Below are 41,942 nucleotides of genomic sequence, written 5' to 3'. Positions count from 1 at the left end.
TCGCGTTCGCGCTCCGCGTCCCGGCGCGCCTCGTCGGCGGCGCCGCGGGCCTGCCGCTCGGTCTCCTCAGCGGCGCGGGCCGCCACCGTTTGCTGCTCGGCCCGGCGCCATTGCAGGCTGGCCACCGCCGCCACGGCCGCGAAGATCAAGACCAGCACGGAGGCCGCCAGCGCCACACGCTTGCGGCGCCAGCTCTCGGCGGCCTCCGACTGGGCCACGAAGGCGCCGAGCCCGTCCCGGCGCGAAATGTTCCAGCGCCGGACGAGATCGACCCCCTCGGCGAGGTTGAGGGAGGCTAGGAGGGTCTTCTTCTTCTCGGCCGGGCTCGCGGCCTCGTCCCAGCGCCGCTGCAGCACTTCGAGACGGGCGCGGGTCTGCAGGTCGCGCCGCTCGGTCTTGACCTGTTCGCGGGCGGCCGGCCAGTTCTCCAGCAGGGCCTCGTGGGCGAGCCGGATCTCGGCGATTCCGGCCCGTTCGGAGGCGACCAGGAGCCGGTTCTCCGGCAGCAGGAAACGCTCGATCAGCCGCGCCTCGGGGCCACCCGAAGCAAAGGCGTCGAGCCGGGCCGGGCGGGTCGTCGCCGTGCCGTCCTCGGCCGCCGTGACGAGGGCCCGCAAGACCCGCGGCAGCGAGGCCGCCGCCTCGGGATCCTTGTCCCGCAGTTCGGCCATGGCGGATTCCGCCCGCTCGGCGATCGCCCCCTTCAGCTCGCCGAGCGCCCGGTAGCCCGCAAAGGTGAGGGCCCGCCCGCCCGCCTCGACGATGTCGCGCGCATAGAGCGACTGCAGCACCACGGAGAGAAGCGGCAGAGCGCCCGGCTCCTGCGACGCCGCCTCCGAGATCACGGCGTCGAGCCCGACCCCGCTCTCGCCGTCCTTCTCGAACACGATGCCGGCGGCCGCAGCCGGGCGGCGGACGATCTCGATGATCTCGGCCCCGCCCGGGGCCGGCAGGTCGAGGCGCGCGCCGGTCTCCACCAGTTCGATGAGTTGCGGCAGCTCGGCCGCCCGGTGCCACAGATCGTTGCGCATCGTGGCCACGATCCAGACCAGGCCGGACCTTGCGAGCCCGTGCAGGATGCGGACAAACAGCGCCCGCCGGGCCGGGTCGAACTCACGCGTGAACAGCTCCTCGACCTGGTCCACCAGGATGACGAGCCGAGCCTGCTCGTGCGGCAGGAGCCCACGCTTGCTGCGCGCCTCCTCGGCCACACGCGACAAGGCCTGGCGGAAGGTGAAGCCCGGGTTGTCGGCGACGGTCTCGAGCTGCCCGGCGAGTTCGGCCGCGCTCATGCCGCCCTGGGCCAGCTCGGGCAGCCCGACCCCCGCGTCGGCGTCGCCGCCGATCAGCGCCTCGGCTAGCCCGCGGACCGGGTCCATGCCGTTCTCGCCCGGCCGAAGCACCACGCGCCGCCACACGCCGACGCCCGGCACGGCCTTGGCGGCGAACAGGGCGGGCAGCAGGCCCGCCCGGGCGAGCGACGACTTGCCGGAGCCGCTGGCGCCCAGGACGAGCAGAAAGGCGGTCCCGCCGCCGGCCGCCGCCTGGAGCCGGGTCGAGGCCTCGCGGATCTGGCCATCGCGCCCGAAGAAGATCGGGGCGTCTTCGAAATCATAGGCGGCGAGGCCCTGGAACGGGCTGCCGTGCAGCCACGTCACCTCGCCGAGCCCGGCATCGGCCCGGATGCCCTCGGCGATCTTGCCCTCGATCAGGGCCGTGAGATCGGCTTCGAGGACGCGGTCGAACTCCTCCAGCGACTTGAACTTCTTGGAGCCCGAGATGAATTGACCGCCGCCCTCGAAGTGCCGGGCCCAGAACGTCTCCAGAGCCGTCCATTGCCGCTCCTGCTCGGCCCGCTTGCCGGCATCGGCGAGCGAGGCCTGGGGGTCGCCGAGCTTGCGATAGGCGAGGAGGTCGGGCGCGCCGCGAAGCTGCTTGGCCTCCAGCGCCTCCTCGAACTCCCATTCGGTCCCGGTGACCGGCACGCGGCCGTCGATGCCGTGGTACTCGCGCGAGGCCGTGCGCTCGGGCAGCGACGTGCCAAGACGGCTGTAGACGACCAGGACCACGACGTCCGACCGGCTCGGCGGCTCGATCGCATCCTGGAAGTGGCCAGAGGCCAGCATCGGCTCGTATTCCCAGAGATACGGCTCGATTTTGAAGAACCGCTGGTAGTCGCGGGCGAGCTTCTGGACCACCAGATGCGCCCGCAGCCGCTCCTCCTGGACGTCCCCGGGGGACGAGATGAAGATCCGAAGGGTCTTGCGCATGATCTTACCGGATCTTGCCCCCGTCACGGCTCGGTCCAGTCGCGCCTCGCGGCATCTCTAGGCGGCGACGGAGATTGTGCAAGCACGGCGTCGGTCGGCAAGGTCGCTGTCCCATGACGCGCTCATCGGGCCCCTTTGTTTCGGGCGGATGTCGCGGCGGTCGCAGGCGAGCCCGACCGCGTGAAAACCTGCGGCGAGCCGGTGCGCCGGCGCCGCGGAGTCCGGGCAAGGAGCCTAGGCGGCGGACCAGGCCGCCTCGGCCGGGGAGCGGCTCTGCAGCAGGCGTCGGGCGTCGGCGGCCGGCAGGGGGCGGCTGAACAAGTATCCCTGCGCCTCGTGGCAGCCCGCCTCGCGGACATGGGCGAGTTGCTCCTCCGTCTCGACCCCCTCGGCCGTGACCGAGATGCCGAGCGCGGTGCCCAGGCCGACCACGGAGGCCAGAATGGCGCCCGTGGTCGGGTTGCCGTGGTTCTGGATGAAGGAGCGGTCGATCTTCACGCCGTCGAGCGGGAAATTCTGAAGATAGCTCAGCGACGAATAGCCGGTGCCGAAGTCGTCCAGCGCCACCCGGACGCCGCCCGCCCGCAAGGCCTGAAGCTGGGCCAGCACCGCCTCGCTCTCATGCATCAGAACGGTTTCGGTGATCTCGAGCTGGAGACGGGCGGCCGGCAGGCCGGATTCGGCAAGGGCGCCCAGCACGGCCGCGGCCAGCCCCGCATCCTCGAGCTGAATGGCCGAGATGTTGACCAGGACCCGGATTCCGGGCGGCCAGGTCGCGGCCTCGCGGCAGGCCTCTGCCAGGACCCAGGCGCCGATCGGCACAATGAGCCGGGTGTCTTCCGCGAGCCCCACGAAGTCCGCCGGAGCAATCAGCCCGCGCTCCGGATGGTGCCAGCGCAACAGCGCCTCGAATCCGGCGATGGTCCGGTCGGAGGCCCTCACGACGGGCTGGTAGTAGAGCTCCAGTTCGTCCTGCGCCAGCGCGTGCCGGAGATCGAGCTCCAGCGCCTGCCGGGCCTGGATGGCCTCGTCCATGGCGGCCTCATAGAAGCGCGACGTGTTGCGGCCGCTGGTCTTGGCCCGGTAGAGCGCAAGGTCCGCGCTGCGCAAGATCCCGTCCGGATCCCGGCCATCCGCCGGGGCCACCGCTCCGCCCACGCTGAGGCCGATCGACACGAGTTGCGGCTGCAAATCGAAGGGGTGGCGGACCGCCTCGATGAGGCGCTCGGCCAGCGCTGCCGCGTCTTGCGGCTGCGCCCCTCCGATCTGGATCACGGCGAATTCGTCGCCGCCCAAGCGCGCCACCACGTCGCCGCGTCCGACCGTCGCCGCGATACGCCGGGCCGCCAGGGCCAGCAGCGCATCGCCGGCCTGGTGGCCGAGGGTGTCGTTGACGTTCTTGAACCGGTCGAGATCGAGGCACAGGACGGCGAACGAGCCGCCCTCGGCGGCGACGCGGGCGTATTCCTCGGCCAGCCGTTCGCGCATCAGCGTGCGGTTCGGCAGCCCTGTGAGCGGGTCCTGCCGGGCCATGCGGTGGGACAGGCGCTCGGCCGACTTTCGGGCGGTGATGTCGGTGAAGGTCCGAACGGCGCCGCCATTGGTGAGCGGAACGGTGCGGATCTCCAGGAAGGTGCCGTTGGGCCGCTCCCGCTCGTAGGTGTGCAGGGTGCGCTCCAACCCGCCGGCCTCGATCCAGCGCCGCAGCGTCTCGGATGACCTCTGGAATTCGCAGCGATCGAGCTGGTAGCGCAGCACCGCTTCGAAGGCGGGTCGCGCGTTCATGAAGGCGGCCGGGAGATCCAGCAACTGGCGGGCGCGCTGGTTGCAGATCGGCACGGTTCCATCCGCCTCGATCAGCATCAGGCCCTGATCCATGTTGTCGAGCGTTACCGCGATCAGGGCCGCCTGGGTCGACACCTCCCGGGTTCTGGCCTCCACGCGGAGTTCGAGGTTCCGGTTGGCGGCCAACAGCGCGGCGGCCTGGTCGCGCAGCCGCGCGGACGCTTCGCCGAGGGCCTGACCGATCAGGTTTGTCTCCCTCACGCTGGTCTGCGGCGCCTGCACCGCCTCGCCGTTGCCGAGAGCCTGGGCCGCTTCGGCGATGCAGCGATGGGCCAGGATGATGCGGCGCGTCACGAAGGAGGAGATCGCCAGGGCCGTGCCGCCGAGCGCCACCGCGAGCAGGCCCAAGCCCCAGAGCGAGCGGTAGAGCGGAGCATCGATCTCCGATTGCGGCACGCCGACCGAGAACAACCAGCCTGACAGGTCGGAGCGCCGGTAGGAGCCGTAGACCTGCACGCCTTCCGGGTTGCGGCCCGACCAGGTGCCGTGCCGGCCGGGCGAGTGGTCGAAGCCCGGATAGCGCGTGCCGGTGCGGGATTCGGGCTCGTTCGCGCCGGCCAGAATTAGCCCCTGCCGGTCCGTGATGGTGCCGAAATAGGGTTCGGAAATGCCGATTTCCCCCAGCATGGCCGAGAGGGCCGAGGGGCCGAGGCTGGCGGTCAGCGTGTAGCAGACCTCGCCGCCGCAGCTCACCGGCACGATGATGCGGATCAGCCAGGCCCCGGCCATGACGCCGCGATACAGGTCGGCGATCACGGGCCGGGCCGTCGTGATGACGAGCCGGTCGGCCTCGAAATTGCTGACCTTGGGCAGCGGCGCGCCCCAGGGGACGCGCGTGTTCAACACCTGCTGGCCGTCCGGCCGGCGCATCACGATGTTCAGCCCCTGCAGGTCCAGCAGCTCGCGGGCCTGGATGTCGAGCCGCCCGAAATCGCCGCTTTCCACCGCCGGAGAGGTGGCCAGCGCCTGCAGCATGGCGACCTTGCCGGCAAGAAAGCGGTCCACATGCGACAGCGCCCGGTCCGTCATCTCATGCGCGGCCGCCCGCAGGCGCGCCCGCTCCGCCGTCACCCAGTTCGTGGTCGTGACGGCAGCCAGGATGAGCGGCGGCACCGCCATCGCGGCTGCGAGGACGAGCACGTAAGTCGTGAGAGGCCGTGCTTTGACAGGTTTCGCCATGGTGACCCTCGCTCCAGGGGCGTTCCTGGAGCTGTGCCGAGGCACGGGCGGCGATCTGACACGAGGTCCCTTAAGAGAATGTCCTTCTCCGGCACGTCTTCCGCTACGGAACCATGACCACGATCTTGCCGAGGGCGCGCCGGGAGGCGAGCGCCTCGATGGCCTCCGATGCCCGTTCAAGCAGAAAGCGGGCCGACACTTCCGGGCGGATCCGACCTGCTTCGTACAGCCGAAACAGCTCGGCGAGCGCGGCGGCGTGCCGGTCGGGCTCGCGCTCCACGAAGGCGCCCCAGAAGACGCCGACGACGTCGCACCCCTTCAGCAGCAGGAGATTGAGAGGCAGCTTCGGGATCCCGGCCGGGAACCCGACCACGAGGTAGCGGCCGCGCCAGGCGATGGCCCGGAGGGCCGGCTCGGCGTAATCCCCGCCGACCGGATCGTAGACCACGTCCGCCCCGCCCGGGCCGCAGGCCCGCTTGAAGGCGTCGGCCAGGCTTTTCCGCCCCTCCGCGTCGAAAGGACCCGGCGGATAGATGAAGCCCTCGGCCGCGCCGCGGCTGCGGGCCAGGGCGAGCTTCTCCTCGGAGGACACCGCGGCCACCACGCGGGCCCCCAGCGCCGCCCCGATTTCCACGGCTGCGAGCCCGACGCCGCCGGCGGCGCCCAGCACCAGCAGCGTCTCGCCCGCCTTGAGCCGGCCGCGGTCGGCCAGCCCGTGGTGCGAGGTCCCGTAGGTCATCAGAAAGGCCGCCGCCTCGTCAAACGGCATGCTGTCCGGCAGCCGGGCGCAGCGCTGCTCCGGCACGAGCACCTTCTCGGCCAGGGCGCCGTGGCCGGGCATGGCCAGCACCCGATCGCCCGCCCGAAAGCTGACCACGCCCGGGCCGACCGCATCCACGATGCCGGCCGCCTCAGCGCCGGGTGAAAACGGGCGTTCCGGCCGGACCTGGTACTTGTCCTGGATGATGAGCACGTCCGGGTAGTTGATGCCGACGGCGCGGACGGCCAGCCGAACCTCTCCCGGCCCGGGCGTCGGCTCCTCCACCTCCTCGAGGGTGAGCGTCTCCGGTCCGCCCGGAATCCGGCTGAGAATCGCCCGCATGTCGCTCCTCGTCGGGGCTAGCCGCCGGCCTCGTCGGGCCGGTCGTGGAAAACGGGCGAACGCCGCTCCATGTTGGCCCGAACGGCCTCCATCTGGTTCGGCGTCCCGAGCAGCCCGTCCTGCTCGCGCGACTCGGCCAGCAGGATGCGGGCGGCGGTCGCGTCGTCGGCGAGGTTCAGGAGGCGCTTCGCGGCCCGGATCGCATCGGGATTGCGGGCCGCGATCTCGCGCGCGGCCTCCAGGGCGGCGGCATGGGGATCGGGACAGGTGCGGGTCACCAGGCCGAGGCGCGCCGCCTCGTCGCCCGACAGAATGCGGCCCGTGTAGGTGAGGTCACGGATCAGGTCGGCGCCGATGAGATCGCGCAGCAGCAGGGTGCCGCCCATGTCCGGCACGATGCCCCAGCGGATTTCCAGAAGGGCGAGCTGCGCGTCAGGAGTCGCGAAGCGGAGATCGGCGCCCAGCGCGATCTGCAGCCCGCCGCCGAAGACGCTGCCGTGCAGCGCGGCGATCACCGGCACCGGCAGCTCGCGCCACACCAGCGCGAGGTGCTGGAAGCGGTTCGCCGGGCCGTGGGTGCGGTCGGCGAGGCGCCCGGTCAGGAGCCCGGCCCCGCTGCCCGAGGCCACGGCGGCGAAATTCGCCATGTCGAGCCCCGCGCAAAAGGAGGCCCCCTCGCCGGACATGACCACGGCCCGGAGGCCAGCCTCACGGCGCAACCGCGCCGCGGCGGCCAGCAATGCTTCGACCAGCGGCTCGTCCAGGGCGTTCATCTTCGCGGGCCGGTTGAGCCGGAGGTCCGCGATCCCGTCCCGGATCCGCAGCGTGATCCGCCCGCCGTCACCCTCGTCCGTCATGCCGGCCCCGTATTTGCCCCTTGACCAAAGCACGCCGGTGCAGCCTCGTCACGGGGCGGGAGGATCGCGTGGCGAAGCGGCTCAGCCAGATTGTGCGAGGTGGGTCCCTCGTGGCCCAGCCCTGGCCGAACGGCCGCGGCCTGACGCGGGACGTGGTCCGGCGCACGGCCGGTGATGGTCGCCTCGACTGGCTCGTCAGCCTGGCCGATCTCGCCGAGGACGCGCCGTTCTCGCATTTCGCGGGAATCGACCGCATTTTCACGCTGGTCGCCGGCGACCAGGTCGATCTGGTGCTCGACGAAGGCGCCGCCCTGCCCTGCCGCACGCTGGTTCCGGCGCATTTTCCCGGAGACCGGCCAACTCGCGCCATCCTGCGGAACGGACCGGGCCGGGCGCTGAACGTCTTCGTGGACCGCCGGCGGCGGCGGGCGGCGGTCGCGATCCTGCTCCTCGCCGCCGAACACCCGGCCTGGCCGGGGCGGGAGACCGAACTTCTCCACTGCGTGGCCGGCCGGGTGGGCGCCTGCGGGTCGGCACTTGACCCGGGCGACAGCCTGCTCGGCTCCGGTCCGGAGCCCGTCCGGGCCCTCGGCGGTCCGGCCGTCGCCCTCGCCGTCCGGATCTGGGATGCGCCGTCCGCCGATGCCGAGACCCGATCCGAGGTCTGAAGGCCCGGAGCGCGGGGCGGTCACGGCCTCCCGAGGCGGCGCCCGGCCGTTGCAGCTCAGTAGCGCTCCAGCCCGCGCCCCTTCACGTTTCCGAGCCGGCCAGGGTCGAGCCCGCCCTCGGGGTCGTAATAGCCGGCGGCCTTCTTGGCCTCCATCTCGACCGAGGCGTCGGGCGGAACCAGCCCGGGCGGGATCGGCACGCGCTCACCGACCTCGATGCCCGCGCCCACGATGGCGTCGTATTTCATGTTGGACATGGACATGAGCCGGTCGATGCGCCGGATGCCGAGCCAGTGCAGCACGTCGGGCATGAGCTGCTGGAAGCGCGCGTCCTGCACGCCCGCGACGCATTCGGTCCGTTCAAAGTAGGTCGAGGCCTGGTCGCCGCCCTCCTGGCGCTTGCGGGCGTTGTAGACCAGGAACTTGGTGACCTCGCCCAGCGCCCGCCCCTCCTTGCGGTTATACACCACCACACCGGCGCCGCCGGTCTGGGCCTCCCGAACGCATTCCTCGATGCCGTGCACCAGATAGGGCCGGCAGGTGCAGATGTCGGAACCGAACACGTCGGAGCCGTTGCACTCGTCATGCACGCGGCAGGCCACGCGGCGGGACGGATCGGCCAGGGCCGCGACCTCGCCGACCACGTAGACGGTGGCCCCGCCGATCGGCGGCAGGAACACGGACAGGTCTGGCCGGGTGACAAGCTCCGGGAACATGCCCCCGGTCTGTTCGAACAGGATGCGGCGCAGCTCCGGCTCGGCCGTCTGGAAGCGGCGCGCGATGCCGGGCAGCCACCAGACCGGGTCGATGGCGATCTTGGTGACCGAGACGTCGCCGTTGGCGTGGAGAAAGCCGCCGTCCGGCGCCAACCGGTGCGCCGCCATGGCGGCCAGGATCTCCGGCAGGTTCAGCCGGGCCTTGGTGATCGCGATGGTCGGCCGCACGTCGGTGCCCGTCTCGATCTCTCGCCCGAACACCTCGGCCACGAGGTGGCCGAAGGGGTCCAGCGACACGATCGTGTCCGGGTCGGCCCATTGCGGATAGGGCCCGACCGGAACCACCGGGTGGGTGTTGCGGAGGTCGGGCCGGGCCAGCGGGTTCATGGCCCGGGCGGAGATGGCGAGCGCCCGGTACACCGAATAGGAGCCGCCATGCGAGCCGATGACGTTGCGGTCGCCCGGGCTGGTCACCGACCCGATCACGGGGCCGCGCTCCCGCGGGTCGGCCCGCCCCCACCGGATGGGGAAACGCCCGATGGCCGTGCCCGCCTCCGGATGCGAGGTCAGGCGGATATGAGGAGTTCGGTTCGGTGTCGTCATGGTGCTGGCCGAGGTGCGACGCCGCCCGGCACAGACTTGCGGATCACCTCTCTCACGTCAACGCAGCCAGCAGTTTACCGCCTCGCCGCTTTACGCTTGAGCCCGGCCCGGCTTAGCTTAGACCTGTCGAGGGGGACACTTGGTGCAAGGGAGGTCGATGTGCTGAGACGTATGATCCTGGTCCTGGCGCTTCTGGTGGGCGCGTTCGCGCTTGGCCAGACGGCGAGCCAGGCGGCCCCGCTCGGGGCGACGGCGCATGCCGCCATCGAGTCGCCGCTGAAGGCCGACAAGGCGTATTACTATTACCGGCGCGCCCATTATGCGCCGCGCTACCGCTACCGCCGGGCCTATCGGCCCCGCGTGGTGTATTTCTACCCGCGCCGGCGGCATTACGGCCATCGGCATTACCGCCCTGTCCGGTACTATCGGCCGGTTCGGTACCATCGCCCCTTCTACCGCTGGTAGGGCGACCGTCTCTGCAACTCCCGGGCCGCCGCAGCTCGCGGCGGCCCTCGTCCCGGACGGACGGAACGGACCGTCTTGCCTCAGGCGATGCGGCCGGCCGCGCGTTCCAGGCCCTCCATGATCAGCCGTTTCGCTTCTTCCGCATCTCCCCAGCGCAGGATCTTGACCCACTTGCCGGGTTCCAAATCCTTGTAGTGGGCAAAAAAGTGCTCGATCTGCTCCAGCGTGATGGACGGCAGGTCCGAGTGGCTCATCACCTTCTCGTAGCGCCGCGTCAGCTTGTTGGTCGGCACCGCGATGATCTTTTCGTCGACGCCACCGTCGTCCTCCATCAGGAGCACGCCGACGGGTCGAACGTTGATCACCGCGCCCGGCACGATGGCCCGGGTGTTCGCCACCAGAACGTCGCAGGGATCCCCGTCGCCTGACAGCGTGTGCGGGATGAACCCGTAATTCCCGGGGTAGCGCATGGACGTGTAGAGGAACCGGTCGACCACCAGGGTCCCGGCCTCCTTGTCCATTTCGTACTTGATCGGCTCGCCCCCGATGGGGACCTCCACGACGACATTCACGTCGTCGGGCGGGTGATGGCCGGTCTTGATGGCGTCGAGCCGCATGTCGACCGTTCTCCGAAAGGGTGCGGTGCTCTATCGGGACCGCGCGTTTCGGACAAGCGCAGATGCGGCTTAGCGAAACAGGTAACAGCTTTTGCTGAGGGCGATGCCGGCGAAGCGCTCGGTCGTTTCCGCGATGAGGCGGCCGCCCATGTGACGGTAGAAGCCGCAAGCCCGTTCGTTCTGAGCCAGGCACCAGACAGCGACGCGCTTGGCGCCCCGGTCGTCGAGATCGTTTCGCACGGCTTTGAACAGCCGGCCGCCAAAACCGAGCCCCTGATATTCGGGCGCGAGGTAGAGCTCGTCCATCTCCCCATCGGCCGGAAGCGAGCGGTCGCGGCAGCGGCCGTAGGAGACGTAGCCGACAGCCTTGTCGCCCACCTCCAGCACGACCAGGGGCCGGCCACGCCCGATGGTGGTGAGCCACCAGCGGGGCCCGCGCCGGACGATCATGCGTTCGAGCGGGATGGCCGGCAGGATGCCCTGATAGGCTTCGCGCCAGGCGGCGTCGAAGACGGCGGCCAGGTCGGCGGCATCCTCGGACCGGGCGCGCCGGATTTGAATGGTGATCGCGGTCATGGCTGTGCCGAAACCTCCTGCCTCAGACGACCCTGCTCCCTGACGTGCCCCCGCAACTTCAAGGCCACCGTGCGGGAGCTTCGTCGATCCCTGTCCCCGGCCTGGCGCTGGCGAAGCGGCCGGCATTGCCCGGTCGCCCCCCGGCTGGTAGAGCGCGCCAGGCTCGGTGCCCCGCTTCTCCGGCCCCTTCAGCGACCGTGATCGTCCGGCCATCGTGCTTACCAGGTTCTTAAAGCCGGAAACGCGCTATGCGCGTCGGATGGCCCGCATAGCCCGGTGGGACCGGGAACTCGCCGGGCCGATCGACCGCGCGCATGCCTGGGCGAACATGCTGTTCGTCGATCACGGCGTGTTTCGCGTCCTCTATCCGAATCTGGGCCGGGTCTCCGAGGAGCTCTGGCGCTCGTCGCAGCCGAGCCCCGGGCAGATCGCCCGCTTGGCACGCGCGGGTCTGCGCACCATCGTGAATGTCCGGGGCGGACGGGAGCACGGATCCTGGCCGCTGGAGCGCGAAGCCTGCGAGCGTCACGGGGTCGCGCTGGTGGACGTGGTGCTCCGCTCGCGCGAGCCGCCCTCCCCCGAGGCCATCGGGCGCGTCGCCGTGACAGTCCAGCAGATCGCCTATCCGGCGCTGGTCCACTGCAAATCGGGGGCGGACCGGGCGGGGCTGTTCGCAGCCCTCTACCTGATCCTCCGCAAGGGAGCGACCGTGGCCGAGGCGCGCTCGCAGCTCGCGCTTCGCTTCGGCCATTTCCGCCATGCCAAGACCGGCATCCTGGACGCCTTTTTGGACGCCTACGAGGCGGGCGGCGAAGCGAAGGGCCTGTCGCTCGAGGCCTGGATCAGCGACGGCTACGATCCCGAGGCGCTGGCACGCGGCTTCAAGCCGACGCTCTGGTCGACCCTGATCGCCGACAGGCTGCTCCGGCGGGAATAGGCTATTCGCCCGCTGCCTGGACGGGCGTCAGGTCGGGTTCGAGTTCGCCGATCAGCTGCAGCCGCTGCAGCCGCGCGTAAAGCCCGCCATTGCGGCCGAGCGCCGCATGAGTGCCGATCTCCACGACCCGGCCGGCATCCAACACGACGATCACGTCGGCATCCCGGACGGTCGAAAAGCGGTGCGCGATGACCAGCGTCGTGCGGCCGCGCATCAGCGTCCGGATGGCGGCCTGAACCTGAGTCTCGGCCTCGGCGTCGAGAGCGCTCGTGGCCTCGTCCAGCAGGAGGATCGGCGCGTTCTTGAGAAAGGCGCGGGCGAGCGAAACACGCTGGCGCTGGCCGCCCGACAGCGTGGCCCCGCCGGGCCCGAGCCGGGTGTCGTAGCCGTCCGGCAGCGCGCAGATGAACTCGTGCGCGGCCGCGGCCCGGGCCGCCGCCTCGATCTCGTCCCGCGTCGCGTCGGCGCGGCCGAAGCCGATGTTCCTGGCCACCGTGTCGTCGAAAATGACGACCTCCTGGGTCACCAGGGCGATGGAGGCCCGCAGGCTGGCCAGCGTCACGTCACGCACGTCCTGACCGTCGACCAGCACACGCCCGGACTGCACGTCGTACATCCGGGGCAGCAGCGACAGGAGGGTCGATTTGCCGGACCCCGAGCGGCCGACAATGGCGGTTGTTTTTCCGGCCGGCACGTCAAGGCTCACCCCGTCGACCGCCGGCACGCCGCCGGCCGCGTAGTGGAAGCGGACGTCTTCGAACCGGACCTCGCCCGGGCCGGCCACCAGCGGCACCGCGCCGGGCCGGTCGCGGATCTCGGGCCGCTCGTCGACCACGGCGAAATAGCGCTTCAGCGCCGCGGCAGCCTCCTGCAGGATCGCATTCAGATTGCCGAGGGCCCGGACCGGCTGGGCCGCGATGATCAGCGCGGTCACGAACCCGGCGAAATCGCCGACGGTCGAGCGGCCGTCGAGGATACGCCAGCCGATGATGGCCAAGACCGCCGCGACCGCCAGCCCGCCGCCGACCTCGAGGAGCGGGTCGAGCCGGGCGCGGGCATTGGCCGACTTCATCTTCAGGCGGCGCACGGCGTCGAAGGAGGCGCGCGCCTTCTCCTTCAGGTAGCCTTCCAGCCCATAGCTCTTGGCCACCCGCGCCCCGGCCAGACTCTCCGAGACGAGGCCGGCCATCTGGCCGATCTGTTCCTGGGTCGATGTGGAGTTGCGGCGCAGCTTCTTGCCGATGCGGGCGATAGGCCGGGCGACGAACGGCACCACACAGGCGGCGACCAGGGTCAGCGCCGGGTCGATCAGCAGCATCGCGACGACCAGCGCCGTGATGGTCGCGATCTCGCGCAGGAAGACGGTGGAGAGCCGGGTCAGGGCCTCCTTGATGTAGGTGAAGTCGGTGGTGAAGCGCTGGGTCAGCGCCGCCGCGCTCTCGCGGCCGAGCTGCGCCAGGTCGGCGTCGATGAGATGCGCGTAGAGCGCGCTCTGCATGTCGGCTTCGATGCGGGTGACGACGCGGTTCGTCAGCAGCGTCAGGGCGTAGAGCGAGAAGCCTTTGATGGAGGTGATCAGGACCACGAAGACCGGCCCGTACACGATCGCCTCCCGCCGATCGATGAACCACCGGGTGAAGCCGAGATTGATCTTGATCGGCGCCCCGGTCCCGAACCGGTTGGAGAAGGCCTCGAAGGCCGCCTTGATGAGGACCGGGTACAGCCCGGTCGAGGCGGCCACGAGGACGATGAAGCCGATCACCAGCGCCAGCGTGCGGCTGTGCGGGCGCAGCCAGTCGCGCCAAAGCCGGATCACGAGCGCGAGCGTGTCTCGGGACGGCAGGATTTCGGCTACAGGGGGGCCGCGGCGGTTCAGAAGGGGTGGCACCGGCCCGGTGTACCGCCCCGGAACCCGGCAAGCAATTTCCGCCCTGACGTTGCAAGTGCGGCTGGGCTCGCTATGAGGCCATGTCCATCCGCCGGAACGGTGCGCCCATGGCTTCCGCTGTCCCGAGACCACCATCGGCGTTGGAGGCGGTGCGCCCGTTCAGGTCGCGCATCACGCTGACCTACGGGCTGATCTTCATCGAAGACCTGCTCGAGCTGTCCTATCCGTGGGCGACCGGGCTCGCCATCGATGGCCTGATCGCGCACCAATACATCTGGATCGCGCCGATCATCGTGGCCTGGACGTGCCGTGGCGCCATCGGCTGCTTCCGGCAGATGTACGACACCCGGCTCTACACGACGATCTACAACACCATCGTCACCGCCACGATCCTGCGGCAGCGCTCGGCCGGGGTCCGCACCAGCGACGTTGCCGCGCGCTCCAGCATGTCGCGCGACTTCGTGACCTTCTTCGAAAGGGACATCCCGACGATTCTGACCTCGGTGGTCGGCATCCTGGGATCGGCCGTGATCCTGTTTTTCTACGATGTCATGATCGGGGCGATCACGGCCTCCCTGTTCCTGCCTGTCTACCTGATCAACCGCGGCTACAGCCGCCGCTCAGCCCTGTTCAACAAAGGACTGAACGACCAGCTCGAACACGAAGTCGACCTCATCGACAGCAACGACCCGACCCGGGTGCGGCAGCATTTCACGGCGCTTCGGGACTGGCGCATCAAGCTGTCGGATGCTGCTGCGATCAACTGGACGCTGATCGAGATCATGTCCATCTTCGTGTTCATGGCCGTGATCATGCGGGCAACGTTCCTGCCGACCACGGAAACGGGCGATATCTTCGCCATTCTGGTTTACGTGTGGCGACTCATGGAAAATCTGGATCACGTTCCCGAGATCGTGCAGCAGCTCACCCGGCTGCAGGACATTCGGCGGCGGATCGAGGCGGGCGCATCCATCGAGGCGGTCGGCGCCGAAATCGAGAAGGCCCACGAGCACACCGCCGCCGAAATGTGAGCCGGCGCCTGCGGCCGCATCCCGGGCTTGCGCCGGAGGCGGTGCCCGCGCACCCTCCTGCCTGATAGGCCGGCACAAAGCGGGCATTCGCGGGAGGACGGAGAATGAGCGGCGGCGCGAGCGCCCGACCCGAACCGGACGGCCCCCGCTCCTGGCTCCGCCTCGCCCTGTCGCTCGCGATCGTGACGATCGGCGGCGCCGGCATGTGGTGCGTGGTGGTGGCGCTGCCGGCCGTGCAGGCCGAATTCGCCGTGGACCGCAGCGCCGCCTCGCTCCCCTACACGCTGCTGATGCTCGGGATCGCGGGCGGCGGCATGGTGCTTGGCCGCCTGTCGGACCGGTTCGGCATCGTGCCGGTCTCGTTCGGGGGCGGCGCGCTGCTCTCCCTGGGCTTCATCCTGTCCGGGCTCGCGCCCAGCCTCGGCGTCTTTGCGGTTGTGCACGGCATTCTGATCGGGATCGGCTGCTCGGCGAGCTTCGGGCCGATCCTGGCCGACATCTCGTTCTGGTTCGACCGCCGGCGCGGCATCGCGGTCGCGATCGTGGCGGCCGGCAATTACGTGGCCGGTGCCATCTGGCCGCCGCTGGTGCAGGCCATGATCGACGGCATCGGCTGGCGCGGCGCCATGATGGTGGTCGGGGCGATCTGCGGGGCGACCCTGCTGCCCCTTGCCCTCCTGCTCGGGCGCCACGCCGAGCGGCCCCTCGCGGCCGTCCCGGTGCTGCCGTCCCGCAGCGCGGCCCTGGCCGAGCCGGTCACGCTGCCGGTCGCGGCCGGGCTCCGCCCCGGCACGTTGCAGGTGCTCTTGGCCCTGGCCGGGATCGGCTGCTGCGTGGCCATGTCCATGCCGCAGGTGCACATCGTCGCCTATTGCGGCGACCTGGGCTACGGCCCGGCCCGGGGCGCCGAGATGCTGTCCCTGATGCTGGCCTTCGGCATCATCTCCCGCGTGGCCTCCGGTTTCGTGGCCGACCGGATCGGCGGGCTGTCGACGCTGCTGGTCGGCTCGGTGCTGCAATGCGTGGCGCTGGTCCTCTACATGCTGTTCGACAGCCTGGCCTCGCTCTACGTCGTGTCCATTCTGTTCGGGCTGTTCCAGGGCGGCATCGTGCCGAGTTACGCCATCATCGTGCGGGAGGTCTTTCCGCCGGCGGAGGCCGGCCAGCGCGTCGGGATCTGCATCGCCGCGACGCTGGTCGGGATGGCCCTCGGCGGCTGGCTGTCCGGCTGGATCTTCGACCAGACCGGGTCCTACCAGGCCGCCTTTGCCAACGGCATCGGCTGGAACATCCTGAACCAGGCCATCGTCATCTTCCTGATCCTACGCCTCACGGCCCGGCCGGGCCCTGTCCGGGCCGCGCAGGCCGTGGCGGCTTGAAGGAACGCGAATGAACTCCGACGCCGTGCCCCTGCCCGACAGCATCAGTTTGGCCAAACCCGAGGATGTCGGCATGTCGCGCGAGCGGCTGGGCCGGATCGGGGCGGCCCTGGAGGCCGAGATCCAGCAGGGCCTTCTGCCCGGTGCGGTGGCGCTGGTGGCGCGCCGTGGCCGGGTCGTCCATTTCAAGGCCTATGGCCGCCGCGACCCGGCGGCCGCGGACCCGATGCAGCTCGACACGCTGTTTCGCATCTACTCGATGACCAAGCCGATCGTGTCGGTCGCCCTGATGATGCTGGTCGAGGAAGGCCGTCTGCGTCTCGGCGACCCGCTCTCGCGCTACATCCCCGATTTCGCCGAGATGCAGGTCGGGGCGGGGGCCGGCGCGGTCCAGGCCGCTCGCCCGATCACCATCCAGGACCTGCTGCGGCACACCTCGGGCCTGACCTATGAATGGCTGGTGCCCGGGCCCGTGACCGACGCCTATGTGGAGGCCGGGGCGGCGCGGCGCAGCCAGAGCAACGAGCAGCAGGCGGCGGTGCTGGCGGGCCTGCCGCTGCTCAGCCAGCCCGGCACGGCGTGGGATTACGGGCGCTCCACCGACGTCCTCGGGCGGGTGGTCGAGATCCTCTCGGGCCAGACGCTCGGCGCCGCCTTGCGGTCCCGGGTGTTCGAGCCGCTCGGCATGATGGAGACCGGCTTCCACGTGCCGGCCGCCTATCACGAGCGCCTGGCCGGGGCCTTTCCCGTCGACCCCGAGACCGGCGGGGCTGTCGAGCTCCTCGCCGTGACACGGCCGCCGCGGCTGGAAAACGGCGGCGGGGGCCTCGTCTCGACCGCCTCGGACTATGCCCGGTTCCTGCACATGATCGCCTGCGGCGGCACGCTCGACGGCCGCCGTCTGCTGTCACCCGCGACGCTGTCCTACATGATGTCGGACCATCTCGCTCCCGATCTGCCGGTCGGGTCGCGAGAGCTCCTGCCCGAGGGCTACGGATTCGGCCTGGGATTCGCGGTGAGGCGCGTGACCGGGATGGCGCCGTTCCCGGGATCGCCAGGCGACGCCTATTGGCTCGGCCAGGCCGGCACCAGCTTCTGGTACGATCCCGCTGAGCAGCTCTACGCGGTCCTGATGGTTCAGGCCCCGGGGCGGCGCGACCATTACCGGGACACGTTCCGGGCCCTGGTCTATGGCGCGCTGGCCGAGCGTTCGGCCTAGCTCGCGCGCCGCATCCGGCCGGTCGCAGCCGGCGCACGGCGGGCTGCGGTCTTGCCGGCCGGCTTGCTGGCCGCTTTCGCGGGTTTCTCCGCGGCCGCCTTCTCAGCCGCGGGCTTGGCCCCGGCGGGCTTCTCGGCGGCCGGCTTGGCCGATGCCTTGCGGGCAGGCTTGGCGGGAGTCTCCGCCGCTTTCGCGCCGGCCTCCTGGTCGTTGGCGATGCTGCGCCGCAGGGCGTCCATCAGACTGACCACGTTGCTGGGCTTGCTGACGGGGGCCGGGTTGTTGGCCGGGCGGTGCTCGCGCTTGGCCTCGATCAGCTCCAACAGCGCGTTCTGGTAGCGGTCCTCGAACCGCTTCGGATCGAAATCGGCCATCTTGCGGCCGATGATGTGGGTCGCGAGATCCAGCATCTCCTCGGGCACCTCGACGTCCTTGATGCCGTCGAAATAATCCTCGTCGTCCCGCACCTCGTAGGCGTACCGCAAGGTCGTGGCGACGAGCCCCTTGCCCACCGGCTCGAGCAGGATCGGGCGCTCGCGGCGGTAGAGCACGACGCGGCCGATCCCGACCACGTTCTTGTCCCGCATGGCGTCCCGGATCACCGCGAAGGCTTCCTCACCCATCTTGCCGTCGGGGGCGAGATAGTAGGGCGTGTCGAGATAGGTCTCGTCGATCTGGGCGCGCGGCACGAAGGCCTCGATATCGATCGTGTGGCTCGATTCGATCGCCACCTTGTCGATCTCCTCCTCCTCCACGAGGACGTATTCCGTCTTGCCGACCTGGTAGCCCTTGACCTGGGCGTCGGATTCCACCGCCTCGTCGGTTTCGGGGTCGACCAGCTTGCGGCGCAGGCGGTTGCCGGTTTCGCGGTTGAGAAGGTGAAAGGCGACGCGGTCCTTGCTCGACGTGGCCGGAAAGAGCTGGACGGGGCAGGACACGAGCGAGAGCTTCAGGTAGCCCTTCCAGTTCGAACGTGCCGCCATCGAACAACTCCGTACGCGCGACTAACCTTGGCCATTCCCAACGACTCCCTTTGCTGAGTCGTTCCGCCGCAGGGGTCGAGAATCTTCGCCCCGGCCGCGCTGGTGAGACCTGGCCGGCCGGCGCAGGTCACGGCTTGCGCGCCCCGTGCCAGGGGTCCAGATGACAGGCGATGTCCGCGACCCGCAGCACACTGCCGCAGGCGGCGATAGCTCCGGCGGCGACGCCCCCGGAGGCCGCGGCGTCGCCGACCCTCGAGGCGGCCGGCGGTGAGGTCTGCCGCGTTCCGCGCGACGTCCTGCCGGAAGCCGTGGCGGTGCGGGACTGGCTGCTTGAAGGAGCCATCGGCCACGATCATCAGGAGTTGCTGACCGGCTTCGCGGAGCGGCTGGACCGGCTCGGGGTCCCCGTGGAACGCCTGACCACGGCCATCGACGCGCTCCATTCCGAGTATTCCGGCATCGGTCGCATCTGGACCAAGGGCGAGGGCTCGAGCTTCCGACTCTTTCCGCACGGGGCGGCGACGGACGAGGTGTTCGCGCGCTCGCCCTTCGCCCTCGTCCAGCGCACCGGCGAGTGGCTCGACCTCGACCTCGACCAGACGGCGGAGGACGCGTTCGGCATCGTTCCGGAGCTCAAGGCGGCGGGCTACCGGCAGTATCTTGTGATCCCCCTCCGCTTCACCAACGGCACGCAGAACGGCATCACGCTCGCGACCTCACGGCCCGGCGGCTTCGACGCGCGGGCGATCGCCCTGCTGCGCTTCGTCGTCCCGACGCTGGCCGCCGCCATCGAGATGCGGTCGGTCCACCAGCGGCTCGACAACGTGTTGCGCATCTATGTCGGCGACGAGCCGCATCGGGCGATCCTGTCCGGCGCCATCCGGCGCGGGCAGGTGAGCCGCATCCGGTCCGCCATTCTGTTCGCCGACATGCGCAGCTACACGCGCCTGACCTCGCTGCTCTCGCCCGAAGCGGCCGTGGACCTCTTGAACGGCTATTTCGACTGCCTCGTGCCGGCCATCGAGCAGGAGGGGGGCGAGGTTCTGAAGTATATGGGCGACGGCGTCCTGGCCATCTTCCGGGATCGCGGCGACGACACGGGCGGCAGCGCCCAGGCCGCGCTCAATGCGGCGATCGCGGGTCTCGTCGCGCTCGACGACGCCAACAGGGACGGGCGCTTTCCCGTGCGGATCGAGGCCGGAATCGCCCTTCATCACGGGGAGGCGGCCTACGGCAATGTCGGCTCGGGCAACCGGCTCGACTTCACCGTGATCGGGCCGGACGTGAACCTCGCCTCGCGCATCGCGCGGCTGAACAAGGTTCTGGGCGAGCCTCTGCTGATGTCGCGTGCCTTCGCGGACCACCTCTGGGGCGACCCCGAGCCGCTCGGCGCGCACGAGATCGAGGGTCTGGACGGCAAGGTGCCGGTGTACCGGCTCCGGCGCGATCCGGCCTGAGGGACCGGGCGCGGCGGCGGCCCGCTCAGCGGGAGAGCCGGAGGCTGCTGATGTTGTCGGCGATCTTCTGGAACACCACCTGGAGCGCGTTGGAATCGGTCGCCACATAGGCCCGGTCGGCCGCCCCCGCGCAGGTCCGCAGCATGTTGAGGCTCTGCTGGTCGATCGGATCCGCGGTGGCGCTGAACCCGATGGTGTAGATCACGACGTTGTTTGGCGAGGCGGAGGCGTTGGCACAGGCCTCCAGGGTGAGCGCGTCCATGGCCGCCCGCGCCTTCAGGTCGGTCGTGGGATCGGCATGGGCCGGCGGCAGCCGGCTGTTCGGGCCGGATCCGTCCGGATTGCGGAAGTAGCCATAGGCGGAATGGCCGGATTTAGCGGCCGAGCTGGGCGAATTGACGGACCATGTGTTGTCGCCGTCCGTCATCAGAATGATGATCTTGTTGTTGTTGAGCTTGTTGTAGGCGGCCGCATCGGCCGCGAACACGCTGACCGGGGAGATGGTGCGCCAGCCCCACATGAACCCTTCGTGGATATTGGTGTTGCCGGCGGGCTGCATGGCCGCGATCTCCGCCAGAAGCGTGGCCTTGTTGGCGGTGAGGCGCGTCAGCGGGCGACTGGTGCAGCTCTGGTTCGGGCCCATCGCGTTGGGGCCCGTGCTGGTGCTGGCGCCCCGCGGATCGGCGTATTTGCAGACGCGGCCGAAGCGGACGTTCTCGTCCGAGGTCGAGCTGCAATTGTTGCCGCCGGAATCGTCCAGATAGCTGTTCGGCGAGGTGACCCAGCTGCCGCTCGCATCCGTGTGGTACACCTGCCCGCCGTCGCCGGTCTCGTCCGGGCCGAGCATGGGCACGAAATAGCTGTCCGGGTTCGACGGGGTTGGCGCCCCGTCGCGGACGTTCAGCGGGTAGGTGAGCGACTCGAGGCAGCCGGCCCAGTCCCAGCCCGACCGCAGCGTCTTCAGCCGGTCAAAGGCGGCGAGGCGGTTCGCGGCCCAGTGCGCCCGGGCCGCCGTGGCCCCGCCCTGGACGATGTTCCAGTGGTAGGACGCGTTGCCGGCCTGATCGATCCAGGACGCGCCCCGGTAGGAAGAGGGGTTCACGGCCACCGCGGCCGCGAAGGGCACGATCGAGATGGTGGTCGCGGTGGACAGGGTGGTGTTGTTGTAGATCGCGTCCACGAAGGAGGTCGCGGCCGCCTTGAGGGCTTCCATCTTGGATTGAGTCCCGCCCGACAGCGCCATGGAGCCGGTGTTGTCGAGCGCGAGCGCGATCTCAAAGGTCTGCGGCTCGCCGTAACAGGTCGCGGTCGCGTCCACGGGCAGTTGGGCGAAGGCCGGCCCGAACACCTTGAGGATGGAGGTCGGAAACAGCGACCTCGTTTTCAGCTCGATCACCCGCGGGCTGCTGCTCAGGGTCAGCGTCTGGATGGTGTAGGGCGCCGAGCCGAGATAGGTCGGCAGGAGCTTGTTGGCCGCAGCCACCAGATCGTCGCGGGTCGGCGCCCCGGCGACCTGGCACAGGCGCAAATTCGCGCCGTCCGTCGCCTTCTGCAACTGAGCCTTCAGGCTGGACGCGCCCGAATAATCGAGCGCCGCCCCGACCAGGAACGTCATCGGGGCAACAGAGAGGGCGAACAGGACAGCCACCGCCCCGCGGTCGTCCCTGGCCAGCCTTGCGCACCTGAGGCACCACAGCAGCGCCTCGGAGAATATCGCCCCCACCTCGCCCTCGTCCGCCATACCCGAGCCAAGAGAATGGCAGGGTGATCGTTAAGGGCCGGAGAAATCCGGCACGCCGAATCTGCGCGTTGCCGGGATTGCGCAGAACTGTTCTCTTTCAAACTCGCGCGCCGGGATTCACACCCAAGCAATCTGTGGGGCGCAAGATCCCTGCTCGGTGTGATGCCGGAGGACGGGATGGAGCGAACGGCGGGAGCGCCCCCCGGGCAGGAATGGCCCAAGGGCGAACTCTATGAAGGGCTGTGTCTGCTGGGGATCGCCGAATGCATGTGGCTGATCGGAAGCACGCTCGACGTCTTTCCGACCCTGCAGCTGCTCGCACTCCAGAACGGATTGTCCAACTTCGTCTTCCTCGGCTTCTTCATGAGCTTCGCCATCGGGGTGGCGTCCGTCCTGAAGTCGGTGCGGCTCAGGCGGGAGATTACGGCGCGCCGGAGCGCCGAGGTCGCCGCGCAATCCAGCGCGCGGCGCGATGTCCTGACTGCCCTGCCGAATCGCCGCATGCTGCTCGAATGCATCGGCAACTCCGTCGAGCGGGGCCGCGGGGCGGTGTTCCTGATCGACCTCGACCGGTTCAAGCCGGTGAACGACATTTATGGCCACGCCGCCGGGGACGCGGTGCTGTGCGAGATCGCCGACCGGCTGCGGCGGGCGCTGCCCCGCGAGGCGGTGCCCGCCCGGCTCGGCGGCGACGAATTCGCCGCCTTCCTGCCCGGGGAGATGACGGCCGACGAGTTGATGCGCCTCGCCCAGCAGCTGATCCAGCAGCTCTCACAGGCGGTCGAGTGGCAGAATTCGCGCGTCACCGTCGGCGCCACCGTCGGCATCGCCCTGTTGCCTCAGGACGGGCCCGACGCAGAGGCGCTGCTGCGCTCGGCCGACATCGCCATGTACCGGGCCAAGCGCGAGGGCCGCGGCACGTACCGCTTCTTCGAACAGGCCATGGACGAGGAGCTGAAGGCCCGCCTGTCGTTGGAGGCGGAGCTGCGCTCGGCGATCGAGGCGGGCGACGTGCGACCGCATTACCAGCCTCTCGTCGCCCTGCCGGGCCACGCCCTGCTCGGCTTCGAGGTTCTGGCCCGCTGGTACCATCCGCAGCGCGGCATCATCTCTCCCAACGTCTTCGTGCCGATCGCCGAAGACACCGGGCTCGTGACGGAGATGTGCTACGGCCTGCTGCGTCAGGCGTGTCTCGACGCCCGGAACTGGCCGGCCCATCTCGGCCTCGCCATCAACATCTCGCCGGTGCAGTTCAAGGAGGGGCTGCTCGCGCCCCGCATCCTGGCCATCCTGCGGGACACCGGCTTCTCGCCAAAGCGCCTCGAGGTGGAAATCACCGAGACGGCATTGACCGAGGACCTGGACGTGGCCCGCGCCACCCTCTCCACCCTACAGGCCGCGGGCGTTTCGGTGGCGCTGGACGATTTCGGGACGGGGTATTCCAGCCTGTATCACCTGCGCGAGATGAACTTCGACAAGATCAAGATTGACCGGTCCTTCGTGCAGTCGCTCGGCGGCAACGAGGAGAGCGCCAAGATCATCTCGGCCATCCTCGGGCTCGGCCGCTCGCTCGGCATCATGACCACGGCCGAGGGCATCGAGAGCGCCGACAACTCCGCCTGGCTGGCCGAGATGGGCTGCATGATCGGCCAGGGCTTCCTGTTCGGCGCACCGATGCCGGCGAGCCTCGTCCCCGACCTGATCAGGAGCAACGTGGCGCTCCCTGCCCCGAACCGGGAAGCCGCCTGAGCGGCCCCGGCCGGAGTGCGACAGCTTAGACGAAGTGCCGCTCGATCTGACGCTCGAGCGCGTCGGTGATGCGACCTCCCCGCCCCTCGATGAAGCGGCCGATCTCGCGCTCGGCCTGCCGCATGCGGGCCTCACGGAGCGCCGTGCCGGCGCGGGCGAAGAGAGAGGGACGGCTCGGCTCGGCGCGATCGCCGGCAGCGACAAACCGGTCGAACTGGGCAGAAGCGACGGACATGAAGAACTCCTGGAGACGGTGAACCCGGACGTTTCCCGTTGTGTTGCACTGCAACGTAATCACTGCCGGCCGCCTCGCAACATGGTGCGCTGCAATATCGCCATGCGCTGAGCGCATATGTTGACGCTTTCTTAAACATCCCTATGACTCAGGGTCATGCAGATTGCTGCGCGACGCAGCTCCAGTGAACGATCTATGGCCAGCCTCGACCCTCTCGCCGCCCACCATCTCGAGACCCGCCTGGTTCACCAGGGCTCCTTCCGGTCCGAATTCGGCGAAACGTCGGAGGCGCTCTATCTGACGCAGGGCCACGTCTATGCGTCGGCCGAGCAATGCGAGCGGCGCTTCGCGGGCGACGAGGCCGGCTTCATCTACGCCCGCTTCTCCAATCCGACCGTCGGCATGTTCGAGAGCCGCATGGCGGCCCTCGAGGGTGCGGAGGCTGCGCGCGCCACGGCGACCGGCATGGCGGCCGTGACGGCCGCGCTTGTGGGCCAGTTGAAGGCCGGGGACCACGTGGTGGCGGCCCGAGCCCTGTTCGGCTCCTGCCGCTACGTCATCGAAGAATTCCTGCCGCGATTCGGGGTTTCCTCGACCCTGGTGGACGGCCGCGATCTCGCCGCCTGGCGGGCCGCGATCCGGCCCGAAACCAAGACGCTGTTTCTGGAAAGCCCGGCCAACCCGACGCTCGACCTGGTCGACATCCGGGCCGTGGCCGAGATCGCGCACGCGGCCGGCGCGACGCTGGTCGTCGACAACGTGTTCGCCACGCCGCTCTTCCAGAAACCGCTGGAACTCGGCGCCGATTGCGTCGTGTATTCGGCGACCAAGCACATCGACGGTCAGGGCCGCTGCCTCGGCGGCGTCATCCTGGCCTCGCGCGACTTCATCGACCGCCACATCCAGACCTATTTGAGGCAGACCGGGCCGGCGATGTCGCCGTTCAATGCGTGGGTGCTGCTGAAGAGCCTGGAAACCCTGCCGATCCGCGTCGAGCGGCAGACCCGCACCGCCGGGGTGCTGGCCGACGCCCTGGCCGGCCACCCGGCGCTCGAGCGGCTCATCTATCCCGGCCGGGCCGACCATCCCCAGGCCGAACTCGTCCGGCGCCAGATGTCGGGAGGCTCGAACCTCATCGCGCTCAGCATTCGGGGCGGCAAGCCGGCCGCCTTTCGGATGCTGAATGCGCTCCGGCTCATCCTCATCTCCAACAATCTCGGGGACGCCAAGAGCCTGATCACGCACCCGGCCACCACCACGCACCAGCGCTTCAAGCCGGAGGAGCGGGCCGAGATGGGGATCGGCGACGGTCTCGTGCGGCTGTCGGTCGGGCTCGAACATGCAGACGACCTCATGGCCGACCTCCGGACGGCGCTCGAGGCCGCCTCCGGCTGAGCCTCGACCCCGGAGGCCGCTCGGGCCCGCCTGCCCGGCCAGGGTGCCGCTGCACGCGGAGTGCGCCAAAGCTGCCAGAGCCGGAACCGACATCCCGCCCGTGACTCGGACCGGTGCGACCGCGCCTCGGGCCACGCGTGGCACCTGCGCAGGCGAAGCGGGGCCGCATTGAGCGGCGGCTAACCACACGCGATTGCACCGAGCCAATGGACAAGCCGATCAGGGTCGGCAACTCTCCTGCAAACAAGGCCAGGAGAGGCTGATGGCTGCCGTTGCCGCGCTTGCGACCTCCAGCTCCGCATATCCGGACATTCTCACGCCGGCGGGCGCCCGGGCAGCGATCCGCGACGGGCTGCACACGGGACCGACGGCCGGGATGGCGCCGGGCTTTGTTCAGGGAAATCTCGCCATCCTGCCGCGCGACCTGGCCGAGGACTTCCTGCGCTTCGCGGTCGCCAACCCGAAGCCCTGCCCCCTCGTCGCCGTCTCGGAGCCGGGCGCCTTCCGAATCCCGAGCCTGGGCGCCGATCTCGATGTCCGAACCGACGTGCCACGCTACCGCGTGTGGCAGGACGGCGTGATCGTGGACGAGCCGACCGATCTCCACCGGCACTGGCGCGACGACCTCGTCACCTTCGTGATCGGCTGCTCCTACTCGTTCGAATCGGCACTGATGGAAGACGGGATCGAGATCCGTCACATCTCGCGCGGCTGCGCCGTGCCGATGTACCGCACCAGCATCCAGACCACGCCGGCTGGCCGCCTGCGGGGCCCTCTGGTCGTGTCCATGCGGCCGATGTCACCGGCCAACGCCATCAGGGCCATCCAGATCACCGGCCGCCTGCCCAACGTGCACGGGGCGCCGGTCCATCTCGGCCGGCCCGACCTGATCGGCATCGCCGACCTGTCGCGCCCCGATTACGGCGACCCGGTCCCGGTCGGGCCGGACGAGATCCCGGTCTTCTGGGCCTGCGGGGTGACGCCTCAGGCCGTGATCGAAGCGGCCCGGCCCCCGTTTTGCATAACCCACTACCCGGGGAGCATGATCGTGACCGATCTCCGCAATGCGCGCTTGGCGGTGAGCTGACGTTGCGGAGCCTGGCACCCCCGGACGGGGGCCTGACGAACTAGACAACCGAGCGCGCCACCGGCCGGTCTGCGCCGCCACGAGAGGGGAAGTCCATGCTGTCACGTCGCAGGTTCGTTCAGGGCACCGCGCTTACGGCCGCCGCCATGGCCGGCCCCGCCCGGGGCCAGGCCGTCAAGGAGGTGGTGATCGGGGCGCTCTATCCGCTGTCCGGCCCCAGCGCGCAGATCGGCGTCGATGCCAAGACCGCCTTTGAAACCGCGATCGAGATCATCAACACGGCCCATGCCGATCTCGACCTGCCGCTCGCCAAGGAGGCCGGCCTGCCCGGCCTCGGCGGCGCCAAGATCCGCATCATCTTCGCCGACCACCAGGGGGATCCCCAGAAGGGGCGGGCCGAGGCCGAGCGGCTGATCACCCAGGAGAAGGTCGCGGCCATGGTCGGCAGCTACCAGAGCTCCGTGGCGGCGACGATCAGCCAGACGGCCGAGCGCTACAGCGTGCCCTTCATGTCGGCCGACAATTCCTCGCCGAGCCTGCACCGCCGCGGCCTGAAATACTTCTTCCGGGCGGCGGCGCATGACGAGATGTTCTCGATCATCATGTTCGATTTCCTCGACGGCCTGCGCAAGAAGGGCGAGAAGATCGACACCCTTGCGCTCTTCTACGAGGACACGATCTTCGGCACCGATTCCTCGAACGTGCAGCGCAAGCTCGCGGGCGAGCGCGGCTACAAGCTCGTCTCCGACATCAAGTACCGGGCCAACACGCCCTCGCTGACCGCCGAGGTGCAGCAGCTCAAGGCCGGCAATGCCGACGTGCTCATGCCGTCGAGCTACACCACGGACGGCATTCTGCTGGTGAAGACGATGGGCGAGCTCGGCTACAAGCCGAAGGCGATGCTGTGCCAGGCGGCCGGCTTCTCGGAGCAGGCGCTCTACGACGCGGTCGGCAAGCAGATCGAGAACGTGATCACGCGCGGCTCCTTCTCGATCGACCTCGCTGCCAAGCGTCCGCTGGTGGGCAAGATCAACGAGCTGTTCAAGGCCCGGTCCAACAAGGACCTGAACGACAACACGGCGCGCGAGTTCATGGCCCTGCTCGTGCTGGCGGAGGCGATCGACCGCGCCAAGTCGACCGATGGCGGCCGCATCCGCGATGCCCTGGCTCAGACCGACATCCCGGGCGAGCGCACCATCATGCCCTGGAAGCGGGTCAAGTTCGACGAGAACGGCCAGAACAACGACGCCGATCCGGTGCTGCTGCAATACAAGGACCAGAAGTTCGTGACCGTGTATCCGGAGCAGGCGGCGGTCTCGCCCGCCGTGTGGCCGATGTTCAAGGCCTGATCCGACCGGCCGGACCGGGCCCGGCCCGGTCCGTCTTCCTCCGGGCAACGGCGGCCCCGACCTCGCAAGGGAGCGAATGACCCCCGAGATCTTTATTCAGATCCTAGCCTCAGGCCTGCTGATGGGCCTGATCTACGCCCTGATCGCAGTGGGCCTTTCGCTCATCTTCGGCCTGATGGACGTGGTCAATTTCGCGCATGGCGAGTTCATGATGCTCGCCATGTACGCGACCTTCGGGGCCGTCCTCCTGATCGCCATCGACCCGCTGTTTCTGGCGCCGCTCGTGGTCGCGGCCCTGTTCGTGGTCGGGGCCACCGCGTATCTGGGCGTGGTGCAATACGCGATGCGGGCCAAGGCCAATCTCGGCATGGTCCAGATCTTCGCGACCTTCGGCCTCGCGGTGGTGATCCGGGGCGTGGCGCAGCTTCTCTTCACGCCGGATTACCGGAACCTGCCGCCCAACCTCCTGGGCGGCAAGACGGTGTCGCTCGGCGGCATCTACCTGCCCCTGCCCCAGCTCGCGGGCGGACTCGTCTCGGTGGCGGCCTTTACGGGATTGTGGCTGCTGATCACCAAGACCGATTTCGGCAAGGCGCTCGAGGCGACGCGCGAGGATGCCGGGGCCGTGGCCCTGGTCGGCATCGACAAGAACCGCGTCTTCACCCTGGGCTGGGGGCTCGGAGCCGCCCTGGTCGGGCTCGCCGGCGCCATGCTGGCGATCAATTACTACATCTACCCGGATGTGGGCGCGCCCTTCGCGCTGATCGCCTATGTGGTGGTCGCGCTCGGCGGCTTCGGCAGCGTCTTCGGGGCGCTCGCGGCCGGCATCCTGGTCGGATTGGTGGAGGCCGTCTCGGCCGTGATCCTGCCCTCCTCGCTGAAGGCGGTGGGCATCTACGCGCTGTACCTAGCCGTCGTCTTTGTGCGCCCTCGCGGCCTGTTCGGATCCCTGTGATGGCCGTCCACGCCCTCCCCCGCGACCTGGCCGAGACCACGGCCGCCTATGATCGGCGCCGGCGCAATGAGCTTCTGTTCTTCGGCGCCGTCGTCCTGGCGCTGGCCGCCCTGCCGCTCGCGGTGCGGGACGTCTACGCGCAGAATGTCATCGTGCTGACCCTGATGTATGCGGCCCTGTCGCAGAGCTGGAACATCCTGGGCGGCTATTGCGGCCAAATCTCCCTGGGCCACGCCCTGTATTTCGGCATCGGCGCCTATACGACGTCACTGCTCTACACCAAGGCCGGCATCCTGCCCTGGTTCGGCATGCTGGCCGGCGGCCTGCTCGCCGCCGCCCTGGCGCTCGCGCTCGGCTACCAGCTGTTTCGCCTCGCCGGCCACTATTTCAGCATCGCAACCATCGTGATCGCCGAGGCCGGGCTCCTGCTCGTGCACAACTGGGACTGGGCGGGCGCCGCAACCGGTATCCAATGGCCCTACGTGCCGGATTCCTGGGCGACCTTCCAGTTCGGACGCGACAAGCTGCCCTACATCTATTTCGCGCTCGGGCTGTTTGTCGTGACCTGGCTCGTGACCTTCCTGATCGAGGGCTCGCGCTGGGGCTATTGGTGGCGCGCCGTGAAGGACAACGCCGACGCGGCCCAGAGTCTGGGCGTGATGATCTTCAAGTCCAAGATGGCCGCCGCGGCCGTGTCGGCCTTTTTCACCGCCGTCGGCGGCTCGTTCTATGCGGCCTTCGTGTCCTACATCGACCCCGAGAGCGTGATGGCCTTCCAGTTCTCGCTGCTGATGGCGCTCCCGGCGGTGCTGGGCGGCATCGGCACCCTGTGGGGCCCGGCGCTCGGGGCCGCGATCCTGATCCCCATGACGGAGGTCACCCGCTCCTATCTCGGCGGCTCCGGCCGGGGCATCGACCTGATCGTCTACGGCGCCCTGATCATGGTCGTGGCGCTCGCCCGGCCGCAGGGCCTGGTCAGCCTGTTCACCCGTCGCCCGGCGCCCAAGGTATGATCCCTCCACTTCTCTCCGTCGAAGGCGTGTCGCGCCGCTTCGGTGGCCTCGCGGCCGTGAGCGAGGTCAGCCTGTCGGTCGGTCCGGGCGAGATTGTCGGCCTGATCGGGCCGAACGGCGCCGGCAAGTCGACCCTGTTCAACCTGATCGCCGGCGCGATCCCGGTCTCGGCCGGCACCATCCGGTTCGAGGGCGAGGACATCACCGGGCTGTCGGCGCCGGATCGGTGCCGGCGCGGCATCGCCCGCACCTTCCAGGTGGTGAAGAGCTTCGATTCCATGAGCGTGCTGGACAACGTCGTGGTGGGAGCGCTGGTGCGCCACCCGCATGCCAGCCGCGCCCGCCTCAAGGCTGCCGAGGTGCTGGACTTCGCCGGCCTCGCCGGCCGCGCTGCCGCGCCTGCCGGCGACCTGACCCCACCCGAGAAGCGGCGGCTCGAGGTGGCGCGCGCGCTCGCGACGGAACCGAAGCTGCTCCTGCTGGACGAGGTCATGACCGGCCTCACGCCGGCCGAAGCCCAGAAGGGGGTCGAGCTGGTGCGGCGCGTGCGTGAGACCGGCGTCACCGTGCTGATGGTGGAGCACGTGATGGAAATCGTGATGCCGCTGGTCGACCGAGCCTTTGTGCTCCATCTCGGCCGCGAACTGGCCCACGGCAAGCCGGCCGACGTCGCCCGCGACCCGGGCGTCGTGGCGGCCTATCTCGGAGATCGCCGCCGTGCTGCTTGAGGTGCGGGACCTGACCACGGCCTATCAGGGCCTCGTCGCCATCCAGGACATCTCGCTCGAGGTCGGCGAGGGCGAAATCGTCGCTGTCGCGGGCGCGAATGGTGCGGGCAAGTCGACGCTACTGAAGACCATCGCCGGGGCCGAGAGCTCCCGCGCCGGCACCATCACCTTCGCGGGAGAGCGTATCGAGGGCCGGGCCGGCCACCTCATCACCCGGGCCGGCATCGCCTATGTGCCGGAGAACCGGCGCCTCTTTCCGCGCCTCTCGGTGCGGGACAACCTGCGGCTCGGGTCCTACATGTTCCGCGGCCAGGCCGACCGCGACGAGCCGCTGGGGCGCGTGTTCAAGCTCTTCCCGCGATTGCAGGAGCGGCTGCCGCAGCGGGCCGAGACCCTGTCGGGCGGCGAGCAGCAGATGCTGGCGATCTCGCGGGCGCTGATGACCCGGCCGCGCCTTCTCATGCTCGACGAGCCGTCACAGGGGATCGCCCCGAAGCTCGTGGACGAGATCTTCGACGCCGTGGTGGCCATTCGCGAAGCCGGCACCACCGTGCTGATTGTGGAGCAGAGGCTGTCCGAGGTTCTGGCCATCGCCGACCGGGGCTACGTGCTGCAGACCGGGCGCGTCGTCATCACCGGCACGGCCAAGGAGATCCTCGACCACACGGACGTTCGAAAAGCGTATCTCGGCGTGTAGGCGCGCGCTCTCGCGTGCCGGCACTGGGGAGCCTGACCGTCAGGCCAGTTCCGACAGGAACTCAAGGCGCCGGGGCCGGGTGACCTCGCTGTCGAGGCTCAGCTGCGACGCCCCGCTCGCCACCTTCACCTCAAAGGCTCCGACCGGGATGACCGGCGCCGACGGCACGTCGAGCAGATCCCTGAGGAGGTCCATCCCCTCCGGGTCGGTCGACAAAGCGCTGGCATCGAGATGAGGCATCGAAAGCTCCCAGACAGGGGGCGACACAGCTTTAACGCCGGGCCCCCAACTTGGTTCAGATAATGTTTCCGCGCGATGTCTTGCCCCGTGTCACAATAGATCAGGTCGTTCGGGCCGGGCGGCGCGCCTGGGCGTGCTCCGTTTCGACACCGTCGTCCGCCGGAGACGGCCGGCTGACGGGCCTCTGGCCGCTGCCGCAGCCGGTCTCTGCCGGCCCCTCGCAGGCCGCCGCCGGCTGCTCGTCGGTGCTCTCCATGATCAGCAGCCGGTCGCTCTGCGAGGAGATCGTGCGCGGCGAACGGGTCTCCGTCGCCGTGACCAGGGCGGCCGCCAAAGCCGCGCTCAAAGCTGCGAGCTTCACCACACCGTACATCGGGCTCTCCCACCGGCCTCTCACCCGGGCCGTCAGGAGCCTGTGTCGCATTCCCGGCCAAGCGTAGCGGTGCGCCGGCACACCCGGAATTCAGCCATCGAGCCGCCGGAAGCGCAGCTCGGTCACCTGCCGCGACACGTCCCCGGGCGACAGCGTGCAGGCCGGGAAATGGGCATGGTTCGGGGCATCGGGAAAGCGCTGCGGCTCGAGCGCGATGCCCGCATGCGGCCCGTAGCGCGCGCCCCTCAGCCCCGGCACCGGAACGTCGACCTTGTGCCCGTCATAGAGCTGCAGGCCGATCTCGGTGGTCCACATCTCCATGGCGATGCGGGTGACCGGCGAGGTGAGCGTCGCGGCCCGGACCAGGGCCGGATGGTCGGCCCGGTCGCGGCGCACCACGTAGGTCTGGTCGTAGCGCAGGCCGGCCTCCGGCGGCCGGACCGCCCGTTCCTGGCGGAAGTCGTAGGCGGGACCCGCGACGGAGACGATGTCGCCGGTCGGGATCAGTTCCGCGTCGGTTGCGAGTCGGTGGTCGGCGACGAGCTGGAGCCGGTGGTCACGCGCGTCGGCCGAGCCGTCGAAGTTGAAATAGTTGTGCGCGGTCAGGTTCACGGGCGTGGGCTCGTCCGCAAAGGCCTGGAGAGCGATGCGCAGCGTGGCCGGCGGCAGGAGTTCATACGTGGCGAAGGCGTAGAGCCGCCCCGGGAAGCCCATCTCGCCGTCCTCGGAGACAAGCGCCAGATGGGCCCGGCGCTCGTCATGGGCGACGAGCGACCAGATCCGGCGGCTGAACCCGGCCGGCCCGCCATGCAGTCCGTTGCCGTTCTCATTCGGGACGAGCATCACCTCCTCGCCCCCGAGCCGGAAGCGGGCGTCGCCAATGCGGTTGGCGTAGCGGCCCACCACGGCCCCGAATTCCGGGGAATAGGCGAGGTACTCCTCTAGTCGCTCGAGCCCGAGCACGAGGGGCTGGCCCGGGCCCTGGCCGGCCAGGACCAGGTCGCGCAGAACGGCCCCCCAGGTGATGATGCGGGCCTCGAGATGGCCGGCCCGGAGCGTCACCTCCAGCACCTCGCTCGCACCGCAGCGGCCGAAGACACGCAAGGTCATGGCTCGGCCATCGTGCAGGGCAGCGCCGGCAGCCCGGCCAATCCGGGCGCGAAGCTGAACAGGTGGCCGGCCAGGGGATCGGTCTCCCGGTCGCGGCCCCTTGCCGCCGTGGTCACATAGGCGGTGCGCAGGTCCGGGCCGCCAAAGGCGAGCTTGGTGACCTGGCCGGTCGGCATCGGCACGATCAACACCGGCACACCGTCCGGCGTGAACCGGGTGATCCGGCCGCCGCCGAAATGGCAGATCCAGAGGTGGCCCTCCTGGTCCACCGCCATGCCGTCGGGATGGCCGTCGCCAGGGCGGAAGCGCAGCAGCTCTTCGGCCGGACCGGGGCTGCCGTCCGGCCGCAAGGCGTGCCGGTAGACGATGCCGTCCGAGGTGTTGCTGGCGTAGAGGACGCCCCGCACCGGGTCGATGCAGGGCCCGTTGGTGACGGCAGCCTCAACCCCGAACCGGACCGCTCCGGTCCGCGACCAGTGGTGGAAGCGCCCGGTCGGGCGCCCGTCGCCCGGTCGGTCGTTCAGGGAGCCGAAGAGGAGCGAGCCGTCCGGAGCGGCCGCGCCGTCGTTCAGCCGGTTGCCGGGCTCGTCCGGTTCGGGCCGCAGCACCAGCTCCGGCTCGCCGCCGGACAGGCGCAGCCGCGCCACGCCGGAGGCGAGGCCGAGCAGCACGACATCCGGATCGGGCGTCAGCACCACGAAGCCGGCCTTTTCCGGAAGCGGCCGCGCCGTTGCTGCCTGGGGGCCGTCCGGCCGCCAGGACCACAGCGCCTGCCCGTCGATGTCGACCCAGAGCAGCGTGCCGCGGCGCCCGTCCCAGATCGGGCCCTCGCCCAGCACGCAGCCGCAGGGCACGGCGACGCGGGGTCGCTCGGGATGCACCGGCACGGTCATGGGTTCTCCTCCGGCCGGCGCGGCTGCGCCGCCTGCCCGCCAACGCGCGGGCCCGCCAGAGGATGCGTCGCGTCTAGACCGACGCGGCCCGACCGGCCGCAATGCGGGCCGCGGCAGCGACCAGCGACAGGTCGGATCCCGCCGGACCCAGGATGGAGATGCCGAGCGGGGCGCCGAGGCGGCTCGCAAGCGGCATCGACACCTGTGGCACGCCCGAAAGCCCGGACAGGCACAGCATGTTGATGGACCGGTTGCGGTAGGTTTCGAGCTCGCTCTCGTCCGCCGACAGCAGCGGCGCGACATCCGGCATGGTCGGCATGATCAGGAGGCCGTCGGTGCCCAGCGTCGTCCTGAACTGCTGCAGAAAGGCCGCCCGCACCTCGTTGGCGTCCGCGAACTCGCTGTCCGACACGTCGCGGCCATAGGCGAAGCGCTCGGCGACGCCCGTGCCGAGCGGCATGCGGTAGCGCTCGATCACGGGCCCATCCACGAGCCAGGCCTCGCGGCTCTGCACGCGGCGAAACGCCCAGTAGAGCGGCTCGAAGCCACCCGGAGCCGTCTCAACCATGGCGGCCTCGCCATAGATCCCCTCGATCAGCTTGACGACGGGCGCCAGCGCCGCCCGAACCTCCGTCTCCAGCATGCTGAAGCAGTCGGCCGCGATGAGCAGCCGCGGCCGGGCCGGGAGCGGTGCGGGGTCCGGGCCGAGAAGCACATCGGCCACGCGCCCGAACGTCTCGACGTCCCGGGCGAAGAAGCCGCAGGTGTCGAAGGAGGGCGCGAGGTCGAGGCAGCCCTCGAGCGAGATGCGGCCATGGGTCGGCCGGATGCCGAACAGGCCACAATGGGAGGCGGGCGCCCGCACCGAGCCGCCCGTATCGGAGCCGAGCGCCGTGTCGCACAGCCCGTTCGACACCGCGGAGGCGGAGCCGGACGATGAGCCGCCCGGGATGCGGTCCGGCGCGCCGCCATTCACCGGCGTGCCGAAATGCGCATTCTTGCCGTTCATGGAGAAGGCGAACTCGTCCGTGATCACCTTGCCGACGAAGCGGGCGCCGGCATCGAGCAGCGCTTGGACGGCGCTGGCGTTGCGGGTCTTGAGTCCCGACAGCGCCAGCAGCGCCGGCGAGCCGCCCCCGGTCGGGTAGCCGACCACGTCATAGAGGTCCTTCGCCGCGAAGGTGAGACCGGCCAGCGGTCCTGTCGGCGACCCCGGCACCTGGACGGCGGGGTACGGCATAAACGCCCGGGCGGGATCGGTCTCGATCAGCATCGTGTCTCACCTGCGTCGCGAATACGGCCCACCTACCACAGCAGGCGCGGCTCTTCGCCTCAAGTTGCAATTGACCGGCAGGCCGAGCGGGCCGCACACCAAGGCCGGACAGGCGGCCGAAAGCGCCGCCGCGCGGGAGCGGGCGCCAGTGCTCTATCGGGACGCCGGGCAGTTCAAGACGGGCTATGCCGCCGACATGGCGGTGTTTCCCCTGCGGGAGGACAGGCTCGGCCTCGCCCTGATCCTCCTGATCGCGTTTGTGGTCGTCCCGCTCACCGGGAGCGCCTTCTTCCTGAACGTCGTGATGATCCCGTTCCTGATCTACGGGCTCGCGGCGATCGGGCTCAACATCCTGGTCGGCTATACGGGCCTGCTCTCGCTCGGCACCGGCGGCTTCATGGGGGTGGGCGCCTATGCCTGCTACAAGCTGACGACGGCCTTTCCGGACGTGAACATCATCGTCTGGATCTTCGCCTCAGGCATCTTCTCATGCCTGGTGGGGCTCGTCTTCGGCCTGCCGAGCCTGCGCATCAAGGGGTTCTACCTGGCGGTCGCCACTCTGGCCGCGCAGTTCTTCCTGTCGTGGGCGTTCCAGCGCGTCCCCTGGCTATATAACTACAACGTCTCTGGCGCGATCGAGGTGCCGACCCGGACGTTGTTCGGCGCCGCCGTGACGGGCCCGAACGCGTCGCCCGCCGTCCGCTACCTCGTCGTCCTGTCGACCGTGGCCCTGCTGACGCTGCTCGTCTCGAACGTGGTCCATGGCCGGATCGGTCGCATGTGGATGGCGGTGCGGGACATGGACATCGCCGCCCAGCTCATCGGCATCCGGCTCCTGCCGACCAAGCTTCTCGCCTTCGCGGTGTCGTCCTACCTGTGCGGCGTCGCCGGGGCTCTGCTGGTGTTCATGTGGTACGGCTCGGCCGAGCCGGACGTGTTCAACATCAACCTGTCCTTCACCATCCTGTTCATGGTGATCCTCGGCGGCCTCGGCTCGCTGCTCGGGTCGTTTCTGGGAGCCGGGCTCATCTACCTGCTGCCGATCGCGTTGAGGACCATCTCTCCGGCGGTCGGCCTCGACATCGCGCCCTCCTCGATCGAGCACGCGACCTTCATGATCGTCGGCGCCCTGATCATCATCTTCCTGATCGCCGAGCCGCACGGCCTCGCCCGTCTCTGGCAGACGTTGAAGCAGAAGCTCAGGGTGTGGCCGTTTCCCTACTGAGCACGTCGACTAAAGTCGGGCGCATCGTCGCGTGAGCGCTGGTCTAGACTGCGGCACACCAACGACAAGGGCGAACGCGCCCGCTCAGATTCCGGGAGGATCACCATGCTCAAGCGCGCGCTCGCAGCCGCTCTGATCGGCGGGACATTCGCGGCCGCTCCCGTGCCGGCCTCCGCCCAGGAAGGCATCTACGTTCCGCTCTTCACCTACCGGACGGGGCCGTTCTCGGGGTCGGGCACCCACATCGCCAACGGCATGCGCGACTACCTGACCATGCTGAACGAGCGCGACGGCGGCATCGGCGGCGTCAAGCTGATCATCGACGAATGCGAGACCGGCTACGACACCAAGAAGGGCGTCGAGTGCTACGAGGCCGTGAAGGGCAAGAAGCCCGTCATGGTGAACCCCTGGTCCACCGGCATCGCCTTGCCGCTGATCCCCAAGGCCGCCGTCGACAAGATCCCGATCCTGTCCATGGCCTATGGTCTGTCCGCCTCGGCCGACGGCACCCGCTTCCCTTGGATCTTCAACCCGCCGAACACCTATTGGGACGGCGCGTCGATGATCATCAAGCATATCGGCCAGCAGGAAGGCGGACTCGACAAGCTCAAGGGCAAGAAGATCGGATACATCTATCTCGATGCCGGGTTCGGCAAGGAACCGATCCCGCTGCTGGAGCAGCTCGCCAAGGATTACGGCTTCGAGCTGAAGATGTACCCGGTCGCTTCGACCGAGATGCAGAACCAGGCCTCGCAGTGGCTGGGCGTGCGGCGGGACCGTCCCGACTACATGATCATGTATGGCTGGGGCGCCCTGAACCCGACGGCCGTCAAGGAAGCCGTGAAGATCAACTACCCGATGAACAAGTTCATCTCGGTGTGGTGGCCGTCCGAGGACGACGCGCGCGGCGCCGGCCCGGGCGCCAAGGGCTTCAAAACCCTCAACTGGCACGCCACCGGGACCGAGTTTCCGGCCCTCAAGGACATCGAGAAGCACGTTCTCGGCAAGGCCGGCAGCCAAACCCAGAAGGAGACGTTCGGCGAGGTCCTGTATAATCGCGGCGTCTACAACTCACTCCTGATCGCGGAAGGCATCGCCAACGCCCAGAAGATCACCGGCAAGAAGCAGGTGACCGGCGAGGACGTGCGGCGCGGGCTCGAGAACCTGAACCTCTCGGCGGCGCGCCTGAAGGAGCTTGGCTTCGAGGGCTTCGCCGACCCGATCCAGCTCTCCTGCAGTGACCATAACGGGCACAAGGCAGCCTTCATCCAGGAGTTCGACGGCAAGACCTACGTCAAGGTGACGGAGCCGATCACGCCCCTGACCGAGAAGGTGAAGCCGCTGCTGGACGCCGCCGCCAAGGAATACGCGGAGAAGAACTCCGGGTGGCCGGCCCGCACGGAGCCTTGCGACAAGAGCTCGTAAGCGGCTCGCCATGGCCCCGGGCGACACCCTCGCCGCCCTGCGGACGCTCTCTCCCGGCCAGCCGGGGCGGAGCCCCGCCGGGCTCCCCCCGCGCGGTTCGGGTCACCCCGGGCACGGCGTGACGGCACCGGCCCTTGGCGCCGCTCGGGCGGCGGGCTGAGATGTCCGCCGACGCCGCCGCCCTCGCGCCTGCCGAGACGATCCTCTCCGTCAACAGCATCGAGGTGGTCTACGACCACGTCATCCTGGTGCTGAAGGGCGTATCCCTGGCCGTGCCCCGGGGCGGCATCGTGGCCCTGCTGGGGGCCAACGGGGCCGGCAAGACCACCACCCTCAAGGCCGTCTCGAACCTCCTGCGGGCGGAACGGGGCGACGTCACCAAGGGCTCGATCTCGTTTGCGGGCGAGCGGGTGGACAAGCTCTCGCCGACCGAGCTCGTGCGGCGAGGCTGCATCCAGGTCCTCGAAGGCCGGCACTGCTTCGGCCACCTGACGATCGAGGAGAATCTCCTCACCGGCGCTTTCACGCGCCGCGACGGCGGAGCCGCGATCCGGCGCGACCTCGAGGAGATCTACGAGACGTTTCCGCGGCTGCGCCAGCGTCGCACCGCCATGGCCGGCTACACGTCGGGCGGCGAGCAGCAGATGTGCGCGATCGGCCGCGCCATGATGTCCAAACCCCGCATGATCCTGCTCGACGAGCCCTCCATGGGGCTGGCGCCGCAGATCGTGGAGGAGATCTTCGAGATCGTGCGCGATCTCAACGCCCGCTCGGGCGTGTCCTTCCTGCTGGCGGAGCAGAACACGCATATGGCGCTGCGCTATGCCACCTACGGCTACATCCTGGAAACGGGCCGCGTGGTCATGGACGGGCCGGCCAGCTCGCTGCGGGAGAACGAGGACGTCAAGGAGTTCTACCTCGGCGTCTCGGAGGGGGCGGGCAAGAGCTTCCGCAAGGTCAAGAGCTACAAGCGGCGCAAGCGCTGGCTGGCCTGATCTCGCGCGGCCCGAAGCCGCGCCGGTGACCCGCCGGCGCAGCCCGGCGCTCAGGCGATCCCGGCCCGCAGGAGGTCGTGGATGTGGAGGATCCCGGCCGGGCTGCGGCCCTCCACCACGAACAGAGTGGTGATGCGGCGGCGGTTCATCAGCTCCAGGGCGGCGCTGGCGAGCGTGCCCCGCGGCATGCTGACGGGATCGCGCGTCATCACCTCGTCGACCGAGCGATGCAGGATGTCCACGCCCATGTGGCGGCGCAGGTCGCCGTCCGTGACGATGCCGGCGAGCTCTCCCTCGTGCCCGACCACGCCGACGCAGCCGAATCGCTTGCTGGTGATGGCCAGCAGCACCTCCGACATCGGCGTTCCGCTTGCGACCAGGGGCACTTCGCTGCCGGCATGCATGAGCTGGTCGACGCTTTTCAGCCGTGCGGCGAGCTTGCCGCCCGGGTGGAACTGCTTGAAGTCCAGCGCCGAAAAGCCGCGGGCCTCGAGGAGCGCGATGGCGAGGGCGTCGCCGAGGGCGAGCTGCATGGCGCTGGACGCGGTCGGCGCGAGATTGTGCGGGCAGGCTTCACGCACCGTGGGCAGCAGCAGGACCACGTCGGAGGCGTGGCCGAGCGTGCTGTCCCGGCTGGACGTGATGGCGACAAGCCGCACGGCGTAGCGGCGCGAGAAGCTGATCAGGTCGCCGAGCTCCTGCGTCTCGCCGGACCAGGACAGGGCCAGGATCACGTCGTCCGACGAGATCATGCCGAGATCGCCGTGACTCGCCTCCGAGGCATGGACGAAGGCGGCCGGGGTGCCGGTCGAGGCAAGCGTGGAGGCGATCTTGCGGCCGATATGGCCGCTCTTGCCGATCCCGGTCACGATGACCCGTCCGGGCGCGTCCAGGATGGCGGCCACGGCTTCGTTGAACGGCTCGCGCATCTCGGCGCCAAGCGCCGCGGCCAGCGTCCCGAGCGCGTCGCGCTCGATCTCGACCGAGCGCACGCCCGAGAGGTGCGGAGGGGCGGCGGAGCCGATCGGAGCCGTGCCCGACCGAGCCGGGCCAACCCCGTCCTCGACGTCATCCTGCATGTTCTACTGTCTGCCGCGGCCCATCCTGGGTCGGCGCCGGCCGGGGCCGCGCGGCATTCCGGAAGGCGCCCGAGCGCGCGGCTTACCGGCGCGGCGCCCCGGCGGCAAGGTTGGCGCCGGCCGCAGATTGACAACCCGGCCGTTCCGCTCGCTGAACCTGAGGAGCCGGGCCGTCAGGTCGGCCGGCGTCGCAGACGGCTTCCGTTGCGGCGCGCCCGCAGCACCGAGGCCCCTGCATGAAGACAGCGATCGTGACCGAAGACTTCGCCGGCCTGACGGGCGGCGGCGGCATCGGCACCCGCTGCCGGGGCTTGGCGCTGCTGCTGCAGCAGCTCGGTCACGAGGTGGACATCGTCCTGACCGGACCCGACATCTCGCCCCTCACCGCCGCCGCGCTGCCCGGAGCTCCGGCGATGCGGGTGACCCAGCTCTCGACGCTGTACGGGCGGGAAAGCTACGCCGCGCATGACGACATCGCCCGGTCGTACTACGCCTATGACCACCTGAAGCGCCGGGCCTACGACGTCGTCCATTTCAACGACCGCGCGGGGCACGGCTTCTACTACACCATGGCGCGCCGGCAGGGGCTCGTCGGCGGCTTTGTCGTCACGCATGCCCATGGCTCGTCCGAATGGACGCGCCGCCACGATCTCGGGCTGCCCCGGATCGAAGACCTGGAGCGCGAAGGGATCGAGCGCTTTCAGCTCGAGAACTCGGACCTCGTGCTGTCGCCGAGCCGGCACCTTCTCGACGAGTACGCCGCGGGCGGGCTGAAGCTCGACCGCACGGCCGTCTGCCCACCGCTCCTTCCACAGTGGATCGAGAGCGGCAGCGCCGCCGGCCCCCTGGCGACCCGTGCGGTGGAGCCCGGCAGCCTCCGGCAGGTTATCTTCTTCGGGCGGCAGGAGCGCCGCAAGGGGTTCGAGACCTTCGTGAGCGCGCTCGCGGGCAGCGCCGCCCTGGCCGATCTCGACATCACCTTCCTGGGCCCGTTCGGGACCTTCGAGCAGGAATTCACGGGCGGCTACGCCCTCCGCCGCCTGCGCGGGCACCGGGGTCGCCTCAGGTTCGTGGACGGCCTCGGGCAGCGCGCCGCGCTGGACCTGATCGCCGAAACGCCCGACGCGCTCTGCGTGATGCCGGCCCAGGCGGCCGGCAGCCCCTGCGCGGTGGCCGAGTGCTTCACGCTCGGAGCGCCGTTCCTGGCCAGCCCAGCCGGCGGCACGGCCGACCTGATCGCGCCCGGCTCGACGGCCGAGGCACTCTGCCCGGCCGACCCGGCCGCCCTGCGCCAGGCGCTGGAACGCATCGCCCGAGACGGAATGCCGGCGCTGCTGTCGACCCTGGATCCGGCGGCGATCCGGGAGGGCTGGCGGGCGCTGGACGAGCGGCTGCGGGCGGACGTGGCGGCGGCGCGGCGCGCGCCTCCGAGGGACCCCGAGACCCCTCTCGTGACCATCTGCCTCGTCCACCACGACCGGCCAGACTTTTTGCGCCGGGCACTCGCCGCGATCGCGCGCCAGGACTACCCCCGCATCGAAATCGTCTTGGTCGACGACGGCAGCTCCACGCCGGCGGCAGCCGCGGCCCTCGACGAGATCGAGCGCCAACCGGGCCCCTTCCCGGTGAAGGTCATCCGCAGCGCCAACCGCTATCTCGGCGCGGCCCGCAACCTCGCAGCCGCAAACGCGTCGGGCGCGTGGCTCCTGTTCCACGACGACGACAACGTCGCCGAGCCCTCCGAAATCTCGACCTTCGTGCGGGCCGCGCAGGCTTCCGGCTGCGAGGTCATGACGAGCCAGTACCTGATCTTCGACGACGCGGCCGGCCCGGAGGGGGCCCGGCTCAGGTTCTTTCCCATGGGGATCGGGGGGCCGTTCTCCTTGTTCCGAAACCGCTTCGGGGACGCCAATTGCCTGGTGAGCCGCACCGCTTTCGAGAGGCTCGGCGGCTTCTCGGAGCTGAGGGGCGTCGGCGTCGAGGATTGGGAGTTCTTCCTGAGGGCCCATCTCGCGGGCCTCCGGATAGGCGTCGTGCCGGAACCGCTGTTTCGCTACCGGCTCAGCCCCGGCGGCATGCTGGCCAGCGGCAGCCTGGTGCGGGATTACGACCGCATCCTGCAGGCAGCCGCCCGGCACGCAACGGCGTTCGACCGCGACGTGCTCGGCCTGGCGGTTCGGGATCAGGTCGCCCGCGAGGTGCGGGAGCGCCTGCACGGCCTGCTCGAGCGGCAGCCGTTCAGCGCGCTGCATGGCCGCATGGCCGACCCGGACAGCACGCCGGATGAGCGGCGCGAGGCTCTGTTCGAGCTTCTCCTCGCGCTGGGCCGCCGGCGCGACGCGGCAGAGTTCGGGCTCGGCGTCCCGGCCCTGGCCCAGCAGGCCGCCGAGGTCGCCTCAGCCCTGCCCCGGGACGGAGAGGCCGGGCCGCAGGTCGTCATGGCGCGCCAGCACCTCACCCCCGTGGCCGCGGACGCGGTTTACGCGCGGGGGTGGCTGTCCGACCCGGCCGCGCTCGGGGCCGGCCCCTTCGCCCTCAAGACGGCCGGGGCCGTCTATGCCGGTTCCGCCATGGCCCGCTCCGCGCGA

At 69.7% G+C, this 41,942-nt stretch carries 36 protein-coding genes; 19 read left to right on the top strand and 17 right to left on the bottom strand.

What is annotated here, in order from left to right; genetic code table 11:
• From JWR86_RS00380 to JWR86_RS00365, 4 genes are all read right to left on the bottom strand, one after another.
• Positions 1 to 2,270, bottom strand: a 2,270-nt coding sequence (locus tag JWR86_RS00380; RefSeq protein WP_299559109.1) for an AAA family ATPase, incomplete at its 3' end; no start/stop codon positions are given.
• A gap of 234 nt (positions 2,271 to 2,504) precedes the next feature.
• Positions 2,505 to 5,294 carry an EAL domain-containing protein gene (locus JWR86_RS00375; RefSeq protein ID WP_299559106.1) on the bottom strand — a complete coding sequence of 930 codons (2,790 nt, stop codon included), beginning with the start codon at positions 5,292 to 5,294 and terminating at the stop codon, positions 2,505 to 2,507.
• Positions 5,295 to 5,397: 103 nt separating this feature from the next.
• Positions 5,398 to 6,396, bottom strand: a complete 999-nt coding sequence (locus tag JWR86_RS00370; protein WP_299559103.1) for an NADPH:quinone oxidoreductase family protein — start codon at positions 6,394 to 6,396, stop codon at positions 5,398 to 5,400.
• Between the two features lie 17 nt (positions 6,397 to 6,413).
• Positions 6,414 to 7,253 carry a crotonase/enoyl-CoA hydratase family protein gene (locus JWR86_RS00365; protein WP_299559118.1) on the bottom strand — a complete coding sequence of 280 codons (840 nt, stop codon included), beginning with the start codon at positions 7,251 to 7,253 and terminating at the stop codon, positions 6,414 to 6,416.
• Positions 7,254 to 7,321: 68 nt separating this feature from the next.
• Here JWR86_RS00365 and JWR86_RS00360 point away from each other — a divergent pair, with 68 nt between their 5' ends.
• A complete protein-coding gene (locus JWR86_RS00360) occupies positions 7,322 to 7,921 on the top strand; it encodes a HutD family protein (protein WP_299559100.1) in 600 nt (199 codons plus the stop codon).
• 56 nt (positions 7,922 to 7,977) lie between these two features.
• On the opposite strand, the gene JWR86_RS00355 is transcribed toward JWR86_RS00360, so the two are convergent.
• A complete protein-coding gene (locus JWR86_RS00355) occupies positions 7,978 to 9,240 on the bottom strand; it encodes a GTP cyclohydrolase II (RefSeq protein ID WP_299559097.1) in 1,263 nt (420 codons plus the stop codon).
• Between the two features lie 159 nt (positions 9,241 to 9,399).
• On the opposite strand from JWR86_RS00355, the gene JWR86_RS00350 reads away from it, so the two are divergent.
• Positions 9,400 to 9,705 (top strand): hypothetical protein, encoded by a 306-nt coding sequence (locus JWR86_RS00350; RefSeq protein WP_299559094.1) that lies wholly within the window; start codon positions 9,400 to 9,402, stop codon positions 9,703 to 9,705.
• Positions 9,706 to 9,785: 80 nt separating this feature from the next.
• Here JWR86_RS00350 and ppa read toward each other — a convergent pair whose 3' ends face one another.
• Together ppa and JWR86_RS00340 are read right to left on the bottom strand one after the other, a co-directional pair.
• Positions 9,786 to 10,322, bottom strand: a complete 537-nt coding sequence (gene ppa, locus JWR86_RS00345) for an inorganic diphosphatase (RefSeq protein WP_299559091.1) — start codon at positions 10,320 to 10,322, stop codon at positions 9,786 to 9,788.
• Between the two features lie 69 nt (positions 10,323 to 10,391).
• The gene (locus JWR86_RS00340; RefSeq protein WP_299559088.1) at positions 10,392 to 10,898 is read right to left on the bottom strand and encodes a GNAT family N-acetyltransferase; all 507 of its coding nucleotides are present in this window, start codon (positions 10,896 to 10,898) and stop codon (positions 10,392 to 10,394) included.
• 214 nt (positions 10,899 to 11,112) lie between these two features.
• On the opposite strand from JWR86_RS00340, the gene JWR86_RS00335 reads away from it, so the two are divergent.
• Positions 11,113 to 11,835, top strand: coding sequence for a sulfur transferase domain-containing protein (locus JWR86_RS00335; protein WP_299559085.1), 723 nt, complete (start codon positions 11,113 to 11,115; stop codon positions 11,833 to 11,835).
• Position 11,836: 1 nt separating this feature from the next.
• Here the strand turns inward: JWR86_RS00335 and JWR86_RS00330 are convergent, their stop codons facing one another.
• Positions 11,837 to 13,651, bottom strand: coding sequence for an ABC transporter ATP-binding protein (locus tag JWR86_RS00330; protein WP_299559082.1), 1,815 nt, complete (start codon positions 13,649 to 13,651; stop codon positions 11,837 to 11,839).
• 179 nt (positions 13,652 to 13,830) lie between these two features.
• On the opposite strand from JWR86_RS00330, the gene JWR86_RS00325 reads away from it, so the two are divergent.
• The 3 genes from JWR86_RS00325 to JWR86_RS00315 all read left to right on the top strand — a co-directional run bounded on the left by JWR86_RS00325 (position 13,831) and on the right by JWR86_RS00315 (position 17,352).
• Complete coding sequence (locus tag JWR86_RS00325; protein WP_299559079.1) at positions 13,831 to 14,754, top strand: ABC transporter six-transmembrane domain-containing protein; 924 nt, start codon at positions 13,831 to 13,833, stop codon at positions 14,752 to 14,754.
• Between the two features lie 104 nt (positions 14,755 to 14,858).
• Complete coding sequence (locus tag JWR86_RS00320) at positions 14,859 to 16,133, top strand: MFS transporter (RefSeq protein ID WP_299559076.1); 1,275 nt, start codon at positions 14,859 to 14,861, stop codon at positions 16,131 to 16,133.
• Between the two features lie 10 nt (positions 16,134 to 16,143).
• The gene (locus JWR86_RS00315; protein ID WP_299559073.1) at positions 16,144 to 17,352 is read left to right on the top strand and encodes a serine hydrolase domain-containing protein; all 1,209 of its coding nucleotides are present in this window, start codon (positions 16,144 to 16,146) and stop codon (positions 17,350 to 17,352) included.
• Here JWR86_RS00315 and JWR86_RS00310 read toward each other — a convergent pair.
• A complete protein-coding gene (locus tag JWR86_RS00310) occupies positions 17,349 to 18,335 on the bottom strand; it encodes a Ku protein (protein ID WP_299559070.1) in 987 nt (328 codons plus the stop codon). The two genes, JWR86_RS00315 and JWR86_RS00310, sit on opposite strands and share 4 nt — an antisense overlap.
• 170 nt (positions 18,336 to 18,505) lie before the next feature.
• Between JWR86_RS00310 and JWR86_RS00305 the strand changes: the two genes are divergently transcribed.
• The gene (locus tag JWR86_RS00305) at positions 18,506 to 19,792 is read left to right on the top strand and encodes an adenylate/guanylate cyclase domain-containing protein (protein ID WP_299559067.1); all 1,287 of its coding nucleotides are present in this window, start codon (positions 18,506 to 18,508) and stop codon (positions 19,790 to 19,792) included.
• Between the two features lie 25 nt (positions 19,793 to 19,817).
• Here the strand turns inward: JWR86_RS00305 and JWR86_RS00300 are convergent, their stop codons facing one another.
• On the bottom strand, positions 19,818 to 21,515 hold the full coding sequence (locus JWR86_RS00300) for a pilus assembly protein (protein ID WP_299559064.1): 1,698 nt from the start codon (positions 21,513 to 21,515) through the stop codon (positions 19,818 to 19,820).
• A 195-nt stretch (positions 21,516 to 21,710) separates the two neighbouring features.
• On the opposite strand from JWR86_RS00300, the gene JWR86_RS00295 reads away from it, so the two are divergent.
• On the top strand, positions 21,711 to 23,282 hold the full coding sequence (locus JWR86_RS00295; RefSeq protein ID WP_299559061.1) for an EAL domain-containing protein: 1,572 nt from the start codon (positions 21,711 to 21,713) through the stop codon (positions 23,280 to 23,282).
• A gap of 25 nt (positions 23,283 to 23,307) precedes the next feature.
• On the opposite strand, the gene JWR86_RS00290 is transcribed toward JWR86_RS00295, so the two are convergent.
• Positions 23,308 to 23,517 (bottom strand): hypothetical protein, encoded by a 210-nt coding sequence (locus JWR86_RS00290; RefSeq protein WP_299559058.1) that lies wholly within the window; start codon positions 23,515 to 23,517, stop codon positions 23,308 to 23,310.
• Positions 23,518 to 23,712: 195 nt separating this feature from the next.
• Here JWR86_RS00290 and JWR86_RS00285 point away from each other — a divergent pair, with 195 nt between their 5' ends.
• From JWR86_RS00285 to JWR86_RS00255, 7 genes are all read left to right on the top strand, one after another.
• Positions 23,713 to 24,912, top strand: a complete 1,200-nt coding sequence (locus tag JWR86_RS00285) for an O-succinylhomoserine sulfhydrylase (protein WP_299559055.1) — start codon at positions 23,713 to 23,715, stop codon at positions 24,910 to 24,912.
• 262 nt (positions 24,913 to 25,174) lie between these two features.
• Positions 25,175 to 25,999, top strand: coding sequence for a putative hydro-lyase (locus JWR86_RS00280; protein ID WP_299559052.1), 825 nt, complete (start codon positions 25,175 to 25,177; stop codon positions 25,997 to 25,999).
• A gap of 146 nt (positions 26,000 to 26,145) precedes the next feature.
• Positions 26,146 to 27,348 carry an ABC transporter substrate-binding protein gene (locus tag JWR86_RS00275; protein WP_299559115.1) on the top strand — a complete coding sequence of 401 codons (1,203 nt, stop codon included), beginning with the start codon at positions 26,146 to 26,148 and terminating at the stop codon, positions 27,346 to 27,348.
• Positions 27,349 to 27,424: 76 nt separating this feature from the next.
• Positions 27,425 to 28,303, top strand: coding sequence for a branched-chain amino acid ABC transporter permease (locus tag JWR86_RS00270; protein WP_299559049.1), 879 nt, complete (start codon positions 27,425 to 27,427; stop codon positions 28,301 to 28,303).
• Entirely contained in the window at positions 28,303 to 29,316 is a 1,014-nt protein-coding gene (locus tag JWR86_RS00265) for a branched-chain amino acid ABC transporter permease (protein WP_299559046.1), read from the top strand. The genes JWR86_RS00270 and JWR86_RS00265 overlap by 1 nt, the downstream gene beginning before the upstream one ends.
• Positions 29,313 to 30,044, top strand: coding sequence for an ABC transporter ATP-binding protein (locus JWR86_RS00260; protein ID WP_299559043.1), 732 nt, complete (start codon positions 29,313 to 29,315; stop codon positions 30,042 to 30,044). Before JWR86_RS00265 ends, JWR86_RS00260 begins: the two co-directional genes overlap by 4 nt.
• Positions 30,037 to 30,741, top strand: a complete 705-nt coding sequence (locus tag JWR86_RS00255) for an ABC transporter ATP-binding protein (protein ID WP_299559112.1) — start codon at positions 30,037 to 30,039, stop codon at positions 30,739 to 30,741. Before JWR86_RS00260 ends, JWR86_RS00255 begins: the two co-directional genes overlap by 8 nt.
• A 39-nt stretch (positions 30,742 to 30,780) precedes the next feature.
• Here the strand turns inward: JWR86_RS00255 and JWR86_RS00250 are convergent, their stop codons facing one another.
• From JWR86_RS00250 to JWR86_RS00230, 5 genes are all read right to left on the bottom strand, one after another.
• Positions 30,781 to 30,981 carry a hypothetical protein gene (locus JWR86_RS00250; RefSeq protein WP_299559040.1) on the bottom strand — a complete coding sequence of 67 codons (201 nt, stop codon included), beginning with the start codon at positions 30,979 to 30,981 and terminating at the stop codon, positions 30,781 to 30,783.
• A 100-nt stretch (positions 30,982 to 31,081) separates the two neighbouring features.
• Positions 31,082 to 31,354: a hypothetical protein gene (locus tag JWR86_RS00245; protein WP_299559037.1), complete on the bottom strand. Its 273-nt coding sequence runs from the start codon at positions 31,352 to 31,354 to the stop codon at positions 31,082 to 31,084.
• A gap of 90 nt (positions 31,355 to 31,444) precedes the next feature.
• Entirely contained in the window at positions 31,445 to 32,464 is a 1,020-nt protein-coding gene (locus JWR86_RS00240) for an aldose epimerase family protein (RefSeq protein ID WP_299559034.1), read from the bottom strand.
• Positions 32,461 to 33,357 carry an SMP-30/gluconolactonase/LRE family protein gene (locus JWR86_RS00235; RefSeq protein ID WP_299559031.1) on the bottom strand — a complete coding sequence of 299 codons (897 nt, stop codon included), beginning with the start codon at positions 33,355 to 33,357 and terminating at the stop codon, positions 32,461 to 32,463. The genes JWR86_RS00240 and JWR86_RS00235 overlap by 4 nt, the downstream gene beginning before the upstream one ends.
• Positions 33,358 to 33,430: 73 nt before the next feature.
• The gene (locus tag JWR86_RS00230) at positions 33,431 to 34,630 is read right to left on the bottom strand and encodes an amidase (protein WP_299559028.1); all 1,200 of its coding nucleotides are present in this window, start codon (positions 34,628 to 34,630) and stop codon (positions 33,431 to 33,433) included.
• Between the two features lie 148 nt (positions 34,631 to 34,778).
• Between JWR86_RS00230 and JWR86_RS00225 the strand changes: the two genes are divergently transcribed.
• The 3 genes from JWR86_RS00225 (at position 34,779) to JWR86_RS00215 (ending at position 38,275) form a co-directional block, all read left to right on the top strand.
• Positions 34,779 to 35,855, top strand: coding sequence for a branched-chain amino acid ABC transporter permease (locus JWR86_RS00225; protein ID WP_299559025.1), 1,077 nt, complete (start codon positions 34,779 to 34,781; stop codon positions 35,853 to 35,855).
• A gap of 105 nt (positions 35,856 to 35,960) precedes the next feature.
• Positions 35,961 to 37,280: an ABC transporter substrate-binding protein gene (locus JWR86_RS00220; RefSeq protein WP_299559022.1), complete on the top strand. Its 1,320-nt coding sequence runs from the start codon at positions 35,961 to 35,963 to the stop codon at positions 37,278 to 37,280.
• A 161-nt stretch (positions 37,281 to 37,441) separates the two neighbouring features.
• Positions 37,442 to 38,275: an ABC transporter ATP-binding protein gene (locus JWR86_RS00215; RefSeq protein ID WP_299559019.1), complete on the top strand. Its 834-nt coding sequence runs from the start codon at positions 37,442 to 37,444 to the stop codon at positions 38,273 to 38,275.
• Between the two features lie 50 nt (positions 38,276 to 38,325).
• On the opposite strand, the gene JWR86_RS00210 is transcribed toward JWR86_RS00215, so the two are convergent.
• Positions 38,326 to 39,354, bottom strand: coding sequence for a KpsF/GutQ family sugar-phosphate isomerase (locus JWR86_RS00210; RefSeq protein ID WP_299559016.1), 1,029 nt, complete (start codon positions 39,352 to 39,354; stop codon positions 38,326 to 38,328).
• A gap of 236 nt (positions 39,355 to 39,590) precedes the next feature.
• On the opposite strand from JWR86_RS00210, the gene JWR86_RS00205 reads away from it, so the two are divergent.
• Positions 39,591 to 41,942, top strand: a 2,352-nt coding sequence (locus JWR86_RS00205) for a glycosyltransferase (RefSeq protein ID WP_299559013.1), incomplete at its 3' end; no start/stop codon positions are given.

The organism is Enterovirga sp. (assembly GCF_028290205.1).
Lineage (GTDB): Bacteria > Pseudomonadota > Alphaproteobacteria > Rhizobiales > Beijerinckiaceae > Enterovirga.
The sequence above is the reverse complement of the archived record's forward strand: the minus strand, read 5'-3'. Positions and strand labels throughout refer to the sequence as shown.

What these genes read in the sequence shown, in the direction of transcription:
- JWR86_RS00375 (WP_299559106.1), bottom strand. Translation starts at nt 5,294, where the DNA reads ATGGCGAAACCTGTCAAAGCACGGCCTCTCACGACTTACGTGCTCGTC.
- JWR86_RS00370 (WP_299559103.1), bottom strand. Translation starts at nt 6,396, where the DNA reads ATGCGGGCGATTCTCAGCCGGATTCCGGGCGGACCGGAGACGCTCACC.
- JWR86_RS00365 (WP_299559118.1), bottom strand. Translation starts at nt 7,253, where the DNA reads ATGACGGACGAGGGTGACGGCGGGCGGATCACGCTGCGGATCCGGGAC.
- JWR86_RS00355 (WP_299559097.1), bottom strand. Translation starts at nt 9,240, where the DNA reads ATGACGACACCGAACCGAACTCCTCATATCCGCCTGACCTCGCATCCG.
- ppa (WP_299559091.1), bottom strand. Translation starts at nt 10,322, where the DNA reads ATGCGGCTCGACGCCATCAAGACCGGCCATCACCCGCCCGACGACGTG.
- JWR86_RS00340 (WP_299559088.1), bottom strand. Translation starts at nt 10,898, where the DNA reads ATGACCGCGATCACCATTCAAATCCGGCGCGCCCGGTCCGAGGATGCC.
- JWR86_RS00325 (WP_299559079.1), top strand. Translation starts at nt 13,831, where the DNA reads ATGGCTTCCGCTGTCCCGAGACCACCATCGGCGTTGGAGGCGGTGCGC.
- JWR86_RS00320 (WP_299559076.1), top strand. Translation starts at nt 14,859, where the DNA reads ATGAGCGGCGGCGCGAGCGCCCGACCCGAACCGGACGGCCCCCGCTCC.
- JWR86_RS00315 (WP_299559073.1), top strand. Translation starts at nt 16,144, where the DNA reads ATGAACTCCGACGCCGTGCCCCTGCCCGACAGCATCAGTTTGGCCAAA.
- JWR86_RS00310 (WP_299559070.1), bottom strand. Translation starts at nt 18,335, where the DNA reads ATGGCGGCACGTTCGAACTGGAAGGGCTACCTGAAGCTCTCGCTCGTG.
- JWR86_RS00305 (WP_299559067.1), top strand. Translation starts at nt 18,506, where the DNA reads ATGTCCGCGACCCGCAGCACACTGCCGCAGGCGGCGATAGCTCCGGCG.
- JWR86_RS00295 (WP_299559061.1), top strand. Translation starts at nt 21,711, where the DNA reads ATGGAGCGAACGGCGGGAGCGCCCCCCGGGCAGGAATGGCCCAAGGGC.
- JWR86_RS00290 (WP_299559058.1), bottom strand. Translation starts at nt 23,517, where the DNA reads ATGTCCGTCGCTTCTGCCCAGTTCGACCGGTTTGTCGCTGCCGGCGAT.
- JWR86_RS00285 (WP_299559055.1), top strand. Translation starts at nt 23,713, where the DNA reads ATGGCCAGCCTCGACCCTCTCGCCGCCCACCATCTCGAGACCCGCCTG.
- JWR86_RS00280 (WP_299559052.1), top strand. Translation starts at nt 25,175, where the DNA reads ATGGCTGCCGTTGCCGCGCTTGCGACCTCCAGCTCCGCATATCCGGAC.
- JWR86_RS00275 (WP_299559115.1), top strand. Translation starts at nt 26,146, where the DNA reads ATGGCCGGCCCCGCCCGGGGCCAGGCCGTCAAGGAGGTGGTGATCGGG.
- JWR86_RS00270 (WP_299559049.1), top strand. Translation starts at nt 27,425, where the DNA reads ATGACCCCCGAGATCTTTATTCAGATCCTAGCCTCAGGCCTGCTGATG.
- JWR86_RS00265 (WP_299559046.1), top strand. Translation starts at nt 28,303, where the DNA reads ATGGCCGTCCACGCCCTCCCCCGCGACCTGGCCGAGACCACGGCCGCC.
- JWR86_RS00260 (WP_299559043.1), top strand. Translation starts at nt 29,313, where the DNA reads ATGATCCCTCCACTTCTCTCCGTCGAAGGCGTGTCGCGCCGCTTCGGT.
- JWR86_RS00250 (WP_299559040.1), bottom strand. Translation starts at nt 30,981, where the DNA reads ATGCCTCATCTCGATGCCAGCGCTTTGTCGACCGACCCGGAGGGGATG.
- JWR86_RS00245 (WP_299559037.1), bottom strand. Translation starts at nt 31,354, where the DNA reads ATGTACGGTGTGGTGAAGCTCGCAGCTTTGAGCGCGGCTTTGGCGGCC.
- JWR86_RS00240 (WP_299559034.1), bottom strand. Translation starts at nt 32,464, where the DNA reads ATGACCTTGCGTGTCTTCGGCCGCTGCGGTGCGAGCGAGGTGCTGGAG.
- JWR86_RS00235 (WP_299559031.1), bottom strand. Translation starts at nt 33,357, where the DNA reads ATGACCGTGCCGGTGCATCCCGAGCGACCCCGCGTCGCCGTGCCCTGC.
- JWR86_RS00230 (WP_299559028.1), bottom strand. Translation starts at nt 34,630, where the DNA reads ATGCTGATCGAGACCGATCCCGCCCGGGCGTTTATGCCGTACCCCGCC.
- JWR86_RS00220 (WP_299559022.1), top strand. Translation starts at nt 35,961, where the DNA reads ATGCTCAAGCGCGCGCTCGCAGCCGCTCTGATCGGCGGGACATTCGCG.
- JWR86_RS00215 (WP_299559019.1), top strand. Translation starts at nt 37,442, where the DNA reads ATGTCCGCCGACGCCGCCGCCCTCGCGCCTGCCGAGACGATCCTCTCC.
- JWR86_RS00210 (WP_299559016.1), bottom strand. Translation starts at nt 39,354, where the DNA reads ATGCAGGATGACGTCGAGGACGGGGTTGGCCCGGCTCGGTCGGGCACG.